General features: G+C 64.5%; 48 protein-coding genes and 2 pseudogenes (2 of these 50 cut by a window edge). 36 read left to right on the forward strand and 14 right to left on the reverse strand.

The window, feature by feature from the left end:
* From IVB19_RS15075 to IVB19_RS15135, 13 genes are all read left to right on the forward strand, one after another.
* On the forward strand, positions 1-983 hold the 3' portion of the coding sequence (locus IVB19_RS15075) for an ABC transporter substrate-binding protein (protein ID WP_018459245.1). It extends 331 nt beyond the left edge of the window; the window shows 983 of its 1314 coding nt (coding positions 332-1314); its start codon lies beyond the left edge, outside the window; the stop codon is at positions 981-983.
* A gap of 66 nt (positions 984-1049) precedes the next feature.
* The gene (locus IVB19_RS15080; RefSeq protein ID WP_007592324.1) at positions 1050-1997 is read left to right on the forward strand and encodes a carbohydrate ABC transporter permease; all 948 of its coding nucleotides are present in this window, start codon (positions 1050-1052) and stop codon (positions 1995-1997) included.
* Positions 1998-1999: 2 nt separating this feature from the next.
* On the forward strand, positions 2000-2875 hold the full coding sequence (locus IVB19_RS15085; RefSeq protein ID WP_007592322.1) for a carbohydrate ABC transporter permease: 876 nt from the start codon (positions 2000-2002) through the stop codon (positions 2873-2875).
* A gap of 79 nt (positions 2876-2954) precedes the next feature.
* The gene (gene denD / locus IVB19_RS15090; RefSeq protein WP_247821562.1) at positions 2955-3941 is read left to right on the forward strand and encodes a D-erythronate dehydrogenase; all 987 of its coding nucleotides are present in this window, start codon (positions 2955-2957) and stop codon (positions 3939-3941) included.
* A gap of 23 nt (positions 3942-3964) precedes the next feature.
* Positions 3965-4945 (forward strand): sugar kinase, encoded by a 981-nt coding sequence (locus IVB19_RS15095; RefSeq protein WP_018459242.1) that lies wholly within the window; start codon positions 3965-3967, stop codon positions 4943-4945.
* A 13-nt stretch (positions 4946-4958) separates the two neighbouring features.
* On the forward strand, positions 4959-5609 hold the full coding sequence (locus IVB19_RS15100) for a bifunctional 4-hydroxy-2-oxoglutarate aldolase/2-dehydro-3-deoxy-phosphogluconate aldolase (protein ID WP_018459241.1): 651 nt from the start codon (positions 4959-4961) through the stop codon (positions 5607-5609).
* Between the two features lie 59 nt (positions 5610-5668).
* A complete protein-coding gene (locus IVB19_RS15105) occupies positions 5669-6838 on the forward strand; it encodes an acetyl-CoA acetyltransferase (protein ID WP_007609038.1) in 1170 nt (389 codons plus the stop codon).
* Positions 6839-6956: 118 nt separating this feature from the next.
* Positions 6957-7163 carry a hypothetical protein gene (locus IVB19_RS15110; RefSeq protein ID WP_018459240.1) on the forward strand — a complete coding sequence of 69 codons (207 nt, stop codon included), beginning with the start codon at positions 6957-6959 and terminating at the stop codon, positions 7161-7163.
* A 121-nt stretch (positions 7164-7284) separates the two neighbouring features.
* Positions 7285-8508 (forward strand): CaiB/BaiF CoA transferase family protein, encoded by a 1224-nt coding sequence (locus tag IVB19_RS15115; RefSeq protein ID WP_018459239.1) that lies wholly within the window; start codon positions 7285-7287, stop codon positions 8506-8508.
* A complete protein-coding gene (locus IVB19_RS15120; RefSeq protein WP_018459238.1) occupies positions 8505-9641 on the forward strand; it encodes a thiolase family protein in 1137 nt (378 codons plus the stop codon). Before IVB19_RS15115 ends, IVB19_RS15120 begins: the two co-directional genes overlap by 4 nt.
* Positions 9638-9997 (forward strand): Zn-ribbon domain-containing OB-fold protein, encoded by a 360-nt coding sequence (locus IVB19_RS15125; protein WP_018459237.1) that lies wholly within the window; start codon positions 9638-9640, stop codon positions 9995-9997. The genes IVB19_RS15120 and IVB19_RS15125 overlap by 4 nt, the downstream gene beginning before the upstream one ends.
* Before the next feature lie 604 nt (positions 9998-10601).
* Complete coding sequence (locus tag IVB19_RS15130; protein ID WP_085352807.1) at positions 10602-11129, forward strand: carboxymuconolactone decarboxylase family protein; 528 nt, start codon at positions 10602-10604, stop codon at positions 11127-11129.
* A gap of 26 nt (positions 11130-11155) precedes the next feature.
* A complete protein-coding gene (locus IVB19_RS15135; RefSeq protein ID WP_026233761.1) occupies positions 11156-11458 on the forward strand; it encodes a nucleoside triphosphate pyrophosphohydrolase family protein in 303 nt (100 codons plus the stop codon).
* Positions 11459-11463: 5 nt separating this feature from the next.
* Here IVB19_RS15135 and glsA read toward each other — a convergent pair whose 3' ends face one another.
* The 4 genes and pseudogenes from glsA to IVB19_RS15155 all read right to left on the reverse strand — a co-directional run bounded on the left by glsA (position 11464) and on the right by IVB19_RS15155 (position 16996).
* A complete protein-coding gene (glsA, locus tag IVB19_RS15140) occupies positions 11464-13311 on the reverse strand; it encodes a glutaminase A (protein ID WP_247821563.1) in 1848 nt (615 codons plus the stop codon).
* Positions 13312-13333: 22 nt separating this feature from the next.
* Positions 13334-15408: pseudogene (locus IVB19_RS15145) on the reverse strand (TRAP transporter permease).
* Between the two features lie 35 nt (positions 15409-15443).
* The gene (locus IVB19_RS15150) at positions 15444-16610 is read right to left on the reverse strand and encodes a TAXI family TRAP transporter solute-binding subunit (RefSeq protein ID WP_018459232.1); all 1167 of its coding nucleotides are present in this window, start codon (positions 16608-16610) and stop codon (positions 15444-15446) included.
* A 164-nt stretch (positions 16611-16774) separates the two neighbouring features.
* A complete protein-coding gene (locus tag IVB19_RS15155; RefSeq protein ID WP_018459231.1) occupies positions 16775-16996 on the reverse strand; it encodes an acyl-CoA carboxylase biotin carboxyl carrier protein subunit in 222 nt (73 codons plus the stop codon).
* Positions 16997-17090: 94 nt separating this feature from the next.
* Between IVB19_RS15155 and IVB19_RS15160 the strand changes: the two genes are divergently transcribed.
* From IVB19_RS15160 to IVB19_RS15190, 7 genes are all read left to right on the forward strand, one after another.
* Complete coding sequence (locus tag IVB19_RS15160) at positions 17091-18065, forward strand: IclR family transcriptional regulator (RefSeq protein ID WP_026233760.1); 975 nt, start codon at positions 17091-17093, stop codon at positions 18063-18065.
* Complete coding sequence (locus IVB19_RS15165) at positions 17995-19554, forward strand: acyl-CoA carboxylase subunit beta (RefSeq protein WP_018459229.1); 1560 nt, start codon at positions 17995-17997, stop codon at positions 19552-19554. The genes IVB19_RS15160 and IVB19_RS15165 overlap by 71 nt, the downstream gene beginning before the upstream one ends.
* A gap of 422 nt (positions 19555-19976) precedes the next feature.
* Entirely contained in the window at positions 19977-21674 is a 1698-nt protein-coding gene (locus IVB19_RS15170; RefSeq protein WP_018459228.1) for a GMC family oxidoreductase, read from the forward strand.
* Between the two features lie 261 nt (positions 21675-21935).
* Complete coding sequence (locus IVB19_RS15175) at positions 21936-23450, forward strand: ATPase domain-containing protein (RefSeq protein WP_018459227.1); 1515 nt, start codon at positions 21936-21938, stop codon at positions 23448-23450.
* On the forward strand, positions 23447-25156 hold the full coding sequence (locus IVB19_RS15180; protein WP_018459226.1) for a response regulator: 1710 nt from the start codon (positions 23447-23449) through the stop codon (positions 25154-25156). Before IVB19_RS15175 ends, IVB19_RS15180 begins: the two co-directional genes overlap by 4 nt.
* 178 nt (positions 25157-25334) lie before the next feature.
* Positions 25335-26021, forward strand: a complete 687-nt coding sequence (locus IVB19_RS15185) for a hypothetical protein (protein ID WP_245288529.1) — start codon at positions 25335-25337, stop codon at positions 26019-26021.
* Positions 26022-26047: 26 nt separating this feature from the next.
* Entirely contained in the window at positions 26048-26245 is a 198-nt protein-coding gene (locus IVB19_RS15190; RefSeq protein WP_018459224.1) for a hypothetical protein, read from the forward strand.
* Here IVB19_RS15190 and IVB19_RS15195 read toward each other — a convergent pair.
* From IVB19_RS15195 to IVB19_RS15205, 3 genes are all read right to left on the reverse strand, one after another.
* Positions 26242-27537, reverse strand: coding sequence for an MFS transporter (locus IVB19_RS15195; RefSeq protein WP_247821564.1), 1296 nt, complete (start codon positions 27535-27537; stop codon positions 26242-26244). The two genes, IVB19_RS15190 and IVB19_RS15195, sit on opposite strands and share 4 nt — an antisense overlap.
* A gap of 106 nt (positions 27538-27643) precedes the next feature.
* Positions 27644-28840: an acetyl-CoA C-acyltransferase gene (locus tag IVB19_RS15200; protein ID WP_247338094.1), complete on the reverse strand. Its 1197-nt coding sequence runs from the start codon at positions 28838-28840 to the stop codon at positions 27644-27646.
* Between the two features lie 142 nt (positions 28841-28982).
* Positions 28983-29753, reverse strand: a complete 771-nt coding sequence (locus IVB19_RS15205; protein ID WP_018459221.1) for an enoyl-CoA hydratase — start codon at positions 29751-29753, stop codon at positions 28983-28985.
* A gap of 151 nt (positions 29754-29904) precedes the next feature.
* On the opposite strand from IVB19_RS15205, the gene IVB19_RS15210 reads away from it, so the two are divergent.
* Both IVB19_RS15210 and IVB19_RS15215 read left to right on the forward strand, forming a co-directional pair.
* The gene (locus IVB19_RS15210) at positions 29905-30444 is read left to right on the forward strand and encodes a PaaI family thioesterase (RefSeq protein WP_018459220.1); all 540 of its coding nucleotides are present in this window, start codon (positions 29905-29907) and stop codon (positions 30442-30444) included.
* A 59-nt stretch (positions 30445-30503) separates the two neighbouring features.
* Positions 30504-31124 (forward strand): TetR/AcrR family transcriptional regulator, encoded by a 621-nt coding sequence (locus IVB19_RS15215; RefSeq protein WP_018459219.1) that lies wholly within the window; start codon positions 30504-30506, stop codon positions 31122-31124.
* A 3-nt stretch (positions 31125-31127) separates the two neighbouring features.
* On the opposite strand, the gene IVB19_RS15220 is transcribed toward IVB19_RS15215, so the two are convergent.
* Positions 31128-32036, reverse strand: a complete 909-nt coding sequence (locus IVB19_RS15220) for a LysR family transcriptional regulator (RefSeq protein ID WP_018459218.1) — start codon at positions 32034-32036, stop codon at positions 31128-31130.
* 101 nt (positions 32037-32137) lie between these two features.
* Here IVB19_RS15220 and IVB19_RS15225 point away from each other — a divergent pair, with 101 nt between their 5' ends.
* The 8 genes and pseudogenes from IVB19_RS15225 (at position 32138) to IVB19_RS15260 (ending at position 41362) form a co-directional block, all read left to right on the forward strand.
* Positions 32138-33634 carry a CoA-acylating methylmalonate-semialdehyde dehydrogenase gene (locus IVB19_RS15225; protein ID WP_018459217.1) on the forward strand — a complete coding sequence of 499 codons (1497 nt, stop codon included), beginning with the start codon at positions 32138-32140 and terminating at the stop codon, positions 33632-33634.
* 24 nt (positions 33635-33658) lie between these two features.
* Complete coding sequence (locus IVB19_RS15230; RefSeq protein ID WP_018459216.1) at positions 33659-34804, forward strand: isobutyryl-CoA dehydrogenase; 1146 nt, start codon at positions 33659-33661, stop codon at positions 34802-34804.
* Positions 34801-35868, forward strand: a complete 1068-nt coding sequence (locus tag IVB19_RS15235) for an enoyl-CoA hydratase/isomerase family protein (RefSeq protein ID WP_018459215.1) — start codon at positions 34801-34803, stop codon at positions 35866-35868. Before IVB19_RS15230 ends, IVB19_RS15235 begins: the two co-directional genes overlap by 4 nt.
* Positions 35869-35881: 13 nt before the next feature.
* Positions 35882-36787, forward strand: a pseudogene (mmsB, locus tag IVB19_RS15240) (3-hydroxyisobutyrate dehydrogenase); the annotation flags it as partial.
* On the forward strand, positions 36787-38505 hold the full coding sequence (locus IVB19_RS15245) for an AMP-binding protein (protein ID WP_018459213.1): 1719 nt from the start codon (positions 36787-36789) through the stop codon (positions 38503-38505). The pseudogene mmsB and the gene IVB19_RS15245, both read left to right, overlap by 1 nt.
* Positions 38506-38985: a MaoC family dehydratase gene (locus IVB19_RS15250; RefSeq protein ID WP_018459212.1), complete on the forward strand. Its 480-nt coding sequence runs from the start codon at positions 38506-38508 to the stop codon at positions 38983-38985.
* Between the two features lie 236 nt (positions 38986-39221).
* Complete coding sequence (locus IVB19_RS15255; protein WP_018459211.1) at positions 39222-40139, forward strand: SDR family NAD(P)-dependent oxidoreductase; 918 nt, start codon at positions 39222-39224, stop codon at positions 40137-40139.
* Entirely contained in the window at positions 40136-41362 is a 1227-nt protein-coding gene (locus IVB19_RS15260; protein ID WP_083926554.1) for a BaiN/RdsA family NAD(P)/FAD-dependent oxidoreductase, read from the forward strand. Before IVB19_RS15255 ends, IVB19_RS15260 begins: the two co-directional genes overlap by 4 nt.
* Before the next feature lie 9 nt (positions 41363-41371).
* Here IVB19_RS15260 and IVB19_RS15265 read toward each other — a convergent pair whose 3' ends face one another.
* Positions 41372-42589 (reverse strand): MFS transporter, encoded by a 1218-nt coding sequence (locus IVB19_RS15265; protein WP_018459209.1) that lies wholly within the window; start codon positions 42587-42589, stop codon positions 41372-41374.
* 91 nt (positions 42590-42680) lie between these two features.
* Between IVB19_RS15265 and IVB19_RS15270 the strand changes: the two genes are divergently transcribed.
* On the forward strand, positions 42681-43583 hold the full coding sequence (locus IVB19_RS15270; RefSeq protein ID WP_204510951.1) for a LysR family transcriptional regulator: 903 nt from the start codon (positions 42681-42683) through the stop codon (positions 43581-43583).
* Here IVB19_RS15270 and IVB19_RS15275 read toward each other — a convergent pair whose 3' ends face one another.
* The 3 genes from IVB19_RS15275 to IVB19_RS15285 all read right to left on the reverse strand — a co-directional run bounded on the left by IVB19_RS15275 (position 43584) and on the right by IVB19_RS15285 (position 47039).
* Positions 43584-44663, reverse strand: a complete 1080-nt coding sequence (locus tag IVB19_RS15275) for an alanine racemase (protein WP_026233758.1) — start codon at positions 44661-44663, stop codon at positions 43584-43586.
* Between the two features lie 64 nt (positions 44664-44727).
* Complete coding sequence (locus tag IVB19_RS15280) at positions 44728-46533, reverse strand: ABC-F family ATP-binding cassette domain-containing protein (RefSeq protein WP_018459206.1); 1806 nt, start codon at positions 46531-46533, stop codon at positions 44728-44730.
* A gap of 8 nt (positions 46534-46541) precedes the next feature.
* A complete protein-coding gene (locus IVB19_RS15285; protein ID WP_018459205.1) occupies positions 46542-47039 on the reverse strand; it encodes a YaiI/YqxD family protein in 498 nt (165 codons plus the stop codon).
* 141 nt (positions 47040-47180) lie between these two features.
* On the opposite strand from IVB19_RS15285, the gene IVB19_RS15290 reads away from it, so the two are divergent.
* Positions 47181-47987, forward strand: a complete 807-nt coding sequence (locus IVB19_RS15290) for a hotdog family protein (RefSeq protein WP_018459204.1) — start codon at positions 47181-47183, stop codon at positions 47985-47987.
* 162 nt (positions 47988-48149) lie between these two features.
* Here the strand turns inward: IVB19_RS15290 and IVB19_RS15295 are convergent, their stop codons facing one another.
* The gene (locus tag IVB19_RS15295) at positions 48150-50522 is read right to left on the reverse strand and encodes a xanthine dehydrogenase family protein molybdopterin-binding subunit (protein WP_247821565.1); all 2373 of its coding nucleotides are present in this window, start codon (positions 50520-50522) and stop codon (positions 48150-48152) included.
* Between the two features lie 210 nt (positions 50523-50732).
* Here IVB19_RS15295 and IVB19_RS15300 point away from each other — a divergent pair, with 210 nt between their 5' ends.
* Positions 50733-51800: a Ppx/GppA phosphatase family protein gene (locus IVB19_RS15300; RefSeq protein ID WP_026233757.1), complete on the forward strand. Its 1068-nt coding sequence runs from the start codon at positions 50733-50735 to the stop codon at positions 51798-51800.
* Between the two features lies 1 nt (position 51801).
* Complete coding sequence (locus tag IVB19_RS15305) at positions 51802-52500, forward strand: RlmE family RNA methyltransferase (protein WP_018459201.1); 699 nt, start codon at positions 51802-51804, stop codon at positions 52498-52500.
* Here IVB19_RS15305 and IVB19_RS15310 read toward each other — a convergent pair.
* Positions 52497-53987, reverse strand: a complete 1491-nt coding sequence (locus IVB19_RS15310) for an MFS transporter (protein WP_018459200.1) — start codon at positions 53985-53987, stop codon at positions 52497-52499. The genes IVB19_RS15305 and IVB19_RS15310 overlap by 4 nt on opposite strands.
* 380 nt (positions 53988-54367) lie before the next feature.
* Between IVB19_RS15310 and guaB the strand changes: the two genes are divergently transcribed.
* Positions 54368-55858: an IMP dehydrogenase gene (guaB, locus tag IVB19_RS15315; RefSeq protein ID WP_007609139.1), complete on the forward strand. Its 1491-nt coding sequence runs from the start codon at positions 54368-54370 to the stop codon at positions 55856-55858.
* 299 nt (positions 55859-56157) lie between these two features.
* Positions 56158-57117: the 5' portion of an NADPH-dependent curcumin/dihydrocurcumin reductase gene (gene curA, locus IVB19_RS15320; RefSeq protein WP_085395926.1), read on the forward strand. 63 nt of this gene lie beyond the right edge of the window; 960 of the gene's 1023 nt are visible here — the first part of the coding sequence; it begins with the start codon at positions 56158-56160; its stop codon lies beyond the right edge, outside the window.

The following is a 57117-nucleotide window of genomic DNA, read 5'->3' on the forward strand; positions in this document are numbered from 1 at the left end:
TCCCGGAAAAGCTGATCGACATGACTGACGTCGCCGACTATCTCGGCGCGCAGTATGGCGGCTGGTACCCGGTTGCCGAACGCTACGGCAAGAAGGGCAACAGCTGGATCGCCATTCCGCAGGGCGCGACCGGCGGCTGCCTGAACTATCGCGTTAGCCACGTGAAGGCCGCCGGCTTCGATGAATTTCCCAAGGACACTGCCGGCTTCCTCAAGCTCTGCCAGGCGCTGAAGAAGAACAACACGCCGGCCGGCTTCGCGCTCGGCCACGCCACGGGTGACGCCAACGGCTGGTGCCAGTGGGCGCTGTGGGCCTTCGGCGGCAAAGTCGTCAATGAAAAGAACGAGGTCGTGATCGACTCGCCGGAGACGATCGCCGCGCTCGAATACGTCAAGCAGCTCTACGAGACCTTCATCCCCGGCGTGCTGTCGTGGAACGACTCGAACAACAACAAGGCGTTCCTCAACGGCGAGCTCAGCCTGACGCTGAACGGCATCTCGATCTGGACCGTCGGAAAGAACTCGACCGATCCGAAGCAGCAGGAGATCGCCAAGGACATGAACCACGCGCCGATGCCGATCGGTCCGGTCGGCGTGTCGACCGAGCAGCAGAACGTGCTGGTTTATTACGGCTACAAGCACTCGAAGTATCCGAAGGCGGTCAAGGAATACATCAAGTTCATGATGGACAAGGCGAACTACGACGCCTGGGAGGTCTCCTCCAACGGCTACGTCTCACCGCCGCTTCCGGCCTACAACGACAACCCGGTGTGGACGTCGGATCCGAAGATCACGCCGTATCGCGACTGCCTGAAGCGCTGCCGCGACAACGGCTATGCCGGCGATCTCGGCTATGCCTCGGCCGCGGTGATGGGCGACTTCGTCGTCGTCGACATGTTCGCCGAGGCGGCGTCGGGCTCGGTGACGCCGAAGGCGGCAGCCGCACGCGCAGCCGAGCGCGCCAAGCGCTACTATCAGGTCTGATCAGCTCCAATCTACGCGGCGTCCGGTTCGCCGGACGCCGCGACTTTTCGTCGAGGGGAATCCGACATGGCAGTTATGGCCGAGTCCACTGTCGCGCAGGCCAAGCGCAGCAGCTTGTGGACCAGAGCATTCGAGAGCCGGCATTTCCTCGGCGCGATGTTCATGGTGCCGGCAATCGCCATCCTCATCCTGTTTCTGGCTTACCCGCTGGCGCTGGGCTTCTGGCTCGGCATGACCGACACCAAGATCGGCGGCGCCGGGCGCTACATCGGCTTCCAGAATTTCGTCTCGCTGGCGAAGGACTCAGTGTTCTGGCTTTCGGTGTTCAACACCATCTTCTACACGGTCGCCGCCAGCGCGGTGAAATTCGCCATCGGCCTTTACCTGGCGCTGCTGCTCAACGAGCGGCTGCCGATGAAGTCGATGATCCGGGCGATCGTGCTGTTGCCCTTCGTCGTGCCCACGGTGCTCTCTGCGATTGCGTTCTGGTGGATTTATGACAGCCAGTTCTCGATCATCTCCTGGGTGTTGATCAAGGCCGGCCTGATCACGCGCTATATCGATTTCCTTGGCGATCCCTGGAATGCGCGCTGGTCGGTCGTCGCCGCCAATATCTGGCGCGGCGTGCCTTTCGTGGCGATCACGCTGCTGGCGGGATTACAGACCATCTCGCCCTCGCTCTATGAGGCCGCCAATCTCGACGGCGCCACCAATCTGCAGCGCTTCCGCCACATCACGCTGCCGATGCTGTCGCCGATCATCGCGGTCGTGATGACGTTCTCGGTGCTGATGACCTTCACCGACTTTCAGCTCATCTACACCATCACGCGGGGTGGACCGATCAACTCCACCCATCTGATGGCGACGCTGTCGTTCCAGCGCGCCATCACCGGCGGCAATCTCGGCGAGGGGGCGGCGATCTCGAACGCGATGATTCCGTTCCTGGTCGCGGCGATCCTGCTCAGCTTTTTCGGGCTTCAGCGTTCCCGCTGGCAGCAGGGCGGGAGGGACTGACCATGACCACGGCAGACGACCAAAGCGTCGGAATGGACTATCTCGAGAGCTTCCCGCGGAAGTTTTTTCGGGTCTACCTTCCGCTCGGCCTGATCATCTTCTTCCTGCTGTTCCCGTTCTACTGGATGGCGGTCGCGACGTTCAAGCCGGACGCGGAGATGTACGACTACGAAAAGTACAATCCGTTCTGGATCGTGCATCCGACGCTGGAGCACATCAAGAAGCTGTTCTTCGACACCGACTATCCGCTCTGGATGTGGAACACCGTGATCGTCTCGGTGTCCTCGACCTTCATCTCCCTGTTCGCCAGCGTCTGCGCCGCCTATGCGATCGAACGCCTTCGCTACAAGGGCTCGCGCTATGTCGGCCTTGCGATCTTCCTCGGCTATCTGGTGCCGCCCTCCATTCTGTTCATTCCGCTGGCGGCGATCGTGTTTCAGCTCGGGCTGTTCGACGGCAATTTGGCGCTGATCCTGACCTATCCGACCTTCCTGATCCCGTTCTGCACCTGGCTCCTGATGGGCTATTTCCGCACCATCCCCTATGAGCTGGAGGAGTGTGCGCTGATCGACGGGGCGACGCGGCTGCAGATTCTGATGAAGATCACGCTGCCGCTTTCGCTGCCGGGCGTGATCTCGGCGGGCATCTTCGCCTTCACGTTGTCCTGGAACGAGTTCATTTACGCGCTGACCTTCATCTCCTCGTCCGAAAACAAGACGATCCCGGTCGGCGCGATCACCGAGCTCGTCAATGGCGACGTCTACCACTGGGGGGCCCTGATGGCGGCGGCTCTGACCGGCTCGGTTCCCGTAGTTATCCTTTATTCCTTCTTCGTGGAGTATTATGTGTCGGCGATGACCGGCGCCGTGAAGGAATGATCGCGGGGCCTGCCTCGAGAGCGCGCCAGGACGAATTGCCGAAATCGGCGCGTTCCGGCCAATAAAAAGGAGTAGGCTCTTGCACATTCTGGTTCTGGGCGCCGCCGGCATGGTCGGCCGCAAATTGTGCGAACGGTTGTCGCGCGACGGCCGGCTCGGCAAGAGCGACATCACCAAGCTGACCATGCATGACGTGGTCGAGCCGAAGGCGCCCGAAAGAGCCGGTTTTGCCGTCGAGACCGTGTCGAGCGATTTCGCCGTGCCGGGTGCGGCCGAAAAGCTGATCGCCGGCCGTCCGGACGTGATCTTTCATCTCGCCGCGATCGTCTCGGGCGAAGCCGAGCTCGATTTCGACAAGGGCTACCGCATCAATCTCGACGGCACGCGAATGCTGCTCGATGCCGTCAGGCTTGCAGGCGGCGGCTACAAGCCGCGCGTGGTCTTCACGTCCTCGATCGCGGTGTTCGGCGCGCCGTTCCCCGATGCGATCGGCGACGAGTTCTTCCACACGCCGCTTCTGAGCTACGGTACGCAGAAGGCGATCGGCGAATTACTGCTGGCCGACTATTCCCGCCGCGGCTTCCTCGATGGCATCGGCATCCGCCTGCCGACCATCTGCATCAGGCCCGGCCTGCCCAACAAGGCGGCATCGGGCTTCTTCTCCAACATCCTGCGCGAGCCGCTGGCCGGCAAGGAAGCGGTTCTTCCCGTGTCCGAGGACGTCCGCCACTGGCATGCCACGCCGCGCTCCGCCGTCGGCTTCCTGCTGCATGCCGGCACCATGGACCTCGCCGCGGTGGGGCCGCGCCGTAATTTGACCATGCCGGGCCTGTCGGCGACGGTTGGCGAGCAGATCGCTGCGCTGAAGCGCGTCGCCGGCGACAAGGTCGCCGCCCGCATCAAGCGGGAGCCCGATCCCTTTATCGTCGGCATCGTCGGCGGCTGGCCGCGCAACTTCAATGCAAAGCGGTCGCTCGAGCTCGGCTTCACCACTGCCGAGAAGACTTTCGACGACATCATCCGCATTCACATCGAAGACGAGCTCGGCGGCAATTTCATCGCCTGATCTCTGACTGAGCGGGTAAAGTGATGGCGAGCGTTGCTTGCATCGGCGAATGCATGGTCGAGCTCCGGCAGGCCCAGGGTGGACAATCCGCCGGACCTTCCAGCGGGCAGGGCGGGGGCCTCTACTCGCGTGGATTCGGCGGCGACACCCTCAACACGGCCGTTTACCTCGCGCGGCTCGAGGTCAAGGTCGATTATTTCACCGCGCTTGGCGACGATGCCCTGAGCGATGAGATGATCGCGGCCTGGACTGCGGAGGGCGTCGGCACGAGGCGCGTCGCGCGGCTGCCGGGCAAGCTGCCCGGCATCTACATGATCCAGCTGGATGCGAAGGGAGAGCGCCAGTTCTTCCACTGGCGCGACAGTGCGGCGGCGCGCCAGCTGATGAACCTGCCGGAAACGGACGATCTCCTCAACTCGCTGATGAGCTACGACATCGTCTATCTCTCTGCGATCACGCTCTCGATCTACGACGCGGCCGGGCGCGAGCGCCTGTTCGCGGCGATCAAGCGCGCGCGTCTGCTTGGCACCCGCTTCGTGTTCGACACCAATTTTCGCGCGCGGGGATGGCCGGATCGTGAGGTCGCGCGCGAGGTGTTTTCAGCGGCCTTCGCGGCAGCCGACATCGTGCTGACCTCGACCGAGGATCTGCTCGCCCTCTATCCCGGTGAGAGCCACGAGCAGTTGATGGCGCGCATCCCAAGCTCCGAGCTGGTGTTCCGGCTCGCCGAGCCGGTCAGCCTGCTGCGCTTTCCCGGGGGGCCCTATGAGGTCCGCGCGGAGCCCATGACTAAACCCGTGGTCGACACCACCGCGGCCGGCGATAGCTTTGCGGCGGCCTATATCGCGGCACGGCTCGCCGGTTCCGACCCGGTCGAGGCCGCCCAGGCCGGGCACCGCCTCGCCAGCCTCGTCATCTGCTATTCCGGCGCCATCATTCCGGGTTATGCCATGCCGCCGAAGAAACGGCACCGGCCGGCGACCACGCGTCAAGCGACCAAGTGAAACGAAAGCCAAGATGACCACGACTGCCCAACAGAACCACCTCGCCGCGCTGTTCAAGGCCGCGACTGTCATTCCCGTCCTCACCATCGAGCGTATCCAGGATGCGGTGCCGCTGGCGCGTGCGCTGGTGGCCGGCGGCGTCCGCACGCTGGAGGTGACCATGCGTACCCCTGTTGCGATCGAGGCGGCGAGGGCGATGATGGCCGAGGTGCCCGAGGCGGTGGTCGGCATCGGCACGATTCTCAATCCGGCCGACTTTACCCGTGTCGAGAAGCTCGGCGTTGCGTTCGGCATCAGCCCGGGCTTGACCCCGGACCTCTTGAAGGCCGCCACCCATAGCTCCTTGCCGTTTGCGCCGGGTATCGCCACGGCCTCCGAGCTGATGATGGCGCTGTCCTACGGCTTCGACATTGCAAAATTTTTCCCGGCCGAGCAGGCCGGCGGCATCAAGGGGCTGCGCTCGCTGGGTGGGCCGTTCCCGAACGTGCGGTTCTGCCCGACCGGCGGGGTCGGCGAGGCCAATGCAGCAACCTGGCTCGCGGAGCCCAATGTGGTCGCGGTCGGCGGTTCCTGGCTGTGCCCGACGGCGGAGATCAGGGCCGGGAACTGGGCCGGCATAACTGCCATCTGCCAGCGCACCCTCGAGGCCCTTAAACCCGCGTGAAGTCTTGCCATCCCTGAGCTAAGACTTAGGTCAGCAAGAGACCGCCAGGGAGAATGACCATGACCGCCAGCATCGTCGGATGGGCGCATACGCCGTTCGGCAAGTTCGACACCGAGACTGTGGAAAGCCTTGTGGTGAAGGTCGCCAATGAGGCGCTGGCGGATGCCGGCATTTCGGCCGGCGATGTCGACGAGATCGTGCTCGGCCATTTCAACGCCGGCTTCTCGCCCCAGGATTTTACCGCCTCGCTGGTGCTCCAGGCCGACCCGAAGCTGCGCTTCAAGCCGGCGACCCGGGTCGAGAACGCCTGCGCCACCGGCTCCGCCGCCGTCCATCAGGGCGTGCGCGCGATCGCGGCCGGCGCGGCCAGGATTGTCCTCGTTGTCGGGGTCGAACAGATGACGCGCACGCCGGGCCCGGAGATCGGCAAGAACCTGCTCAAGGCGTCCTATCTTCCCGAGGACGGCGACACTGTCGGCGGCTTCGCCGGCGTGTTCGGCAAGATCGCCAGCTCCTATTTCCAGAAATACGGCGACCAGTCCGATGCACTGGCGCTGATCGCGGCCAAGAACCATAAGAACGGCGTCGCCAATCCCTTCGCCCAGATGCGCAAGGACTTTGGCTTCGACTTCTGCCGCGCCGAGAGCGAGAAGAACCCCTACGTCGCCGGCCCCCTGAAGCGCACCGACTGCTCGCTGGTCTCGGACGGTGCCGCTGCCCTGGTGCTGGCCGACGCGGAAACCGCCAAGGGCATGAGCAAGTCGATCGGCTTCCGCGCCACCGCGCACGCCCAGGATTTCCTGCCGATGTCCAAGCGCGACATCCTCCAGTTCGAGGGCTGCACGGTCGCTTGGCAGCGCGCACTGGAGAAGGCGGGCGTTACACTTTCCGATCTCTCCTTCGTCGAGACCCATGACTGCTTCACCGTCGCCGAGCTGATCGAGTACGAAGCGATGGGCTTGACGCCGCGGGGGCAGGGTGCCCGTGCCATCAAGGAAGGCTGGACGCTCAAGGACGGCAAGCTGCCGGTCAATCCGTCCGGTGGCCTGAAAGCCAAGGGCCATCCGATCGGCGCCACCGGCGTCTCCATGCACGTGATGACCGCGATGCAGCTCGCCGGCCAAGCGCCCGAGGGCATGCAGCTCAAGAATGCAAAGCTCGGCGGCATTTTCAACATGGGCGGTGCGGCGGTTGCCAACTACGTCTCCGTGCTGGAGCCGCTGAAGTAAGGCTGCTGCACGGTAGGCAAGGCGTGAAGCGCCGTGCCCACCTTCTTATCTTGCGCTAGATCATGGTGGGCCCGCTGGGGGCCCTTAAAGCTCTTGATCGATTTGCAGGGGATGCATCATGAGCAATGACTACGAAGATTCGCTGTCGATGGACGCACTCAACGATCGCATCGCGATTCTCGAGGACAATATCCGCCAGCTCATCGAGCAGGCCGCGGCCGCCTCGGGTGAGCAGAACGAGTCGCGGATCGCTGACCGCATCAACCAGCAGAATGATGAGCTCGACCGCCTCCTCAAGATTCGCGATTCCCGTCAGAAGAAATAGCCGCCTTTCGCCGCCGGCGCATGCGGCCATACGCCGGCGGCTCTTGCGCATGCGCCGCCACTGCCGTTAGCTGGACCGAGATCGCAGGCCTCACTTGAGGCCGCGCAATCGGGAGCGAACGATGGGGCCGCTGAAGGGCATCAAGGTCGTCGACATGACCACCGTGCTGATGGGCCCCTATGCGACCCAGATGCTCGGCGATTACGGCGCAGACGTCATCAAGGTGGAGTCTCTGGACGGCGACGTCACCCGCCTGATCGGCCCGATGCGGCACGCAGGCATGGGCCCGGTGTTTCTCAACACCAACCGTAGCAAGCGCTCGATCTGCCTTGACCTGAAGAAGCCCGCCGGCCGCGAGGCCGTGCTCCGCTTGCTGAAAGACGCCGACGTTCTCGTCTACAACGTCCGCCCGCAGGCGATGGCGCGGCTTCAACTCGGCTATGACGTTGTTTCCAAAATCAATCCGCGGCTGGTCTATGCCGGCGTGTTCGGCTTCGGCCAGGACGGGCCCTATGCTGCAAAACCGGCCTATGACGATCTGATCCAGGGCGCCACCGCGCTGCCCGCCTTGATGGCGCAGACCGGTGACGGTGTGCCGCGCTATGTGCCGAACGCACTGGTCGATCGCATCGTAGGCTTGACTGCCGTGGGCGCGATCTGCGCCAGCCTCGTGCACCGCGACCGCACCGGCCGCGGCCAGCGCGTCGACATCCCGATGTTCGAGACCATGGCCGGCTTCGTCATGGGCGACCACATGGGCGGATTGACCTATGAGCCCCCGCTCGACAAGGGCGGTTACGCCCGCCACCTCTCGCGCGACCGCCGGCCCTACAAGACATCGGACGGTTATCTCAGCGTCATCGTCTACAACGACAAGCAGTGGGAGAACTTCTTTAAGGCGACGCGACGCGACGACCTGCGCGCCGACGCGATGTTCGCGACATTCGCCGGGCGCGCCGCCAATATCGACGTCGTCTATGCCGAGCTCGCGCGCATCTTCGAGACGCGCAGCACCGCGGAATGGATCGACCTGCTCACCAAGGCCGACGTGCCGGTGATGCCCATGCACGACCTCGCGTCGATGCTGCACGATGAGCATCTGGAGGCGACCGGCTTTTTCCCAGTGGTGAACCATCCAACTGAAGGGCCGATCCGGAGCATGAGGGTGACGGCCACCTGGTCCGAAACCGAAGCCGAACCGGTGCGGCTCGCGCCGCAGCTCAACGAGCACGGCGCGGAAATCCTGCGCGAGATCGGCTATTCCGCCGACGAGATCGACGCCATGGTCCGCGATGGCGTCACCCGTTCGCCGCCCCGGAATGACGATGCACTGGTGCGCCCATGAGCTTCATCACCGGCGTCGGTCTCACGCCTTTCGGCAAGCACGAAGGCTCGTCCTCGCTGGAGCTGATGAGCAAGGCCGCGCAGGCTGCGCTCGACGATGCCGGGCTCAAGCGTGCCGAGATCGACGGCATCCTCTGCGGCTACTCCACCGTCTCGCCGCACATCATGTTGGCGACCGTTTTTGCCGAGCATTTTGGCATCCGCCCCAGTTACGCCCATGCCGTCCAGGTCGGTGGCGCGACCGGGCTCGCGATGACCATGCTCGCCCATCATCTCGTCGAAGCGGGCGTCGCCCGCAATGTGCTCGTCGTGGCCGGCGAGAACCGCCTCACTGGGCAGAGCCGCGACGCCTCGATCCAAGCGCTGGCGCAGGTCGGCCATCCCGACTACGAACTGCCGCTCGGCCCGACCATCCCGGCCTATTACGGCCTCGTCGCTAACAGATACATGCACGAGTACGGCGTGACGGAAGAAGACCTCGCCGAATTCGCGGTGCTGATGCGCACCCACGCCTGCACTCATCCTGGTGCGCAATTCCAGGATCCCATCGAGGTCGCAGACGTCATGGCCTCGAAGCCGGTGGCGATGCCGCTGAAGCTGCTCGATTGCTGCCCGGTGTCCGACGGCGGCGCAGCCTTCGTCATCAGTCGCGAGCGGACCGGAGAGGCCCGCGTGCGCATTCGCGGCTGTGCCCAGGCCCATACCCATCAGCACGTCACTGCAGCCCCCGCCCTGAGCGAGCTCGGCGCCGAGATCTCCATCGCTCGCGCCAGGGAGGTTACCGGCCTTGCCATTTCCGACGTGCGCTACGCGGCGATCTACGACAGCTTTACGATCACGCTCGCGATGCTGCTGGAAGATCTTGGCCTCGCTGGCCGGGGCGAGGCAGCCGCGCGCGTGCGCGCTGGCCATTTCAGCCGCAATGGAGCGATGCCGCTGAACACCCATGGCGGCCTGCTCAGCTACGGTCATTGCGGCGTTGGTGGCGCCATGGCGCATCTGGTGGAAACGCATCTGCAGATGACGGGGCGGGCGGCGAATCGTCAGGTGCGCGACGCCTCGATCGCGCTGCTGCACGGCGACGGCGGCGTGCTGTCGTCTCACGTCAGCATGTTCCTGGAGCGGGTGCGATGAGCGAGCGTCTAGCCGACTGGACCAAGGGCGAACAGGCCGTCATTTATCAGACCTGCACCGCATGCGGCCATGTGCAGTATATTCGTCGCGCCTTCTGCGCGGCCTGCGGCGCGTCCGATCCGCGCGAGCAGTGCGCCAGCGGCAAGGGCAGGGTCTACGCGACGTCGCTGGTCTGCCGCGCCGCCACGCCCGAGACGCGCGCGTACGTGCCCTACAACATCCTGCTGGTCGATTGCGCCGAGGGTTTTCGCATGATGGCGCATGGTGAGAATGATCTCGCCATCGGCGATGAGGTCAGTGCGAGCTTCAAACTGTTCGCCGGCAAGCTGGTGCCGTTCTTCGCCAAAGACAGATAGTGAAATTTAGATGCTCCAATGTGGCCCGGATGGAGCGGACCGAAATCCGGGTTTTCGCCTCACCGATAGACTTTCCCGGATTGCGCGCCCCATCCGGGCTATTGCGGCAACGCGAGCGGTGGGATCCGTCATTCGGGGGCGGTCCTGAGAGACCGAGCCTGGAACGGGAATTCTGGGCCTGGCCTGTGCGAGGGCCACCCCGGAATGACGAAAGCTCTCACCCGACTCTTAACTAGCGCCCGTAGAACAGGATGCTGGCGATGACGAGCATCGCCATCACCGCTAGCATATGCGCGAACGCTTCCGAGGCCGCCCCCTTGGTGGCTTCCTTCATTCCATTTTCTCCCTAGACTTGGGCGTGACTCATCGATGCGCGGTTAGCGCCCAACGGCCAATTGTTTTTACTCGGAACACCCCTTGCGAGTATCCGCCGCGATCAAGTCCCCACGCGGCGAATATCGACTGTGCCAAGGTCGTTCAGCAATGCGGCGGCATTTTGACTCGATGTTGTTGCTCCTGCGGACGCGCAAGAATACAGTTTCGTGGAAATTTCGCCGCTAACGACAAAAAGCATCAAAGGCTTAGGGAAAACTTCAGGAAAATCATGGCCCGCATCAACTACAGCGACCCGTCCAAGGCATCCGACCGCACCCGCGAGATCCTCGACAAGAACCGCAATGCCAACATCTTCCGGATGATGTCGCATTCGCCGAGCTATTTCGAGCAGTACTGCCGGCTCGGCGGCGCCATCCGCCACAAGGGCGAGCTCGATCCGATCGTGCGCGAACTCGCGATCACCCGCACCGGCATTTTGTGCGAGGCGCCGTATGAGATCGTCGCGCACAAGCGCATCGGCAAGAATGTCGGCGTCACCGACGAGCAGAACGAGGCGCTCGAGAACTGGCAGGCCGCGAACTGTTTCAATGAAGTGCAGCGCGCCGCGCTCGCCTTCACCGACGAGATCGTCAAGCTGAACAAGCCGACGGATGCGACCTTCAAGGCGATCTCATCGAAGCTGACGCCGGCCGCACTGGTTGAACTGCAGCTCTCGGTCGGATTCTACATCATGACGTCAAAGTTTCTGGAGACCTTCGAGATCGACCTTCAGCCGGTCACCGAAGTGGTCGGCTGATCGAGCAATTGCTGTGAGGGATGCTCATGACGATCGATGAATATGCCGCCTGGGCTGCAACGATTGCGAAAGTCGATGAGCGTCCGTCGAACGAACGGCTGTCCTATCTCGGGCTCGGCCTCGCCGGCGAGTCCGGCGAAGTCGCCGACCATATCAAGAAGCTGCTCCGCGATGACTGGCTCGACCAGGCGGGCCTCGTCGAAGAGCTCGGCGATGTCATCTATTACTGGGCCTGCCTCTGCGTGGCGACCGGCCAGCAGCCATCGGAGCTGCTCAAGACCAGTGCCGCCAAGATCAAGCGGCGGATCAGCGAGGCGGCGAGCCGCTAGGCCGCTCAGGTGGAGGTCAAGATATCCACTTTGGCGTTGGCGACGATCAGGCGCTCGGCCAGAAGCTGCGCAAGATTGCGCATGATGCGTTCGCTGGCGTGCGGGTGCTGCTTGCGGAAGCGCTCGAACGCTTTCAGAGGCGCCTCGAACGCGGTCGCAGCCATATCCGCGAACACGTCCGCGGAGCGGGTGGTCTCGATCAGGGCCATCTCGCCGAACGCCATGCCGGCGGTGAGTGTTGCGAGCCGCACTCCGTCGGGCAGGGTGACATGCACCGCGCCGCTGCGCAGGAAGAACAGGGAATCGGCTGCGGCGCCAGTGGTGAGGATTTTCGCGCCAGACTGATAGATCCGGATCGTGCAGATTGAGGCGAGGTCGGTCAGCTCTTCCGCGCTGAGGCCTGCGAGCAGAGGCTGCTCGGAAAGCTCGGTGGTCTCGTGAAAATCGATCGAGCCGCCATAGCGGTAGACGATCTGGTCTTCGGCCCATTCGATCGCGGTGTCGAGCACATAGAAGTCGCGGACGTTCTTCAGCTCCGCGGTCCACTCCCGCAGGCTGTCCCATTCTTTGGAGGCGCGCCTGACGCCTGACAGGACGACGGTCACATTCAGCGCCGCCAGCTCCTCGAACGCTTCAGCCACCAGCCGCGCCCCGGCGCGTGTGGTGGAGGTGACGCGGTGGAGATCGAAAATCACGAATTGCGGCCGCGGCCGGCCCGCAAGCCGGCGTGAGACATAGTCGACCGCCGACAGCGACAGCGTGCCGACCAGCTCGATGATCCGCAACTCCTGCTCGAGGGCTGCGAGAATATCGCGCTCCTGCGGGCGGCGCACGCGCCGCGACGGGCTCTTGCCGATGTCGTAATCGGCGATGACGGCGTTGCGTGCGTCGTCGCTGCGGTTGAGCATATGCAGATCGTAATGCGAGGACAGCGCCTCGCAGACCTTGATGCCGCGCACGCTGTTGCCGTGCTTGTCGAGCCTTGGCGAATAGCTGCCGAGCCCGAGGCGGGCGGGGAGTGCGGCGAGAATTCCGCCGCCGACGCCACTCTTGGCGGGGATGCCGATCCGGTAGATCCATTCGCCGGCATAGTCGTACATGCCCGACGACGTCATCACCGACAGCGTGCGCGAGATCGCGTAAGGCGTCAGCACCTGCTCGCCGGTAACCGGGTTGACGCCACGGTTGGCGAGCGTTGCCGCCATCACAGCGATGTCGCGCGCGGTGACCAGCACCGCGCATTGCCGGAAATAGACGTCGAGTACGGCCGCGACATTGTCCGAGATCACCGCATTGGTCTTGAGGAGATAGCCGATGGCACGGTTGCGGTCGCCGGTCTGGCTTTCGGAAGCGTAGACGGCCTCGTCGACGGCGAGATCGCGGCCGGCAAAACGACTAAGCGCGAGGCGAATTTGCTCGAAGGCATCCGGACCCTTGCTGTCGTGGATCAGCCCGGTGCAGGCGATCGCGCCGGCATTGACCATCGGGTTGAATGGATGATTCTCCGAGTTGAGCCGGATCGAGTTGAAAGGATCGCCGGAGGGCTCGACGCCGATTGCGCTCTCCACCCTGTTTGCGCCGAGCAGGTCCAGCGCCAGCGCGAACACGAACGGCTTTGACATCGACTGGATGGTGAAGGGCGCCCTGGAGTCGCCGACCTCGTAGACATGACCGTCCAGGGTCGCGAGGCTGATGCCGAAACAGGCAGGATCGGCCTTGCCGAGCTCGGGAATGTAGTCGGCGACCGCGCCCGAGGTCTCTGCCGAGAATTCGTTGAGGCAATTGTCCAGAAACCGCAGCAAAGGCGGCTTCGAGCGCGTCCAGGCGGTAGCGAGAGGCGAAAGCGGTTTCATTGCCTCTCTTTGTGCAACGCAATCAGGGCACGCGCAACCCGTCCGGCACCACGGTCTGCCGCCGGACCAGCAGCAGGGCGAGCAAAATCGTGGGGATCAGGATGGCGAGGCCGAGCAGCGTCACCTGCATCTGCGACAGCGGCATGATGCCGCCGCCGGGGGTGGCCACCACGAAACCGCCGATCACCAGCAGCACGCGGATGGGCCACTCCAGCGCACCGGCGCCGCGGAGATCGCCGACGAAGGGCTGGTAGCCCTGGATGCCGCCGCAGATGAACAGCGTGCCGAACGCCGCGAGCGCCATCAAGCCGAGACCGGCCAGATAGGGGCTCGGCCCCTGCAGCACCAGCGCGGGATTGAGCACGAAGAAGAACGGGATGAAATAGATGATGCTGCCGACCCACATCGATTCCCAGCCCGTCTTCATCGCCGGCGAGCCGGCAATACCTGCCGCTGCGAATGATGAAATCGCGACCGGCGGGGTGATCGACGACAGCATGCCCCAGTAGAAAATGAACATGTGCACGGCCATTTTGTTCAGCCCGAGCTTCTCCAGCGCGGGTGCGACCAGGATGGCGAGGAAGATGTAGCAGGCCGTCGTGGTCAGGCCGAGCCCGAGAATCAGGCTAGTCAGGGCGCACATGCCGAGCAGCAGGAACGGATTGTCGCCGGCGATATGCAGCAGGTCGTTGGCGAGGCTCGACACCACGCCGGTCATCGAGAAGGCGCCGATCAGCAGGCCGCACCCGGCGAGGATGCCGACAAGCTCGACGAAGGTGCGGCCGTTGACCTCGAGGAATTTGCCGATGGTCGCGACAGTCCAGCGCGTGTCCTTCGAGAACAGCTGGTTGAGCACAAGAAGCAATGCGGTGGCGTAGAATGGCGCATGGCTCTCGCGCTTGAAGTAGAGCAGCATCACGATCAGGAGGGCGATGACGAAGACGTAGTACCAGCCATCCTTGATTGTATCCATGACCCGCGGCAGCTCCGCGCGCGGAATGCCCTTCAGCCCGTGTCGTGCGGCGTAGGAATCGACCTGCATGAACAGGCCGATATAATAGAGCGCGGCGGGAATGATGGCCGCGATCGCGACATCGGCGTAGCTGACATTGAGGAACTGCGCGATTACGAAGGCGGTCGCGCCCATCACCGGCGGCGCCAGCACCGCGCCGGTCGAGGCACAAGCCTCGATCGCGCCCGCATAGGAGGCGCGAAAGCCGCTCTTCTTCATCACCGGAATGGTCATGGTGCCGGCGGTCAGCACGTTGGAGATGATCGAGCCTGACATCATGCCGAGCAGGCCGCTGGCGAAGATGCACACCTTGGCCGCGCCGCCGCGGAACGTGCCACACAGCGCGAAGGCGAGATTGATGAAGAACTTTCCGGCGCCGGTCATCATCAACGCGGTGCCGAACACCAGGAAGCCGATCACGGTGTCGGCAAACGCCTGGATGGGAATGCCGAGCAGGCTCTCGCCCGACAGCACGCGATAGGCGGTCGCCTGCTCCAGCGTCGACTGCGTGCCGCGGAACGGCCCGAGCCAGCTGGATTCCGCGAACAGCGGATAGACGGTGAAGGGAAGCACGCTCAGTAGCAGGCTCCAGCCGCCGGTGCGGCGCAGCGCTCCATCAACATCACCCACATCACGAGACCGGCTGCGATCACGCTGTTCGGCGCGCCGCCGAATTCCCAGCCGGCCTCGGCGGCCTTGCGGACGTTCGACATCAACAGCAGCGCGGCGGCAAAGGTCACGACGAAGCAGAGAAGGTCATACCAGGGAATGCGGTCGAGCGGCGCGCGCGGGGTCCCCGGGAAGATCAGGAACGTGAACGGCAGCATCAGGGCGATCAGGAGGTAGAAGTATTCCGTGTTGAGCTGGGTGTAGCCGACGAAGAAGCGCAGCGAGAATTGCTGGTTGATGCAGAGCAGGATGGTCGCGGCGGTCGCGAGGACGAGCAGCCAGCGCCACGCGCCACGCAAGCTTCGCACGCGCGTAACTTCCGCTTCCTGCATGTTGGCGGCGGCGCCATGCGGATCGTCGAACACGATCCGCTTGGCCTCGTCCTGGGAGGGGGTGGAGACTGAAGCAGACGACATGATCGACCCCGGGCGTGGACAATTAACGCTGTGAACTAATCCTCGAACCCGTTCGGCATGTCGGCCTTCGCAAGCGCCGCGGCACGCGCCTTCATCCAGGCGTCGAGGAACGCCTTATCATCCGCAGGCGGATTGGATTTTCCGTAGTCGGTCCACGCGGCGCCAAGCACCTCTTGCCGCTTGATCAGTCCGTTGTTGTGCGCCTCCTGTGCGTCGTTCCATTGCCCGGCCTCCTTCAAAGCCTTCACCGCGCCGGGATGCACGGGCACCACCCAGTTCTTGGTCTGGCGATCGGCCGCAAGCCCGCCGGCGCCGGGCGCGGAGTCCTTGTAGGAATCGTAGTTCACGATCATCGCCTTGGTGATCGCATAGACCTGCTCGGGGGCTTGCGAGGCGTAGGCGACGAAGATCGGATAGGGATAGTTGCCGAGCTCGATCGGCTTGTCCGGCGAGATACCGGCGCCGCAGGTCGCTGTCTGCGGGAAGAAGAACGAGCCGACCTTCTGCATCCGTGCCCAACCTTCCTTGTCCTTGGCGGGCAGCGGCGGCCAGACCAGCCCGCGCGGCGAAGTCTCGGCTTCCTTGGCGGGACCGGTGATGGTGGTGCCGAAGGCCGCATCGGTGTCGTTGTTGATCAAGCCCTTCCACATCGCGCCGTAGCTTGCGAACTCGACGATCTTGACGTCCTTCTGCGTCAGGCCGGCGAAGGCGAGCACCGCGAGCGAGTTCTGGTTCAGTGCCGGCGAGCCGACGACGAAGCCGACGCGCTTTCCCTTGAGGTCCTTCAGCTCCTTCACCCCTGTATCCGCGGCCACGCCGAGCGAACCGCAATTGCAATCAACGCTCGAGAGCAGGATCTGGAGCGGCTGCGGGCCCCATTCCCTGGAGCCGAACTCGAACACGCCCTCCTGCGCGAAATATGTCCCCGATCCCATCGCCGCGGAGACCGCGCGCTTGGCGCGCAGCGGCGCCAGACGCGCGACATCGTTGCCTGCGGGGAGCACGCGCACGTCGGTCGAGTATTTGTCCTTCATCATCTTGCCGACGCCGACCGCGATGTTGAAGCCGGCGGTACCGGTGTCATAGGCGGTGAACGTCAATGTTGCCGGCAGCTTGATGTCGTCGGCGAATGCATAGCGTGTAGACACAAAAGAAAGGCCTGCCACCACGGCAGGCGCGAGCATGATCAGCCCACGACGCATGTTTCCCTCCAATGATCCTCGCGTTTGCCGCGACGATTTCTTTCTTTGTTTGAAACAGGTTTTGTTTGAGAGATCATGTCATCGCGGTCAGGCAATGGCAACGCCGTACCGCGAACGCAGCAATGAGGCTGACAGAATGTCGCGGAAAACGACGGAGAATGCAGTCAGCTTGCGACGATTGCGATCGCCTGTCCTTCGGTAACGACGTCGTCGAGCTTCACCAGAAGCGATGTGATCTCGCCGCTCACAGGCGAAAGCACCGGTATCTCCATCTTCATCGCTTCGACCACCACAATCTCATCGCCATCTGCAACGGTTCCTCCAACTTGCACGGGAGTTGCGCAGACGCGTCCGGCGATCTCCGTGACGATCTTAATTTCTGGCATGCCATCGCCTTTTTGTTGTGGTCGCAAAATGCCTGAGGTAGTTTCTTCTGCAAGCGGAATTTAATTCCGCACAGCGGAACAAGCGGTAGGGATCATGGGACGACGTTCGGAGCGGTTGAGTAGACAAGGTGCGCTCGCTGGCGAAGCCGGTGAGGGTGATGTCATCCAGGTGGTGTCGCGCGCGTTCGACGTGTTGCGATGCTTCGAGGGCCACGAGGCCAGGCTTGGCAATCTGGAAATTTCAAATCGCTGCGGCCTGCCGCGCTCGACCGTGTCGCGGCTCACGCACACGCTGACGCGGATGGGGCAGCTGGTCTATCTGCCGCGCGATCAGAAATATCGCATCGGGCCAAGCGCGGTGGCGATGAGCGCCTCGATGATGAAGGGCGCGCAGCTGCGCAGCATGATTCGCCAGCGGCTCCAGGAAGTCGCTGAGCAACTGCCGGGCACCGTCGGCTTCGTGGTCCCCGATCGCTTCCATCTGGTCTATCTTCAGTTCGCGCGTTCGGCCTCGGCACTCGGGCTGCACGAGGGCACCGGCAGCCGCATCTCGATGGCCTCGACCGCTGCAGGCGCAGCCTACACTGCGGCATTGGCGCCCGAGGTCGGCGATGCCTTCATCGCGGACATGGAGCGGGAAGCTCCCGAGGCTGCGAAAATCCTGCGGCCCCGCATCGAGGCCAACCGGCAGTCGCTGCATGAGCGCGGCTATGTCGTGGCCTGCGGCCTGTGGAGCCCGCATATCAACGGGCTCGCGGTGCCGATCTGGTCGCCGCAATACCAGACCTTCGTCGTCATCACGATCGGTCTTCTGTCGGCGATGTACGACGAAGAGCGCCTGCATGCCGAGGTCGCGCCGCTGATGCTCGCGCTCGGCCGTTCGCTCGGCAGCCTGATGGAGGGCGCGGAAGGCGACGTCTTCAACGCCCGCATCCCGCGTAAACCGGTCGCCATCGCCGTGCACAACAATAACAAGCCGATCAATTCGGAGGGAGTGAATGAACTGGAAGCCGGAACTCGACGAGCTCGCCCGGCGCGAAGCCTTCGCGCGGGAGATGGGCGGCGTTGACAAGGTCAAGCGTCAGCATGACCAGGGCCGACTGACTGTTCGGGAGCGTATCGACAGACTGACCGACAAGGGCAGCTTTCACGAGATCGGCGCCGTCTCCGGCGTCGGTGAATACGATTCCAGCGGCGAGTTGCAGAAATTGACGCCGGCGAACTGCGTGTTCGGCCGCGCGCGCATCGAAGGCCGCACCGTCGTCGTGGTCGGCGACGATTTCACCGTGCGCGGCGGCTCGGCGGACGCGTCCATCTCCGCAAAACCGCTGATGGCGGAGGAGATGGCGCATGATCTCCGCCTGCCCATCGTCCGCATCATCGAAGGCTCCGGCGGCGGCGGCTCGGTCAAGACTATCGAGACCAAGGGCGCGGCGAACTTGCCGGGTGGCATCGGCGGCACACGCTGGTATCGCTTCACCACCGAGAATTTGTCGCGCGTGCCCGTGGTCGCGCTCGGCCTCGGCTCGGTCGCAGGGCTCGGTGCCGCGCGTCTTGCCGCCAGCCACTATTCCATCATGACCCGGAAGTCCGCGATGTTCGTCGCAGGTCCGCCGGTGGTGAAGGCGCTGGGGCAGGACCTCTCGAAGGAAGAGCTCGGCGGCGCCGACATCCAGACCCGCGCCGGCGCGGTCGATCATGCCGTCGACACCGAGGAGGAGGCGTTTGCCTGCGCCCGGCGATTCCTGTCCTATCTGCCGTCGTCGGTCTACGAGCTACCACCGACCTTGCCCTGCACCGACAATCCGGAGCGCACAGAAGAGGCGCTGATGAGCGCGGTGCCACGCAACCGCAAGCAGGTCTACAAGATACGGCCGATCGTCGAGCAGGTCGTGGACAAGGGCTCGTTCTTCGAGGTCGCCAAAAATTTCGGCAAGCCGATCATTGTCGGCCTCGCGCGGCTCGAGGGCAGGGCGGTGATGGTGCTCGCCAGCGACAGCTTTCACTATGGCGGCTCCTGGACGGCGGATGCCTGCCAGAAGGTGGTGCGCTGGGTCGACTTCGCCGAGACCTTCCATTTGCCGATCGTCTATCTCATGGACTGCCCCGGCTTCATGATCGGCCTCGATGCGGAGAAGGCGGGCACCATCCGCCATGGCGTTCGCGCTATGGCCGCGGTCAACCAGGCCACGGTGCCCTGGTGCACGGTGATCCTGCGCAACGCCTTCGGCGTCGCCGGCGTGGTGCATCAGCCCGCCGACCGCTTCTCGATCCGCTACGCCTGGCCGTCGGCTTATTGGGGCTCGCTCCCGCTCGAAGGCGGCATCGAAGCCGCCTACCGCGCGGACATCGACGCGGCCGAGGACAAGGCGGAGAAACTGAAAGAGATCGAGGACCGCCTCAACAAGCTGCGCTCGCCATTCCGTTCCGCCGAAAAATTCTGGGTGGAGGAGATCATCGATCCCAGGAAGACGCGGTCGCTGCTGTGCGAGTTCGCGCGGCTGTCGGAGCCATTGCGGAAGCCAGGGCCGCCGGAGAGTTTTTCGATCAGGCCGTAGCCTCAGCCGTCACTGCGAGCTGCTGATGCCGATCTCAGCCTAATTGCAGTTCGGCAAAATTGATCTATCGCAACACGTAGCGTTCGATTGTCTGCAAGCGTCTCGTTTGAAACGAGGGAGAGACGTCATGACAAATGCGGGTAACGCGCTGCTTTGGACAGCCATATTTTTCTGCCTGTCGTTCGCTTCGATTTTTGTAGTCTGGTTTGCCGAGAGGTTGCGCGCGGGCTTCGTAAGGAAGCCGTAAAGCCTCCTCGGTTCGCTCCCTCGTCACCTGCTGACCGGACGGCAGATGCCTGCCGCCGGGCGGTGCCCTCGGCGTCGACGGCGTTGTGCTCGCGCTTTGCCGCGGCAGCGATGACGTGACCTCAAAACAATAACGCGCTACGCTTCCCGGGCAAGAACAAGAGGAAGCGCCAATCGTGTACGACTTCATTATCGTGGGCGGCGGCTCGGCGGGGTCCGTGCTGGCCCACCGGCTCTCCGCGAGGAGCGCCAACAAGGTCCTGCTCTGCGAGGCTGGACAGGACACACCGCCCGGAGACGAGCCGGCCGAGATCAAGGACAGCTATCCGGGGACGGCCTATTTCGATCCGCGCTTCCACTGGACCGAGCTCAAGGTCACGACCCAGATCGTCAGTCACAACAACCCGGACGAAGGGCGCCCGCCCCTGCGCAAATACGAGCAGGCTCGCGTGCTTGGCGGCGGCTCCTCGATCAACGGCCAGATGGCCAACCGCGGCGCGCCGACCGATTACGACGAATGGGAAGCGCGCGGCGCCGCGGGGTGGAGCTGGAATGATGTGCTGCCCTTCTTCAAGAAGGTCGAGCGCGACCTCGATTTCGACGGTCCCTACCACGGCAAGGACGGCCGCATCCCGGTCCGCCGAATCCCCAGGGAGCACTGGACGCGGCATTCGCAGGCGTTCGCGCAAGCCTTCCAGCAGGCCGGACATCAGTTCCTGCCCGACCAGAATGGCGAGTTCGTCGACGGGTTTTTCCCGGTGACGCACTCGAACCAGGCCGAGCAACGCGTCTCGGCTGCCATGGGCTATCTCGATCGAGACACGCGCAAGCGCGCCAACCTCACGATCTCCACCAACACGCAAGTCAGGGAGTTGCTGTTCGAGGGCACGCATTGCGTCGGCGTGAAGGCGGTGGTCGACGGGCGGGAGCAGGAATTCCGCGCCGGCGAGATCATTCTCTCCAGCGGCGCCATCCATTCGCCGGCGCATCTGTTGCGCGCCGGCATCGGCCCGGTCGGTCACCTCAGGGATATGGGCATTCCCGTGTTGATGGGGCTGCAGGGCGTCGGCCAGCGCCTGATGGATCATCCCTCGATCTCGCTATCGTCCTTTGTCCGCCGCGGCGCGCGGATGAACGAGCACACCAGGCGCCACATGCAGCTTGGCCTGCGTTACTCGTCCGGGCTCGAAGGCGTACCGAAAGGCGACATGTTCGTCGTCCTGCTCAGCAAATCGGCCTGGCACGCCGTCGGTGAGCAGATCGGATCGCTGCTGACGTTCGTCAACAAGACCTATTCCGAGACCGGACAGGTCAAACTTGCCTCGCGCGACACGGCAGTCGAGCCGATCGTCGAATTCAACCTGTTGTCCGACCGGCGCGACCTTGATCGCCTGATGAGCGGTTTCCGCAAGATGGCGGCCGTGCAGATGAGCGACGTCGTCAGGGCCGTGACGGACAAGCCGTTCCCGGCCTCCTATACCGACCGCGTGCGCAAGATCGGCGTGGTCAACACCAAAAACAGGATTCTCACCAAGATCGCCGCGGCCCTGATGGACGGGCCGGCGGCGCTGCGCCACTACATGATCGACAATTTCGTGGTCGAGGGCTTCACCTTCGACGACGTCATCAACGATGACGAGGCGCTGGAAGCCTTCGTGCGCAAGGCCACGATCGGCGTGTGGCACGCCTCCTGCTCGTGCCGCATGGGCCGGACCGATGATCCGATGGCGGTGGTCGATCCAGAGGGGCGCGTCAAAGGCGTGCAGGGCCTGCGCGTCGTCGATGCCTCCATCTTCCCGGTGGTGCCGTGCGCCAACACCAATTTTCCAGTCCTGATGTCGGCGGAGAAGATCTCGGCCGCGATGATGCAGTGAGCTGGCGCGGCTTTCGGGGCGCGAACTGGCTTGTCGACGCTGACCGGCTGGGACCGCCAGTCAGACCGCAAAAGCTAAAATAGGGGGCGAGAACGGTTCCGCGGCAGACGGTCTGGCGGACATGCATCTGAAGGCGGAACTTGGAACCCGGCTTGGGCGTTCTTTGCCAAATTTCGCCTTACGGCCGGGGCCGGACCGCTGACCGCGCGTCCATCTCGGGGCCGGAGCGCACTTTTGGCGATGGAGCTTCACGGGGGTTCAATGATCAATTCATCGAGCCGGGCGCAAACCAGCGACCCCGGAGAGTTGCCCAGGATTTCGACCGGCAGTGATGGCCTCGACGATATCCTCTACGGCGGGCTCGATCCCAATCGCATGTACCTCTACGAGGGTCGGCCCGGCTCGGGCAAGACCACGATGGCGCTTCAATTCCTTCTCGAGGGCGCCCGCTCCGGTGAACGCGTGCTCTATATCTCCTTGTCGGAAACCAAGCGTGAGCTGACGCTGGTTGCACAGCGGCACGGCTGGTCGTTGCAAGGAGTCGACATCTTCGAACTGGTGCCGCCTGAGACGACGCTCGATCCGGAGCGCGAGCTCACCGTCTTCCACCCCGCCGAGATGGAGCTGAGCGAAACCACGGGCCTGATATTCAAGGAGGTCGAACGGATCAATCCCGCGCGCGTGGTGCTGGACAGCCTGTCCGAGCTCCGCCTCCTTGCGCAGAACCCGCTGCGGTACCGGCGCCAGGTTCTGGCCCTGAAGCACTTTTTCACCAACCGCAACTGCACGGTCATCCTCCTCGACGATCTCTCGTCCTCCCAGGACGATCTGCAACTCCATTCGATCGCGCATGGCGTCGTGATGCTCGAACAGCTCGCCATTGATTATGGGGCAGAGCGCCGGCGGCTTCGCGTGATCAAGATGCGCGGCATTCGATTTCGCGGCGGTTTCCACGATTTCACGATCGAAGCGGGAGGGGTGCGGATATTCCCCCGTCTGGTGGCGGCGGAACATCACACCTCGTTTATCGGTGAGTTGACGCCCAGCGGCAATGCACACCTCGACCAGCTACTGGGAGGAGGGCTCGAGCGCGGCACCAGTGCGCTGCTCTTGGGCGCCGCCGGTGTCGGCAAGTCGTCTCTCGCGCTGACCTATGCGATCGCGGCGGCAGATCGCGGTGAGCATGCGGTGTTCTTTGCCTTCGATGAAGGTCGCGGTACAGTGGAGGCCCGGGCTCGAACGCTGGGCCTGCCGCTTGAAAGCCATCTGCAATCGGGACTCATCCGATTTAAACAGATCGATCCCGCCGAAATGTCCCCCGGCGAATTCGCCGCCAATGTGCGCAACAGCGTCGAAAAGGACAACGCCCGAATTGTTGTCATCGACAGTCTGAACGGCTACCTCAACGCAATGCCGGATGAGCGATTTCTCATCCTCCAGATGCACGAGCTCTTGAGCTATCTCGGGCAGAAAGGCGTGCTGACCGTCCTTATCCTCGCTCAGCATGGGCTGGTCGGCCCGATGGAAACGGCCCTCGATATCAGTTATTTGAGCGATGCCGTGCTCATGCTGCGCTATTTCGAGGTCGGCGGAACGGTGCGGCGCGCCCTCTCGGTCGTGAAGAAGCGCAGCGGCAATCATGAAAATTCCATCCGCGAGTTTCGTCTTGGCAGTGCCGGCATTACGGTCGGTCCTCCGCTGACCGGATTCAGCGGCATCTTTTCCGGGAATCCGCGTTACTCGGGCACGGAGATACCGGAGGGGCTGTCGGAATGAGCGCCGACCGCGATCATTGCGTCCTCGTGTTTGCTCCGATTGGCCGCGATGGACCGGCATCGGTCGAGCTTCTCCGCAGTTCGAATCTCGTGGCAATCAATTGTCGAGGTCTGCCTGAACTGGTCAACGAGATGTCGGCTGGCGTGGGCGCGGTGCTTCTCGCCGAGGAGGGCTTGTTCGGAAAGGATACCCAGCCGCTGGCACATTGGATCGAGCGGCAGCCGCCCTGGTCCGACCTGCCCTTTGTCATTCTTACCAGCCACCGGGAGCAGCCGGCGGTGGTTGCCTGGCGCCGCAGCATCGTCGAGACACTCCGCAACGTTTCGCTGCTCGAGCGCCCGGTTCAGCCGATCACGCTGACGAGCGCAATTCAATCCGCAATGCGGGCCCGCCGGCGGCAATATGAAATTCGGACCTTGCTGCAGGCGCGCGAGCGGACGGCCCAGGAGCTCGAGAAGCTCGTGGTCGAGCGCACCCGTGCCCTCGAGGAGGCCAACAAGCATCTGCGGGCCGAAATGGAAGAGCGCGCCCGCGTCGAGGAGACCCTTCGTCAGGCCCAGAAGATCGAGGCCATTGGGCAATTGACCGGCGGAGTAGCTCACGATTTCAATAATCTGCTGATGGTGATCTCCGGTGGATTGGACATGCTCGACCGACAGACCGATCCTGATCGGCGGCGTCGGCTGTTGGAAGGAATGGTTCAGGCGGCGCAGCGTGGTGCGGGCCTGACCAGGCAGCTTCTGGCTTTTTCACGGCGGCAGAAGCTCCGGCCCGAGGCCGTCGACATCCCCGCGCAGATCGGCGGCATGCGCGAATTGCTCGATCGGAGCCTGAGAGGCGACGTTCACGTCGAGTTCGATTTTCCGGAGGGGCTTTGGCCGGTTGAGGTCGATCCGGGAGAGCTCGAACTGGTCATTCTCAATCTGGCGGTCAACGCCCGCGATGCGATGCCGAACGGCGGTACGATCGTTGTCCGTGGCGAGAACCTGGCCGGCCTGAACGAGAACGAGATCGCGGGCGATTACGTTCGCCTATCCGTGGTCGACAGGGGTGTTGGAATGAGCCCCGAGATCCTGGCGCGGGTCTTCGAACCGTTCTTCACGACCAAGGATGTCGGGAAAGGCTCGGGCCTGGGGCTTGCTCAGGTCCACGGATTTGCCACGCAATCACGCGGGATGGTTCGAATAAAATCGATCGTCGACGAGGGCACCAGCATCGAGCTCTATTTGCCGCGATCCAGGAATATCCCTTCGGGTGAACGGCACCTCATCGACCTGAACAGGGCGCGGCCCAAGAAGGCCAATCAGGGGCGAATCCTCCTCGTCGAAGACGACGACGAGGTCGCCGCGCTCGTCAGCGAGATGCTTGCGCAGCTCGGTTACCAGGTCACGCGGGCGGCCAGCGCTGCGGCGGCTCTCGGTGCCCTAGCGGACGGCCGCTCCGTCGATCTGGTGTTTTCCGATATCATGATGCCGGGCGGCATGAACGGTGTCGAACTCGCGCGCGAGATCAGAAGAAGGCGAAGCGACATTCCGGTCCTGCTGACGAGCGGATACGCCGAAGCCGCGGTTCACGACGCCGAGCAGGCCGGGATCCGGATCCTATCGAAGCCTTACCACATCGACGAGCTCGCCGCAGCGCTCGGCGCTGCAAAATCGGACTTTGCGATAGCCACAGGAGCGGGTTTGGCGACGACTCGGGGTTGACCAAGCGCGCAACAATCACCGGCCGGGTTTATGGCTCGAGGGGTACCCTGCGCAATTGTGCGCTCGGGCCGGTCGACGCCCATCGGTGAGCGGCGCGTGCACATGCGATCGCGTTTCGGTTGCGACGACACGCGTTCGTTCTCTGCGAGTTATCTATCTCCGCCGCTACGTCTGGGCTATGAGGACTGCAGAAATCGGCCTGCAAATGAAGCCACTTTTGGCCGTTCTTTTAGCCGATTTCAGCCAAACTGTTATTGGTTTCTCATTGCCGGGGCAGGGATCTTCAATTTGGAGCCCTGCAATGTTCAAGGCGGTTCTTTCTGCGTGTCTCTTGGTTGCCCTCAGCTCCGTCGCTTCCGAAGCACGGACTTATCGCATTCATCAAGTACCTGAATGCAACGTCACGATGCCCTGCGACTTCTCATATGCGCAACCGCGCCGTGAGCGGGCTTCCCGGTCCCCACTGAATCCCAGGTCCTCGCTACAAGCCTATCGCGCGACGCAATTGACAGTGACCGACGCGGGCGGCGCCCCGACGACGAGCATCTCCAGCGCCCGCATCGTCGGCAGTCGTCCGGCAGGGTGTCCTTCCTCCTTCTGCGGCTGCGGCGCGGCTCTGCGCGTGTTCGGCCGTATCGTGCCGGAATTGAATCTTGCGGCCAATTGGCTGCGCTTCCCGCGGACATCACCCGCACCGGGAATGGTCGCAGCGCGACGTGGACATGTATTCGTCCTCGAGCAGCATTTGGAAGGGGACATCTGGATGGCGTACGATGCCAACTCGGGCGGACACGCGACGCGAATGCATGCGCGTTCATTGCGTGGCTATACGATCGTCAACCCGCGCGGGGGGTCCCTCGCCTGAGCGGCCAGCCGACATAATTGCGACACATGAACATCCGCAAGGCGTCTGTTGACGGTTACGGCAGGTTCGCCTTGCTGATTTTCGATCTGCGACGGCTGGTCGCGCTTTACCTTCAGGTACGTCTTCCGCAATCGAGCGGCACCCCGAACCCGGACGACCCGCCTCGTGTCGGGCGGATCGGTGACGCCGCATTTTACGGCGTCACCGGCACCATCAGATACTAAGCCATCGCCGCTTGCGGCTTCGGCTTCGGTTGTCGCGACAGCGTCAGCACGATCAGCGAGGCGAACACGCAGAGCGCGCCGGCGATGAAGAAGGCGGGCAGGTAGCTCTGATAGACCGTCCGCGAGAGACCGGCGCCGAAGGCAGCGGTGCCCGCGCCGAGCTGGTGGCCTGCAAAGATCCAGCCGAACACCAGATTGGCGCGCTCAGGTCCGAATTTCTGCGCGGTCAGGCGCACCGTGGGCGGCACAGTTGCAATCCAGTCGAGCCCGTAGAACATCGCGAAGATCGAGAGCCCATAGAACGAGAAATCGCTGAAGGGGAGGAAGATCAGCGAGAGCCCGCGCAGGCCGTAATACCAGAACAGCAAATAGCGGTTGTCGTAGCGGTCCGAAAGCCATCCCGACATGATGGTGCCGAAGAAGTCGAAGATGCCCATTGCAGCCAGCAAGCCCGCGGCCTGCACCTGCGGGATGCCGAAATCGAGGCACATCGGAATCAGATGCACCTGCACGAGGCCGTTTGTGGATGCGCCGCAGACGAAGAACGTCGCAAACAGGACCCAGAACGCGCCGCTCTTCGAGGCCTCGCGCAGCGTGCCGAGTGCGACGCCGGTGATCGAGCCATGGCTGACGGGCGGCGCTGGCAGGGGTGTGGTGCCTTCGTCGCCGAACGGGCGCAGGCCCAAATCGCTCGGACGGTCGCGCATCGCGAGCAGGACCGCGAGGGCGGAAACACCAAGTGCGATGCAGACGAAGCCGAGCGCAAGCCGCCAGCCGAAGCGTTCGGTGAGGCTTGCCAGCAGCGGCAGGAACACGAGCTGACCGGTGGCGACGCTCGCGGTCATGATGCCGACGACGAGGCCGCGCCGCGCCGCGAACCAGCGCGTCGCGATGGTAGCGCCCAGCACCAGCGCGGTCATGCCGGTGCCGATCCCGATCACGACGCCCCACAGCGCGACGAGCTGCCAGACCTCCGTCATGCCGAGCGAGAGCACCAGCGCCGAGACCACGATGAGCTGCGCGGTCAGCGTGACATTTCGCAGGCCGTAGCGGTTGAGCAGGGCCGCCGCGAACGGCGCCATCAGCCCGAACAGGATGAAGCGAATCGACAACGCCGACGAGATCTCCGCCGTGGTCCAGCCGAATTCCTTCTGAAGCGGAACAATGAAAACGCCGGGCGCGCCGACCGTGCCGGCGCTGATCAGCGCGGTGAGGAAGGTCACGCCGACCATCACCCAGCCGTAGTGGATATTGCGGCGGCCGAGTGTTGCCGCGAGCCAGTTCGAGATCATTGGGCCTCAATCTTGATGGGCAGGCGAGAGCCTGCGCAAGTTTTCAGAATGGCACGGGACGCGTCTGTCGGAAATGACGGAGTTCCCTCATTTCCGGACGTTCTCGTCAGTGCGTCAGGCGCTCTACCGCGATCGCAGTAGCTTCGCCGCCGCCGATGCAGAGCGCGGCGACGCCACGCTTGAGGTTTCGCGCCTCGAGCGCATGCAGCAGCGTCACGATCAGCCGTGCGCCGGTGGCGCCGATGGGATGGCCGAGCGCGCAGGCGCCGCCGTTGATGTTGAGCTTGTCGCGGGGAATGCCGAGATCGCGCTGGGCCGCCATCGCCACCACGGCGAAGGCTTCGTTGATCTCGAACAGATCGACATCGCCGGCATTCCAGCCGACTTTGTCCAAGAGCTTGCGGATCGCCGGGATCGGGGCCGTAGTGAACCATTGCGGCTCCTGGCTGTGGGTGGTGTGGCCTTTGATCACGGCGAGAGCCGGCAGGCCGCTGCGATCGGCGAGCGAGCGCTTCGTCAGAACCAGCGCAGCGGCGCCGTCGGCGTTGGCGGAGGAGGCCGCCGGCGTGATGGTGCCGTTGGCGCGGAACGCCGGCTTCAGCCCGGGGATCTTTGCGGGATCGACCTTGAGCGGATGTTCGTCATTGGCGACGATGCGGGGGCCGGCCTTCTCACTCAGCGTGATCGGCGCGATCTCGGCCTTGAACGCACCGCCCTCGACCGCCTTGCGTGCGCGGCTGAGCGTTTCCATCGCAAAGGCGTCCTGGTCCTTGCGGGTGAACTGATAGGCTTCTGCGGTGGCCTCGCCGAAATCGCCCATGGAGCGGCCGGTCTCGTAGGCGTCTTCGAGGCCGTCCATCATCATATGGTCGATGATGCGATCATGGCCGGCGCGATAGCCGCCACGCGCCTTGGCGAGCAGATACGGCGCGTTGCTCATGCTTTCCATGCCGCCGGAGACGACGATCTCGGCCGAGCCGGCGCAAATGATGTCGTGCGCCAGCATGGTCGCTTTCATGCCGGAGCCGCAGACCTTGTTGACAGTAGTCGCGCCGGTGGCATCGGGTAGGCCGGCGGCCCGCGCCGCCTGGCGCGCGGGGGCCTGGCCCTGGCCGGCGGGAAGGACGCAGCCCATGAAAACCTCGTCGATTTTCTCCGGCGCAAGCTTGGCACGCTCCAGTGCCACGCCGATCACGTGCGATCCGAGCTTGTGCGCGGCCAGCGGCGAAAGCTCGCCCATGAAGCGGCCGAGCGGTGTCCGGACGGCGGAGACGATGACGACGGGATCGGCGGCTTCGGCCATGGGTGAGACTCCGTGAGATGCCAACTATGTAAGATTACGGTCATCATATGATGCGGCGCAAAAAATGCAACTGCGCGGGGCATGAGAAATTGTCGTAGGTCGGATGAGATTTGCTCGTTCGATCGGACGAGGTGGAGAGCGCCTACCGCTTCCGATTCACAAACGCGCCCATCAGCCGCGTCGGCTCGTCCGTCAGGAACGACTCGCCGAAGACTTTGACGCTCAAATTTACCGACTCGGTCAGCGGCAGCTCCTCCCATTGCCGCAGCAATGCCTTCTGCGACCGCAGCGCCTCGGGGCCGCATTCGAGCAGGGCCTTCACGAGGTGCTCGACCTCGGCATCGAGCCCACCCTCCGGCGCGACCTTGTCGACCAACCCCCAGGCCAGCGCCGTCGGCGCGTCGATGTTCTCAGCGGTCATCACCAGCCAGCGCGCGCGGGCCCACCCGATCAGGCGCGGCAGCAGCGCGGCATGGATCACCGAGGGAATGCCGACCCGCACCTCCGGCATGCCGAAATGCGCATCACGGGCGGCGATCCGGAAATCGCAGGCCGCGGCGACTTCGAGCCCGCCGCCGAGGCACCAGCCGGGCATGCGCGCGATCATAGGGGCCGGGAAGGCGCGCACGGCCTCGCAGAGGTCGCGCAGGCGGCTGATGAAGGCCTCGGCGGACTTCTGGTCGAGCTTGGCCATCTCCTTGATGTCGGCGCCGCCGATCATGCTCTTCTCGCTCTGGCCGCGCAGCACCACGACCCGGATGCTGCGGTCGGACGAGAGCTGCTGCAGGCCTTCGCGCACCGCATCGGTGACGGGCGAGCTCAAAATGTTCAGCGAGCCGGCATTGCAGATCGCGACATGAACGACGCCGCGCGCATCGCGCGTCACGCCGCAGTGGTTGTTGAGCATTTCCATGAGAGGATCTCTGAGCTTCGTAGACGTGCGAATACGCCGGTCAGGTCACACTTCCGGGCCGAAACGCATTGCTTGTCAAGCCGGCGGGGAGGGAGTTGCCAGCGCTAAGTCCGCAGCATAGTATGATGAAAATCATACAAAAGAGGCCGCGATGACCGACATCGATCAACTCGACCTGTTTTCGCCTGCGGGCCGGCGCGAGCGGGTGGTTGAATGGCAGGTGCCTGCGCCGGTTGCGAAAGTGGCGATGGGCCTGTCAGGCATGGATGCGATGCTGGGCATCCGCGACGGAAGGCTGCCGCCGCCACCCTTTGCCAAGCTGATCGGCTTCATCATGGCCGTGGTCGAGCCGGGCCGGATCGTCATGGAACTCGAGCCGCGCGAGGATCTCGAAAACACCATAGGCCTCCTGCACGGGGCCACAGCCGCCGCGCTGCTCGACACCGCCATGGGGTGTGCGATCTCGACCCGGCTGGAGCCCGGGCAGGGCTCCGTCACCCTCGATCTGAAAATGACCTTCCTGCGTCCGCTCTCGGTCCGGTCCGGGTTGATCTCCGCCGAAGGCAAGGTGATCAAGCTGGGACGCCAGACCAGCTACGCCGAGGGATTTGTCCGCGACGGTAAGGGGGCGCTTGCGGTGCACGCAACGGCGACCTTTTCCATGATCGGCAACAATTTTACCGGGAATTAATGCGCCGTCCGGCCGATATCCGTGTTATTAGATGACCCCCGACATCCAATGAGATCCGCATGCGCTATTCCCGGGAACACAAGCAGGAAACCCACGACCGCATCGTGAAGAAGGCTTCCGTGCGGCTGCGCGAAAAGGGCGCCCACGGCATCGGTGTCGCCGACCTCATGAAGGAAGCGGGCCTGACCCATGGCGGCTTCTACGCCCATTTCGATTCCCGCGAGGCGCTGGTGATCGAGGCGTTTGGCTACGCTATGGATCGCTCGATGGAGCACTGGCGCAAGCAATCCGATCAGGTCACGCCGGAGAAGCAGCTCAGTCAGATCGTTGAGACCTATCTCTCCGCGGTGCATCGCGACAACCCCGGTCACGGCTGCTCGATCCCCGCGCTCGGCGCCGAGATCGCCCGAGAGAGCCCGAAGACGCGAAAGGCCTTTGCCGGCAAGCTCGACGAGATGATCGAGATGATCACGGACTTCATCCCGAATCTGCCGCGCAAGGCCGCGCGCAAGCAGGCGATCGCGACGCTGGCGACCATGGCCGGCACCATGTTGCTCGCGCGCATTGCCGGCTCGAGCGAGCTGTCGGATGAGGTGCTGAAGACGGGCAAGGACAGCGCGCTGGACGGCGCGCGGCGTGAGCCGAAGGCTGCGGCGGCGAAAAAGGCGAAGCAGAGCTAGGCTTCAGAGCCCCGCAAACAACGCCCGCTCGCGCTCCACAATCTCGGAAATATAATCCGCCACCGCGCGGATGCGTGCGAGGTCCTTGCTGTCGGCGTGCATCAGCATCCAGAAGGTGCGGGTGATCGAGACCTCTTCCGCCAGCACCGCAATCAGCTGCGGATAGTCGGCCGCCATGAAGTGCGGCAGCACCGCAATACCGAAGCCGGCGAGCGTGGCGTTGAGTTGTGCGATCAGATTGGCGCTGCGCAAGCGCGCGGAGATCTTCGGCGAGACCTGCGGCAGATAGTCGAGCTCGGGCGTGAACAAGAGCTCCTCGATATAGCCGACGAATCGATGCTGCGGCAGGACCTCGCGCGAGGTGATTTTCGGGAAGCGGTCGAGATAGGCGGGCGCGGCATAGAGTCCGAGCCGGTAGTCGAGCAGCTTGCGGCCGACGATGCGGCCTTCCTTCGGCATGGTCAGGCTGATGGCGATATCGGCCTCGCGCTTGGAGAGGCTGAACAGCCGCGCGGTGGCCACCAGTTGCAGGTCGAGATCGGGATACCGGTCCGCGAACGGCGCCAGTCGCGGCGCCAGGAAGGCGGTGCCAAAACCGTCCGGCGCGCCGATCCGCACCGTGCCGGTCAGCCGCGCCACGGAGCCACCGACCTGCTCCTGGTTGGCGACGATGGTCGATTCCATCGCTTCCGCGCTGTCGGCGACGCGCTGGCCGGCCTCTGTCAGCAGGTAGCCGGTCTTGCGCCGGTCAAACAGCTTGGCCGAGAGGTGCTTCTCCAGCCGGTCGACGCGGCGGATCACGGTGGCATGGTCGACGCCGAGCTGTTTTGCCGCAGCCGAAACCGAGCCGCCCCGCACGATGGCCAGCACGAACCGGAAGTCGTCCCAGTCGATAGCGCCTTGATCCAGCATTTTCGCACATCTATGGTGCATTATCTCAGACTTGAATCCTATAAAATGCAGGTCGATAGGATTTGTCAAAGCGTTCAAGCTCGCCTCAAGGAGACCATTCCATGCGTTCAGTCGGACATTTCATTGGTGGCAAGGAGGTCAAGGGCACCTCGGGCCGCACCGCCGACGTTTTCGAGCCGATGACCGGTGACGTTCAGGCCAAGGTGGCGCTGGCGTCCAAGGCCGAGGTTCGCGCCGCCGTGGAAAACGCCCGCGCCGCGCAGCCGGAATGGGCCGCGACCAACCCGCAGCGCCGCGCTCGCGTCATGATGAAGTTCGTCGAGCTGGTGCAGCGCGACTACGACAAGCTGGCCGAACTGCTTGCCCGCGAGCATGGCAAGACCGTTCCTGACGCCAAGGGTGACATCCAGCGCGGCCTCGAGGTCGCGGAGTTCGCCTGCGGCATTCCGCATCTGATGAAGGGCGAGTACACCGAAGGCGCCGGCCCCGGCATCGACATCTATTCGATGCGCCAGGCGCTCGGCGTCGTCGCCGGCATCACGCCGTTCAATTTCCCGGCGATGATTCCGATGTGGAAGTTCGCTCCTGCGATTGCCTGCGGCAACGCCTTCATCCTGAAGCCGTCGGAGCGCGATCCCGGCGTGCCGATGATGCTTGCCGAACTGATGATCGAGGCGGGCCTGCCGTCCGGCATCCTCAATGTCGTCAACGGCGACAAGGAAGCGGTCGACGCCATCCTCGACGATCCCGACATCAAGGCCGTCGGCTTCGTCGGCTCCACCCCGATCGCGCAATACATCTACGAGCGCGCCGCCCAGACCGGCAAGCGCTGCCAATGTTTTGGCGGCGCCAAGAACCACGCCATCATCATGCCGGATGCCGACATGGACCAGGCAGTCGACGCACTGATCGGCGCCGGCTACGGTTCGGCCGGCGAACGCTGCATGGCCGTGTCAGTCGCGGTTCCGGTCGGCAAGGCCACTGCCGACCGCCTGATGGAAAAGCTGGTCCCGCGCGTCGAGAGTCTCAAGATCGGCACCTCGATCGATCCCTCCGCCGATTACGGTCCGCTGGTGACGCGCGAGGCGGTCGAGAAGGTCAAGGGCTATATCGACATCGGCATCAAGGAAGGCGCGACGCTCGCCGTCGACGGCCGCGGCTTCAAGATGCAGGGCTACGAGAACGGCTTCTATCTCGGCGGTTCGCTGTTCGACAACGTCACCAAGGACATGCGGATCTACAAGGAAGAGATTTTTGGCCCCGTGCTCTCGGTCGTGCGCGCGCACGATTACAAGGAAGCGCTGGCGCTGCCGTCGGAGCATGATTACGGCAACGGCGTTGCGATCTTCACCCGCGACGGCGACGCCGCGCGCGACTTCGCGGCCAAGGTCAACGTCGGCATGGTCGGGATCAACGTGCCGATCCCGGTGCCGATTGCGTATTACACCTTCGGCGGCTGGAAGAAGTCGGGCTTCGGCGATCTCAACCAGCACGGCCCGGATTCGGTCCGCTTCTACACCAAGACCAAGACGGTGACCTCGCGCTGGCCGTCCGGCGTCAAGGAAGGCGCGGAGTTCTCGATCCCGCTGATGAAGTAACCGTCGTTGGAGCGAAGCTAACAGATGCAGTTCGCTCTGAACGAGGATCAGATCGCGGTTCGCGACATGGCGTTGGCGTTTGCGGCGGAAAAGATCGCGCCGCACGCGCTGCGCTGGGACGAGGAGAAGCATTTTCCCGTCGAGGTGATGCGCGAGGCCGCCACGCTCGGCATGGGCGGCATCTACATCCGCGAGGATGTGGGTGGCTCCGCCATGACACGGTTCGACGCGGCGCTGATCTTCGAAGCGCTGGCGACGGGCTGTCCGACCACCTCGGCCTTCATCTCCATCCACAATATGGCGTCGTGGATGATCGATGCCTACGGCAGCGACACCCAGCGCCACAAATGGCTGCCCAAGCTCTGCACCATGGAGCTGATCGCGAGCTACTGCCTGACCGAGCCCGGCGCCGGCTCGGACGCGGCAGCGCTCCGCACCCGTGCCGTGCGCGACGGCGATCATTACGTTCTCAACGGCCAGAAGCAGTTCATCTCCGGCGCCGGCGGGACCGATCTCCTGGTCGCGATGGTGCGCACCGGCGGCGATGGCCCCGGCGGCATCTCGACGCTGGTCATCGACGGCAACACGCCGGGCGTCTCGTTCGGCGCCAACGAGCGCAAGATGGGCTGGAACGCGCAGCCGACCCGCGCCGTGATCTTCGAGAACGCCCGCGTGCCGGTCGCCAACCGGCTGAGCGAGGAGGGCGTCGGTTTCAAGATCGCGATGGCAGGCCTCGACGGCGGGCGTCTCAACATCACAGCGTGCTCACTAGGCGGCGCGCAGACCGCGCTCGACAAGGCGCGTTCCTACATGAAAGAGCGCAAGGCTTTTGGAAAACGCCTCGACGAATTCCAGGCATTGCAGTTCCGTCTCGCCGACATGGCGATCGAGCTCGAGGCCGCGCGTACGTTCCTGTGGCGCGCAGCGGCGGCGCTAGACCGCAAGGATCCCGACGCCACGATGCTCTGCGCGATGGCCAAACGCTTTGGCACCGATGCCGGCTTCGAGGTCGCCAACCAGGCGCTTCAGCTGCACGGCGGCTACGGCTATCTCAGCGAATACGGCATCGAGAAGATCGTGCGCGATTTGCGCGTGCACCAGATTCTCGAAGGCACCAACGAAATCATGCGGCTGATCGTGGCGCGCAAATTGATCGAGGGCGCCCGATGAGTGGAGCGGAGGAAGGCGATCTGGTCGCATGGGTCGAAGGCTCGGCCGGATTTATCAGGCTCAACCGCCCCAAGGCGATCAATGCCGTGACGCTGGAGATGTTTCGCGACATCGACAAGGCGCTCGACCGTTTTGAGGCCGATCCCGCCGTTGCCGTGATCGTGCTGGAAGGTGCCGGCGAGCGTGGCTTGTGTGCCGGCGGCGACATCCGTGCGCTCTGGGAAAGTTCGAAGGTCAATGGTGACCTCGGCAAGATCCTGTGGCGGGAAGAGTACATCCTCAACGCCCGGATCAAGAAATTCCCGAAACCTTATGTCGCCTTCATGGACGGCATTGTGATGGGCGGCGGCGTCGGACTCTCGGCGCATGCGAGCCATCGAATCGTGACTGACCGTACGAGGCTTGCGATGCCCGAGGTCGGGCTCGGTTTCTTTCCCGACGTCGGCGGCACTTGGCTGTTGTCACGCTCGCCGGGCGAGATCGGCACTTATTTCGGCCTGACCGGCCAGACCATGAACGGCCCCGATGCGATCCATGCCAGGTTTGCCGACGCGGTGGTATCGGCGGCCAAATGGCCCGAGTTGCGCGACGCGCTGACCAAAGTTCGCCAGGGCGTCACCGCGGCCGATGTCAGCAAGCTCATCAACGGTTTTGCGACCGGGGAGATCGCGGGGCCGGTCGCCGCAAAGGAGCCGGCGATCGACGCACTGTTCGGCTTCGACCGCATGCAAGACATTTTTGCCGCGCTCAAGCGCGACGGTTCCGAGTTCGCGCTGGCGACGTTGAAGGCGCTCAACGAAAAATCGCCGCGCGGCATGGTGGTGACGCTCAAGCTGCTGCGGCTCGCGCGCACCGCGTCGAGCCTGGAAGAATGCCTGGTGCGCGAATATCGGGCTGCGCTGGAAGTCTTCCGCAGCGACGACTTTCGCGAAGGCGTGCGCGCCGCCGTGATCGACAAGGACCGCAATCCGACCTGGTCGCCGTCGCGAATCGAGGACGTCACGCCGGACATGCTTGCGCACTATCTCGCCGAGATTGGCGCCGACGAATTGAAGTTCAACTAACAACGTCTTTCAAGCGGAGGAAACCAAGATGGCCACGATCGCATTCATCGGTCTCGGCAACATGGGCGGCCCCATGGCCGCCAATCTGGTCAAGGCCGGCCACAAGGTCGTCGCTTTCGACCTCGCCGAGGCCTCCCGCAACCAGGCCAAGGCCGACGGTGCCGGCATCGCAGAGAGCGCTGCGGGCGCCGTGAAAGGTGCCGATGTGGTCGTCACCATGCTGCCGGCCGGCAAGCATGTGCTCGGCGTGTGGGGCGAGGTCGTTCCCGCGATGACCAAGGGCGCGTTGATCATCGACTCCTCCACCATAGACGTCGAGAGCGCGCGGCAGGCGCATGCGCTCGCGGCCAAGCACGGCGTGCTTTCGGTCGACGCGCCGGTGTCCGGCGGCACCGGCGGAGCCAAGGGTGCGACGCTCACCTTCATGTGCGGCGGCGAGGACAACGCGTTTGCAGCGGCAAAGCCCGTGCTGGAGAACATGGGCAAGAAGATCGTGCATTGCGGCGGTGCCGGCGCGGGCCAGGCGGCAAAAATCTGCAACAACATGATCCTCGGCATTTCCATGATCGCCGTGAGTGAGGCGTTCGCGCTGGCCGAGAAGCTCGGGCTCTCGCACCAGGCGCTGTTCGACGTTGCCTCGACCTCGTCGGGCCAGTGCTGGTCGCTGACGACCTATTGTCCGGTGCCCGGGCCGGTGCCGACCTCGCCCGCCAACAACGACTACAAGCCGGGCTTTGCCTCGGCACTGATGGTGAAGGATCTGACACTGGCGCAGGACGCCGCCAAGGCCGCCGGCGCGGCGACGCCGCTCGGCAAGCATGCGCAGGAAATCTATCAGGCCTTTGACGCAGCCGGCCAGGGCGGGGTGGATTTTTCCGGAATTATCGAGCACGTTAGGGAGCTGGCCGGGAAAGCCTAATGACGACATTTCAGGAAGCGCGCGCGTTTCTGCTTCACAACCGCACGGACTATGAGACAGCGGTCAAGGGCTTCCGCTGGCCGGATCCGATTCCCTTCAACTGGGCGCTCGACTGGTTCGATGCCGAGCTAGCGGCGAATGCGGACAGCAAGGATCGTCCTGCGCTCTGGATCGTCGATGCCGCGCAGGATCGGCAGACCAAGCTCTCGTTCGGGGCGTTGTCGCGCCGCTCCAACCAGGTCGCCAACTTCCTCCGCGCGCAAGGCTTGAAGCGCGGCGATCATCTCCTGCTGCTGCTCGGCAATGTCGTTCCGCTGTGGGAGACGATGCTGGCCGCGATCAAGCTCGGCGTCGTCGTGATTCCCGCGACGACGCTGCTCACCGCCGACGAGCTGCGCGACCGGCTCGATCGCGGCAAGGCAAAGGCGGTGGTGGCCGCGCAGGACCAGGTTGCGAAGTTCGCAAGTCTTGGCGCCGATAATATCGTCCGCATCGTCGTGGGCGAGGCCTCCGATGGCTGGCTTTCCTATGATGACGCCGCAAGGGCGTCGGAGAGCTTTGCAGCCGACGGCCCGACCAACGCTGACGACCCGATGCTGCTCTATTTCACCTCGGGCACCACGGCAAAGCCGAAGCTGGTGCGGCACAGCCAGCGCAGTTATCCCGTCGGCCATCTCTCGACCATGTATTGGATCGGGTTGAAGCCCGGCGACGTCCATCTCAACATCTCCTCGCCCGGTTGGGCCAAGCACGCCTGGAGCTGTTTCTTTGCGCCGTGGAATGCGGGCGCGACCGTCTTTGTGGTCAACCAGCCGCGCTTCGACGCCAAGGGGCTGCTTGCCACCATTGGCCGCTGCGGCGTCACCACGCTGTGCGCGCCGCCGACGGTGTGGCGGCTGTTCATCCAGGAGAATCTTGCGTCGTTCAAGGTGGCCTTGCGCGAGGTCTGCGGCGCCGGCGAGCCCCTCAATCCTGAAGTGATCGAGCAGGTGCAGGCCGCCTGGGGCCTCACCATCCGCGACGGGTACGGCCAGACCGAAACCACGGCGCTGGCCGGCAACTCGCCGGGGCAAAAGATCAAGGTCGGCTCGATGGGCCGGCCGCTACCGGGCTATCGCGTGCAGGTCAGCGACGCCGATGGTCATCCGGCCAAAGAGGGCGAGGTGGCTCTAGTGCTCGGCGAAAACCGCCCCGCCGGCCTGATGCAGGGCTATCAGGGCGACGACGGTGGGCTGTCCGGCGCCGAAGGCGAGCTTTATCGCAGCGGTGACGTCGTGTTCGAGGATGACGATGGCTATCTCACTTTCGTCGGCCGCTCCGACGACGTATTCAAATCCTCCGACTATCGCATCAGCCCGTTCGAACTCGAGAGCGTGTTGCTCGAGCACGAGCTCGTCGCGGAAGCTGCCGTGGTGCCGAGCCCGGACCCGATCCGGCTCGCGATCCCCAAGGCCTATGTGCTGCTGACATCCGGTGCGGAGCGTTCGCCGGAGACGGCGCTCTCCATCTTCAGGCATCTGCACACGCGCCTTGCACCGTTCAAGCGCATCCGGCGCCTCGAGATCGTCACGGAGCTGCCGAAGACGATCTCGGGAAAGATCCGCCGCGTTCAGCTGAGACGGCTGGAGCGTGACGACGACCGCAATGATGCCCTGCGCGGCCGGGAATTCCGCGAAGAGGACTTTCCGGAGCTGCCGAAAACACGGAGTGAGACCTAAGTGAACGAAGTCTGGAAGAAGCCGCCGATTTCCTTGGACGCCTATCAGGCCATGGTTGGCAAGGAGATCGGCGTGTCGTCGTGGCACCTGGTCGATCAGCCCCGCATCGACACCTATGCCGACGTGATCGAGGATCACCAGTTCATTCACGTCGACCCGGAGCGTGCGAAGAACGAGACGGCGTTCGGCACCACCATCGCGCACGGCTTCCTGACGATGTCGCTGCTGTCGATTATGTCCTACGAGGTGATGCCCGTCATCGCGGGCACCACGATGGGGGTCAATTACGGTTTTGACAAGCTGCGTTTCATCTCGCCGGTGCGCTCGGGCAAGCGCGTTCGGGGCCGTTTCGTGCTGGCGGAAGCCAAGCTGCGCAAGCCGAATGAATTGCAGTCGCGCACCAACGTCACCGTGGAAATCGAAGGCGAGGACAAGCCCGCGCTGGTCGCGGACTGGCTCGGGTTGATCTATTTCGCCTGAGTGGGCCGTCGCTGCCGGGCTTGACCCGGCAGCCCATCGCTGCTCAAAAGTTGTCCAAATCGGTGCGCTCGAACCCTCTCCCTCGCGAGAGAGGGTGGCGAAATCGAGCGGAGCGAGATGAAGCCGGGTGAGGGGTATCTCTCCACACGCTCATCTGCCGAGACAGATCCCTCATCCGGCGCTTCGCGCCACCTTCTCCCACAAGGGGAGAAGGGAAGACAGCACAAGGAAGCACAATGGCAATCAGGTTCGACGGACGCGTCGCCATCGTCACCGGCGCGGGCAATGGTTTGGGGCGCGCGCATGCGCTGGGATTGGCAAGCCGCGGCGCGAAAGTCGTGGTCAACGATTTCGGCGGCGCGCGCGACGGCAGCGGCGGCTCGCTGTCGCCGGCGGAGACCGTTGTCGAGGAGATCCGCAAAGCGGGCGGCACCGCCATGGCCGACGGCGCCGACGTCTCGAATTTCGAGCAGGTCACCGCGATGGTCGAGCGCGCCACCAAGGAGTGGGGCAGCGTGGACCTCTTGTGTGCCAATGCCGGCATTTTGCGCGACAAGTCGTTCGGCAAGATGGAAGCGGCCGATTTCCAGAAGGTGCTCGACGTGCACCTCGTCGGCACCTTCTATTGCTGCAAGGCGGCCTGGGCCGGCATGCGCGATCGCAACTATGGCCGCATCGTCCTGACGACGTCGTCCTCCGGCCTCTACGGCAATTTCGGCCAGGCCAATTACGGAGCGGCCAAGTCCGGCATGGTCGGCCTGATGAACGTGCTGGCGGAAGAAGGCCGCAAGAGCGACATCCGCGTCAACATCATCTCGCCGACGGCAGCGACCCGCATGACGGAAGAGCTGCTGCCGCCGCAGGCGCTGCAGTTGATGAAGCCGAACGCGATCACGCCCGCGGTCGAGTACATGCTGAGCGAGGACGCGCCGACCCGCACCATCATGGGCGCCGGCGCCGGCTCGTTCGCGGTGATCAAGATCGTCGAGAGCGAAGGCATCAACCTGCCGGAGTCCGAGTGGACCCCGGATGCGGTCGCGGCGCATTTCGCCGAGATCAGCGACATGTCAAAGGCGAAGGCGCTGCAGGGAGCTTTCGAGCAGACGCAGAAATACGTGGCGCAAGCCGCTGCGCGCGCCGGGGTAAAACTCTGACAGCGGTCGCCGTCATCGGCGCCGGCCCTGCCGGTCTGATGGCGGCCGAAGTGCTCGTGCAGGGTGGTGCTCGCGTCACCGTCTACGATTCGATGCCGTCCGCTGGCCGCAAATTCCTGATGGCCGGCCGCGGCGGGCTCAATCTCACCCACAGCGAACCGCTGCCTCAGTTCATCACGCGCTACCGCGAGGCGGCGCAGAGGTTGCAGGCTGCGATCGAAGCGTTTCCGCCTGACGCGCTGCGCGCCTGGAGCGAGGCGCTGGGCGAGCCGACCTTTGTCGGCTCCAGCGGGCGTGTGTTTCCGAAGGCCTTCAAGGCCTCGCCCTTGCTGCGGGCCTGGCTGCGACGCCTCGATGCCGCCGGCGTGCACTTTGCGTTTCGCCAGCGCTGGATGGGATGGGACGGGGACGGACGACTGGTCTTTGACCCACCCGGCGGCGGAGACGGCATCGCCGCGGACGCGATAGTGCTGGCACTCGGCGGCGCCAGCTGGCCGCGACTGGGCTCCGATGGCGGCTGGACGACGATCCTGGCCGACAAAGGCGTTGCGATCTCGCCGCTGCGGCCGGCGAACTCCGGCTTCACCGTCGCATGGTCCGAAATCTTCCGCACGCGCTTCGAGGGCCAGCCGCTCAAGGGCATCACGCTCTCCTTCGGCCCACACCGCGCCCGCGGCGAGGCCATGATCACAAGCGGCGGGATCGAGGGCGGGACGATCTATGCGTTGTCGGCCGAGCTGCGCGAGGCGATCGCAGCGAACGGCGCAGCGGTCCTGCACGTCGCGTTGCGGCCGGATGTCGATCATGGCGAACTCGTCAAGCGCCTGTCCGCCTCGCGCGGCAAGCAATCCTTCTCCAACTTCCTGCGCAAGGCTGCGCAGCTGTCGCCGGTCGCGGTCGGGCTGCTGCAGGAGGCCACCATCGGTGCTGGCCAGTCGTTGTCGGCAATATCGGCCGAGCGATTGGCGGAGCTCATCAACGCCGTGCCGGTCAAGCTCACACGCGTCGCGCCGATCGCGCGCGCGATCTCCAGCGCCGGCGGGATTTCCTTCGACGAACTCGACTCGGACTTCATGATCCGCAAACTGCCGGGCGTGTTCGCGGCCGGTGAGATGCTGGACTGGGAGGCGCCGACCGGTGGCTACTTGCTCCAGGCCTCGTTCGCGACGGGAGCTGCGGCGGGCAGGGGTGTGTTGCGACGGCTCGTCCAACTGTCGTCCTGACCATCCGCATCATGACGTCCCGGTCCGGGTTGCGAGATCCGTGAGGAGGCCGAGCACGCCGAAGCTTGCCGCCACCGCGCAGACCATCGTCCAGCCGCCAAAACTCCAGGCCAGCGATGCCGCCGCCGCGCCGATGCCACCGCCAACGAAGAACAGCGCGACGAACAGGCCGTTCATGCGACCGCGGGCCTCGGGGCGCAACAGGTTGATGGCGCGGCGGCCCAGCGTCTGATCGGTGGTGATGCCGACGTCGAGCAGGATCGTGCCGAGGCTCAGTACCAGCAGACCGGTGATCTGGGATTCAAGCACGCTCGCCCAGGCACAGAGCGCAAGCGAGCCGATGATGAGCAGATGGGCGGCAAAGAACATCGGCCGCGCCCGGCCCTTGTCGCCCCAGCGTCCCGCGATCGGTGTCGCCGCGGCGCCCGCCACACCGATCAGCGCGAAAGCCGCAATTCCCTTGGCGTCGAGGTCGAACGGCGCATCCGGCAGCCGCAGCGCGACCGCCGACCAGAACGCCGTGAAGGAGGCCATGACAAGCGAGGCGGTCCAGGCCCGCACGCGCAGCACCGGCTCTTCGCGCAGCAGTCTTGGAAAGGACAGCAGTAAATCGGCGTAACTCGCGCGTGCCGACGGTCGAAGGGTTGGAAGGTAACGGGCGAGTGCGCCGGCAAGCAGGGCCATCAGAGCGGCCGAAACGACATAGTAGGCGCGCCAGCTCCAGAGATCGGCGATCAGGCTCGCCGCAGGTCGTGACAAGAGGATGCCGATCATCAATCCGCCCATCACCTCGCCGATGGCCTGACCGCGGCGATCCGGCGCCACCATAGATGCGACCAGCGGAACCATCATCTGGATCGCCGCGCAACAGGCGCCAAGGATGAAGGTGGCGAGCAGCAGAAGCGCAGGCGTCGGCGCGAGCGCCGTCGCGAGAGCGGCGAGGATCGCGCAGCCGAGTGTGCGGAGGATGACAAGCCTGTTCTCGACCAGATCGACAAGAGGCACGAGCAGCAGCAGGCCGAGTGCGTAGCCGAGCAAGGTCAGCGTGCTGATCAGCCCCGCCTGCCACGCCGGCATGGACATTGACCGGCCGATCAAGCCGAGCAGGATCTGTGGCGCGAACAGATTGGTGACGATGACACCGGCGGTGATCGCGCCGAGCCAGATCAGCGGCCGCTCGGCGAGCTGGTTTCGGGACGCAGGCCTGATGGTTTCGGAGACAGTCATGGGACCTCGCAGCTGTAGCGCGAGACCCTTTAAGCGGAGCGAGCAATATGCTACAATTCAAATAAGCCTATAAAGAATATGCGGGTTTGTTATGAATACCCATGACCTTGTCGCTTTCGTCGCCGTGGTCGAGACCGGATCGATTGTCGCAGCTTCGGCGCGTCTCAATCTCACCCAGCCTGGCGTGACCCGACGCATCCAGAATCTCGAGGAGATGTTGGGGGCGCAGCTTCTGGATCGGCTCTCGAAGCCCCTGAAGCCGACGGCAGCGGGGCATGAGGCCTACGAGCAGGGCAGGCGCCTGCTCAGGATGCTGGACGACCTCAAGTCGGGCGTTGCCAGCGACGGAATGGTCCGCGGCGAGTTCAGGCTCGGCCTGACGCCGTTTCTCTCGGAAGCGGGCTTGACCGCACCACTCGATGCGGTGCGCGCCGAATTTCCCGCGCTGGCGGTGCGGGTGGTCTCCGGTTGGTCGCCGAACCAGCTCGAGCGTGTCTGCCGCAACGAGCTCGATGCAGCCGCGATTTGTCTCCCCGACGGTGCAGTGCCGCCCGCCGATCTGGCGGCCGACGATCTCGGCGCGCAGCCCGTCGTCTTCGTCGTCGCACGCGAGATGAAGATCCCGCGCACCGTCGACCTGGAACGGCTGTCCCAACTGTCATGGGTGATCAACCAGGACGGCTGTGGATTTCGCGATACGCTGAAGCGAAAATTCGATGCCTCGCATCTGCCGTTCAACATCGCCGTCGAGGCGCTGGACAGTGAGCTCCGCCTGTCGCTGGTGTCGCGCGGCCTCGGCGTCGGGCTGGTCACCCCGATCGCCCTGAAACGTAGCGCATTTCGCGACAGGCTCAAGCCGGTCGCCGCGCGCGACTTCAAACCCGCCGTGCGCGCTTGGGTGGTGCATCGCGCCCCCGCCGGTCGGCTGGAGCGGCCGATCAAACTCTTTCGCGACGGATTGGTCCGGGAACTCCAGGCACTGATCGGGGGCTAGCTATCTCAGCTTCCCCCGTGCCGCCACCGGCAGCGTGCCGATGATCTCCTCGCCGCGCACCATCACCACTTCGTCCATCATGTTGACGACGACGCAGACATGATTTGGCACGACCCGCACGACGTCGCCGACGTTAGGCCGGGTGTTGCTGCGGGAGAGGTCGAGGAAGCCGTGCTCCTCGGCGAAGCGTGCGATCTTCGCTTCGGGGTGCTCCAGGATGAGGCCGTGGCCGTCGAGGCCGCCGGTGTCCGTCGTCAGAGTCTTTGAGCCGGCGTCCAGAATCCCGCGCTCAGGCGCGGCGCGGCTGACCACGGTCGAATAGATGTGCAGCGCGCAGTCGTCCCAGGTGGCGACGCCGGCCGCGACCTGCATGCGGTCGTTATAGATGTAGGTGCCGAAGCGATGCTCGGTGCCGCCCTTGAGCTTGCCGAGGTTCTTCAGGTTCGGCGTGCCGCCGGTCGAGACGATTTTTGCATCCAGCCCGTGTGCGCGCACGCCGGCCAGAGCTTCGTCATAGAATTTTTGGGCGTCCGCCCAACCAGTCTCGGTCGGATACAGCATGAAGCCGGCGAATTGCAGGCCCTTGGATGCGGCAATCTTCTGCGCCAGTGCAATCGCCTCGGCGGGCGTCTCGACGCCGGCGCGCTGGCGGCCGGTATCGCATTCGACCACGACCGATAGCGGTCGACCTGAGGCTGCGGCGGCCTTGGGCAGGCCGGCGACGACGGTCGAATTGTCAGCGGCGACCGTCATGTTGGCCTTCGCCTGCAGCGCCCCTAACCGCGCCATCTTCTCTTCGCCGAGCAGGTTGTAGCTGATCAGGATATCGTCGATGCCGGCATTGGCCATGATCTCGGCTTCACCGAGCTTCTGGCACGTGATGCCCTTGGCACCGGCCGCGATCTGCATCTTCGCGATGGTGGGGTTCTTGTGCGTCTTGACGTGGGGACGGTTGGCGATCCCGGCGTCGTCGCAAGCCTTCTGAATCCGCGCGATGTTGCGCTCTACCTTGTCCATGTCGATAACGGCGCAGGGCGTGCCGTATTCGCGGGCGATCTTGGCGGCAAGGGTCGTTGTCATGGAAGTCTCTGAGTTGGCGCGCATCCCGTTTGCAAAAGCGGTGCCCACTTTTGCGGAATGCACGCTAGGCCTGTTCAATCTCTTCGCGCCGCACTTCGAGCTCCAGCCATTTGTCCTCGGCCTCGGCCAGTTCCTTTTGCGCCTTCGTCAGAGCGTCGGAGGCCTGGTCGAAGCGCTTGCGATCCTTGCGAAAGAGATCGGGGTCGTCAAGGAAGCGCTGCTGCTTGGCGATCTCGGCCTGCAGCTTGGCGATGGTCTTGGGCAGCGTCTCCAGCGCGTGTTGCTCGTTGAAGGTCAAGCGTCGTCTCGCGACGCCGGACGGCACGGCTGATCGCTGCTCTCTCGTCTCTTCGACGGCCTTCGCGGTCGCGCGCTTCACGTCGGCGCCGCGCTGGGCCAGCATGTCGGTATAGCCGCCGGCATATTCGAGCCAGCGTCCGTTGCCCTCGGGCACGATCACTGACGTCACCACGCGGTCGAGAAAATCGCGATCGTGGCTGATCAGAATCACGGTGCCCTCGTAGTCGCTGAGCATCTCCTCGAGGACGTCGAGGGTCTCCAGGTCGAGGTCGTTGGTCGGCTCGTCCAGCACCAGGAGGTTGGAGGGTTTTGCCAGCGCGCGCGCCAGCATCAGCCGGCCGCGCTCACCGCCCGACAGCACCTCCAGCGGCGTGCGCATCTGTTCCTGGGCGAACAGGAAGTCCTTCATGTAACTGACGACATGCTTCGGCTTGCCGCCAACCATGACATGGTCGCCGCGGCCGCCGGTCAGCGCCTCGGCCAGCGTCGTCTTCGGATCGAGACTTTCACGATGCTGGTCGAGCGTCGCCATCTCGATGTTGGCGCCGAGCCGTATGCTGCCGCTGTCCGGTGCGCTGCCGCCGGTCAGCATCTCGATCAGCGTGGTCTTGCCGGCGCCGTTCGGGCCGACGATGCCGATGCGATCGCCGCGCTGGACGCGGATCGAGAAGCCGTCGACGATCTTTCGCTCGCCATAGGACCGGCTGATATTCTTGGCCTCGATGACGAGCTTGCCGGACTTGTCGGCCTCGGCAGCCGCCAGGTTGGCGTTGCCCGTCGCGCCGCGATGGGTGCGGCGCTGGTCGCGCAGCGCGTGGAGATTGCCGAGTCGCTTGACGTTGCGCTTGCGGCGGCCCGAGACGCCGTAACGCAGCCAGTGCTCCTCGTTGACGATCTTGCGGTCGAGCTTGTGCTGGTCGCGCTCTTCCTCCGCGAGCACCTCGTCGCGCCAAGCCTCGAAGGCACTGAAGCCGCGGTCGATCTGCCGGATCTGGCCGCGGTCGAGCCAGGCGGTGCTGCGCGAGAGATTGCCGAGGAAGCGCCGATCGTGGCTGATGATCACCAGCGCGCAGCGGCGGCTCTCCAGTTCACTCTCCAGCCATTCGATGGTCGGAAGATCCAGATGGTTGGTCGGCTCATCCAGCAGCAGGATGTCGGGCGAGGGCGCCAGCACGCGTGCCAGCGCGGCGCGGCGCGCTTCGCCGCCGGAGACATGCGCCGGATCTTCTTCGCCGCTGAGACCGAGCTGCTCGACCAGATAGCGCGCCTGATAGTGGTCGTCGCCAGCATTGAGGCCGGCCTCGACATAAGCGAGCGTGGTGGAGAAACCGGAAAAATCCGGCTCCTGCGGCAGGTAGCGAATGGTGGCGCCGGGCTGCACGAAACGGCTGCCGCCATCCGGTTCGACCAGGCCGGCGGCGATCTTGAGCAGCGTCGATTTGCCGGAACCGTTGCGGCCGATCAGGCAGACGCGCTCGCCGGTCGAAACCGACAGTTCGACGCCCGCCAGGAGCGGCGTGCCGCCAAAGGTCAGCTTGATATCGCGCAGTTGAATCAGCGGTGGCGCCATGCGGTGTCTCAGTCCTGTCTTGTTGCGGCCTGGTCGGCGCGGCGGCGCTGAATGCGGCGGATGGTCTGGTCGAGCGTCGACAGAAACGTCGAGCGGTCGCGCGGTGAATACGATTTCGGACCGCCGGTGACTTCGCCGGCCGAGCGCAAATCGGTCATCAGGTTGCGGACCGCGAGCGTCATCCCGATCGATTCCTCGGTGAACGCCTTGCCGTTGGACGCGATCACATCGGCGCCGGCCTTCACGCAGCGGCTTGCGAGCGGAATATCCGAGGTAATGACGATATCGCCGGGCCCGGCGCGTTCCGCGATCCAGTCATCGGCTGCGTCCATGCTGGCACCAGCGGCGATCCGCTCGATGAGTGGATCCTGGGGCACGCGGATGAAATTGCCCGCGACCACGCTCACGGGCAGGCCGTGCCTGCCGGCAACGCGATAGATCTCGTCCTTCACCGGACAGGCATCGGCGTCGACATAGATACGAGTGGTGTTTTGAGGGTTCGTCATGGTCCGTAGATGGGGCTTGCGAAGCGGTTCCGCAGCAGCCGCGTGGTACCCCATTCGGGCCGCAAAGGCGAGGGGATTGACCCCGGTTCCTCAGGGCCTACGATCGGGCCGAAACAACAAGAAATTGGGGAAAGCCAAGCCATGCCGAACCGGCTCGAAACCTATCGCGTCGAGGCCTACAACACGGCCAAGCAATCCGAAAACAAGATGCATGACGATGCAGTGGCGCGCCGCTTCGGGTTCTCCGGCGGGCTGGTCCCCGGCGTCGACGTCTTCGCCTACATGATGCATGTGCCGGTGTCGCGCTGGGGCCGCGATTTCCTGTCGCGCGGGCTGATCGAGGCGCGTTTCATCAAGCCGGTCTATGACGGCGAGACCGCCGACGTCGATGCGACCGAGCACAACGGCCTGCTCACCATCGAGGTGTTCAGCCGCACCGAGCTCTGTGCCACCGGCACGGCGGCGCTGCAGGCAACTGCGACTGCGGCTGCGGTGTCGTTGAGCGACTATGTCGAGGTCCCCGCGGTTGCCGAGCGCAAACCGGTCAGCCCAGCAACCTTCGAGACCGGCAAATGGTTGGGCACGACGCCGCGCCGCTGGGCCGGGCAGGATGCCGCCGACTATCTCGCCGACATCCGTGAGACCGATCCGATCTTCGCGGGCGAGGGGCTCGGCCATCCCGGCCTGATCCAGCGCGTCATGAACCGCGTGCTGGTGGACAACACGATGCTCGGCCCCTGGATCCATGTCGGCAGCCGCATGCAATTGCTGTCAGCCGCGCGCGCCGGCGACGAGATCACCGCGCGGGCAAAAGTCACCGCGAACTACGAGAAGAAGGGCCACCGCTTCGTCGAGCTCGACGCGCTGGTGGTCGCCAACGGCACGACGCCGCTGGCGCACTGCCAGCACATCGCGATCTACCAGCCGCGCGAGCAGGCGGCGGCGTAGGGAAGGAGCACAGCGCGTCCTCACACTCGCTGTCATTCCCCGCGAAGGCGGGGAATCCAGTACGCCGAGGCTCCTCCGTATCCCACGACCGTCTCTGGAATACTGGATCGTCCGCTTTCGCGGACGATGACAGCGGAGTTTGTGGCGACGACGGAACGCCCTTTACGCCGCTTTCCCCTTCGCATCCTGGATCGCGCGCCACACGCGTTCCGGCCTCAGCGGCATGTCGATGTGCTTGATGCCGTATTCGGAGAGCGCGTCGATCACCGCGTTCACGACCGTCGACAGGCTGCCGGCGCAGCCGGCTTCGCCGCAGCCTTTGCTGCCGAGCGGATTGGTCGTGGCCGGCACCGGGTGGTCGCCGACCGTCATGTTCGGAACGTCCTCGGCGCGCGGCAGAGCGTAGTCCATCAGCGAGCCCGTGATCGGCTGGCCGCTCTCGTCGTAGCGGACGTGCTCCATCAGCGCCTGGCCGATGCCCTGGACCACGCCGCCATGGAGCTGGCCCGCGACCAGCAGCGGATTGATCACCGTGCCGAAATCGTTGACCGCGCTGTAGCGCACGATCTGCACGACGCCGGTCTCAGGGTCGATCTCGACCTCGGCGACATGGCAGCCGTTCGGGAAGGCTGATGGCACCGGTTCGCTGGTGTGATCGACGTCGAGGCTGTCGGGTACGCCCTCCGGCATCTTGCTGTCGTGCAGGCGTTTGGCGAGCTCCATGATGTCGATGCTGCGGTCGGTGCCGGCGATCGTAAAGCTGCCGCCTTCGAATTCGATATCGGCTTCGGAGGCCTCCAGCATGTGCGCGGCGGCGCGCTTGCCCTTTTCGATCACGAGCTTGGCGGCGCCCACGATCGCCATGCCGGTCGCGGTGATCGAGCGCGAGCCACCGGTGCCGTTGCCGGTGTGGACGATGTCGCTGTCGCCCTGCACCAGCTTGACGCTGTCGAAGGGAACGCCGAGCTGCTGGCAGAGGACCTGCGCGAATGCGGATGCGTGGCCCTGACCGTAATCGAGCGTCCCGGTGATGAGCTGCACCGAGCCATCGGGATCGAACACGATCTTGCCGAGCTCGACGCCGGGAGGTGCGGTCACCTCCAGATAGGAGCCGACGGCGATGCCGCGCAGCTTGCCGGACTTCTTGCTCTCCTTCTTGCGCTTGGCAAAATTCTCGTGGTCGGAGATTTCGAGGGCCTTGTTGAAGACGGCCTGGAAGTCGCCGCTGTCATAGGTGACGCCGGAGGACGCGGCGAACGGCATCTGGTTCTGCTTGATGAAGTTGCGCTTCCGCAGGGTCAGCCGGTTGATGCCCATCTCGTCCGCGGCGCGGTCGATTAGCCGCTCCATGTAGTAGTTGGCCTCGGGCCGGCCGGCGCCGCGATAGGCGCCCATCAACGTGGTGTTGGTCAGCACCGTCTTGATGTCGACGGCCATCAGCGGCGTGCGATAGACGCTGGAAAAGTTCTTGCTGGTGTTGAGCGAGAGCGGACTGGGAGCAACGCCGGTGATGTAGGCACCGAGATTGCCGTAACCCGAGAGCTTGGCGGCGAGGAAATGCCCCTCGGCGTCCAGCGCGAGCTCGGCATGAATCTTCTGCGCGCGGCCGTGACTATCGGAGAGGAAGCTGGTCGAGCGCTCGTCCAGCCACTTCACCGGTCGTCCCAGCGTCTTCGCCGCGTACAGGATGCACATGTATTCGGGGTAATTGATGTTCTTCATGCCGAAGGAGCCGCCGACATTGGCGGTGAGAATGCGCACGTTTTCGTTCGGCACTTTCAGATTCTTGGCGAGATTGGCACGGTTGCCTGCCACCCCCTGCGTGGGCACCTGAAGAGTGTAGCGCTCGGTCTTCTTGTCATAGGAGGCAAGGCCAACGCGTGGCTCCATCGAGACCACGGCGACGCGGGTGTTCTCGATGTCGACCTTGGTCACGTGAGCAGCACTGGCGAAGGCCGCGTTCACCTTGTCGGTGTCGCCATAGTGGTAGTCGAGCGCGACATTGTTCGGGATGTGGTCGTACAGTTGCGGCGCGCCGGGTTTTGCGGCTTCCTCGGGATCGGTCACCGCCGGCAGCGGCTCGATGTCGAGTTCGACCGCCTCGGCCGCGTCGCGCGCCTGGGCCAGCGTCTCCGCCACCACGAAGGCGACGGGATCGCCGACGAAGCGGACCTTGTCGGTTGCGAGCGGCTGGCGGTTGGTCTGGAGCAGGGGCGAGCCGTCACGGCTCTTCAGCGGCAGGCCGCAGGTGAAGGGGCCGTAGCCGGCCGCATCGAGGTCTTCGCCGGTCCACACCCCGAGCACGCCCGGCATTGCTCTGGCTGCATCGATGTTGATGCCGCGAATGACGCCATGGGCATGGGTCGAGCGAACGATCACGGCATGGGCCTGGCCGGGCAGGTTGAAATCGTCGGTGTAGCGGCCCTTGCCGCGCACCAGGGTATCGTCCTCCTTGCGGCGGACCGGCTGCCCGACGCCATATTTTTGCAGTGCAATAGCGTTTTCGAGCGTGGAGGATTTGGTGTGTTCTTGCATGGAATTGACCTGAAAAGCCGGCAAATGCGCGGTTTGGGGGGCGCCTGGGGTCCGGACCCCTCAAAAATAACCCACCGGCCCGCTCACGACAACGCACGAATGGGCATGGTCCCATGTGATGCGTTGTTGCGCAGGATTGGTGCGCTGCTAATGTTTCAGGCGAAAAAGCAATTCCAGATCGGCCTAACCGGCCGCGGAAAGACAGTTTGTATGAATGACCACACGCGGCTCCGCGACGGCCTTGCGCCGCACGGTGAGCTGGGGTCGATGGCGGCGGCGTTCGCCACTGAACCGGCCGTCGGCGCGCAAGCGCCGGGAACCGGCGTCTACGCGGCGCTCGACCTCGGCACCAACAATTGCAGGCTCCTGATCGCCTGTCCGACCCACGACGGCTTTCGCGTGGTCGATTCCTTCTCGCGCATCATCCGGCTCGGCGAGGGCGTCTCGGCAACCGGGTGCATCAGCGAGGCCGCGATCGAACGCGCCATCGTGGCGCTTGGCATCTGCCGCGACAAGATCAACCTGCGCAAAGCGCGGCGGCTGCGGCTGATCGCCACCGAAGCGTGCCGCGCCGCCTCGAATGCCGAAGGCTTTCGCAGCCGCGTCGCTGCCGAGACCGGGATCGAGCTCGAGGTAATCGACCGCGAGACCGAGGCGGCGCTTGCCGTGCTCGGCTGCTCGCCGCTGGTCGATCCCAGGGGGCGCGGCGCAATCCTGTTCGACATCGGCGGCGGCTCGACCGAGCTGGTACGGATCGAGCGCGACGCCGCAAATCCGGAGCCGCGCATCAAAGCCTGGATGTCGATCCCGTTCGGTGTGGTCACGCTTGCCGAGCAGTTCGGGGGCCGCGACGTGACGCCCGAGATCTACGCCGCGATGGAGCGCGAGGTCGCCCATCACATCGCGCCGTTCGCCGAACAGCATGGCGGCGATCTCACTGATATGCATCTGCTCGGCACGTCAGGCACTGTGACGACGCTCGCCGGCATCCATCTCAACCTCGCGCGCTACGACCGCCGCCGCATCGACAGCGTCTGGATGAACGATACCGACGTCACCGCGACCATCAACAAGCTGCTTGGCATGAGCTACGAGGAGCGCGCCGCGAACAGCTGCATCAGCGTTGAGCGCGCCGATCTCGTCCTGGCCGGCTGCGCCATCCTCGACGCGATCCGCCGCGCCTTTCCGCTGCCACGCCTGCGCGTCGCCGACCGGGGCTTGCGCGAAGGCATGCTGGTCGAGATGATGCGCGAAGACGGCGCGCTCAGGAGCTGGTGAGATGGTCAAGGACACCACCGGCCGTTTGCACGTCCAGGTCAAGACCCACGGCAAGCGCAAATTGTCGTCGAAGCTCTGGCTGGAGCGGCAGCTCAACGATCCCTATGTGGTGAAGGCGAAGGCGCTGGGCTATCGCTCGCGCGCCGCGTTCAAGCTGCTCGAGATCGATGACAAATACCGGCTGCTGAAGCACGGCATGGCTGTGGTCGATCTCGGCGCCGCGCCGGGCGGCTGGAGCCAGATTGCCGCCAAGCGCGTCGGCTCGGTCGACGGCAAGGGCAAGGTCATCGCGATCGACCTGCTCGAAATCCCCGAGATTGCCGGCGTCGAGTTCGCGCAGCTCGACTTCATGGACAATGACGCGCCGGACAAGCTCAAGGCCATGCTCGACGGCGGCGCCGACATTGTCATGTCCGACATGGCTGCCAACACCACCGGTCATCGCAAGACCGACCAGCTTCGCATCGTCGGCCTGATCGAGACCGCTGCCGCGTTCGCCTGCGATGTGCTGAGGCCGGGCGGGACCTTCCTGGCGAAGGCGTTCCAGAGTGGCGCCGACGCCGAACTGCTCGCCCAGCTCAAGCGCGATTTCGCCACGGTGCGTCACGTCAAGCCGGCCGCAAGCCGTGCGGATTCCTCGGAGCGCTACGTCCTCGCGACGGGATTTCGGGGGGCTCGCAACGACGAGGTGGAGCACTAGCCCAGCCGCTGATCCCGCACATCCTGCGTATCCTCGGTCGCCGCCTTGACGGCCGCCTTGGCCGCGCCCTTGCCGGCACCTTTGCGGCTCGCGATCTCCACCGCTTTGCGGCCGGAAACTTCGTGGCCGGCATCGGTGGGCATCTGCCAGAAGAACCAGCTCGACGCCGCCGAAGTCAGGGCGATCACGAGAAAGGCCGGCGCAAATACGGTGGCGTCGAGCTCGCTGACGTGGCTGAACCACATCGTCGTCTCCACGGAGGCGGCGCCGACCGCGACGCCGGCCGAGACCGCGAGCTGCTGGTTGACGCTGACGAGCGTGGTGGCGCGGCTCATCTGCGCCTGCTCGACCTCGGCATAGGCCACCGTGTTGATCGCGGTGAACTCGAGCGAACGGAAGAAGCCGCCGACCACCAGGATGATCATGATGATCAGCAGGGGCGTCGTCACGGTGAAGAGGGCACAGGCGGCCAGGAAAACCGCACTGATGATCGCGTTCACCGTCATCAGGTTGCGGAAGCCGAAGGCGCGGATGATGCGCGCGGCCAGCGCCTTCATGCCCATGGCGCCGAGCGAGGAGCCAAACGTGACGAGGCCGGACTTGAACGGCGAGAGGCCGAATCCGATCTGCATCAGCAGTGGCAGCAGGAACGGCAGCGCGCCGATGCCGAGCCGGAACATGAAGCCGCCGAGAACGGCCGCGCGCAGTGTCGGCAGCCTCAGCAGCGTAAAGTCCAGCACCGGCGACCCCGTTCGCCGCGCGTGAAGGACATACAGCGACATCGAGATCGATCCGCCGACGACCAGGGCGGCAACCGTGCTCCATGGCAGCAGATTGAGTCCGGCGACCGACAGCCCGAAGGCGATGCCGGCGAGCCCGAGGCCCGCGAGCACCATGCCGTAGAGGTCGAACGGCTCTCGTTCCTCGCTTTTGATGGGATCGATGAAGCGCAAGGCCATGAAGATGCCGAGCAGCCCGATCGGGATGTTGATCAGGAAGATCCAGTGCCATGACGCGTAGGTGGTGATGAAGCCGCCGAGCGGCGGCCCGATCACGGGGCCGATCAGGGCAGGGACCGTCACCCACGCCATCGCGTTGACCAGCGCGCTCTTGTCGACCGACCGCAGCAGCACGAGGCGCCCGACCGGCGTCATCATTGCCCCGCCCATGCCTTGGAGGATGCGCGCGAACACGAAATCGGTGACCGATGTCGAGAGCGCGCAGCCGACCGAGCCGACCATGAACACGCCGACGGCAATCGCAAACACCAGACGCGCGCCGAACCGGTCGGCGGTCCAGCCGCTCGCCGGGATGAAGACCGCAAGCGACAGCAGATAGGAAGTGATCGCGAGCTTGAGCGTCAGTGGGCTGGTGCCGATGTCGGCCGCAATCGCGGGCAGCGACGTGGCGATCACCGTCGAGTCCATGTTCTCCATGAAGAGAGCAGTGGCCACGATCAGCGGAATGATGCGTTGCTTGTCGACCATGACGGATTGGTAATGGACATCGGGAACGAAGGGCGAGAATTGCGGCTTATCACCGCCACTGGGCCGCGACCATTGCGGATCGACGCATAGCACCTAAATCCCGCGTGACCCCAGGCGGGTGCGCCCTGCGCCGGAGATCACGATGATCTGCCGTTCGCCAGTACGTGCCGCCGCGAAGGCTATCCGCCGCCGAACTTGCCCAAAAAAGCCTGTGCATGGCTGGCCGGCGGTCCGAATTGCTTTGATTCGTCGCCCGCCCGTGCTATCGACCCGCGTCAACCCCACCGATGGGCTCCGATTCTCCGGCGTTGCCGCAAGGTACGCCGAGGGCGGCGCTCATCCATAGCTATTTGCGGCAGGGCCGCGGAAGGAGTTGGCACATGGCCACGGTGCAACAAGGCATTCGCGAAGCCCTCACGTTCGACGACGTGCTGCTGAAGCCGGGCCTGTCGGACGTCATGCCGGGCGAGGTCGACATCCGCTCCCGCGTCACCCGCGCCATTCCGCTCAACATCCCGATCATGGCCTCCGCCATGGACACGGTCACCGAAGCCCGCATGGCGATCGCCATGGCGCAGGCCGGCGGCATCGGCGTCATCCATCGCAATTTCGATCCCGAAGGGCAGGCTGCCCAGGTGCGGCAGGTCAAGCGCTACGAGTCGGGCATGGTGGTGAACCCGCTCACGATCAGCCCGGACGCCACGCTGGACGATGCGCTCAAGCTGATGAGCGATCACGGCATCTCCGGCATTCCCGTCGTCACCGGTGCGGGCAAGTCCACGCCGGGCAAGCTGGTCGGCATTCTCACCAACCGCGACGTCCGCTTCGCCACCGACCGCCAGCAAAAAATCTCCGAGCTGATGACGCATGAAGGTCTCGTCACGGTGCGCGAGAATGTCAGCCAGGACGAGGCGCGGCGGATGCTGCATCAGCATCGCATCGAGAAGCTGCTTGTGGTCGACGAGCAGTATCGCTGCGTCGGCCTGGTCACCGTGAAGGACATGGAGAAGGCGGTCGCCCATCCGCTGGCCTGCAAGGACGCGCAGGGCCGCCTCCGCGTCGCCGCCGCCACCACGGTCGGCGATAGCGGCTTCGAGCGCACCGAGCGGCTGATCGATGCCGGCGTCGATCTCGTCGTGGTCGACACCGCGCACGGCCATTCCCGTCACGTGCTCCATGCGGTCAACCGCATCAAGCGCCTGTCCAATTCCGTGCAGGTCGTTGCCGGCAACGTCGCGACCTCGGAGGGTGCGCAGGCGCTGATCGATGCGGGCGCGGACTGCATCAAGGTCGGCATCGGCCCGGGCTCGATCTGCACCACGCGCATCGTCGCCGGCGTCGGCGTTCCGCAGCTCACCGCGATCATGGATGCGGTCGAGGCGGCGAAGAAGTCGGACATCCCCGTCATTGCCGACGGCGGCATCAAGTTTTCCGGAGACCTTGCCAAAGCGCTCGCTGCCGGTGCCGACATCGCGATGGTCGGCTCACTGCTCGCCGGCACCGACGAGACGCCCGGTGAAGTGTTCTTGTGGCAGGGCCGCTCCTACAAGGCCTATCGCGGCATGGGCTCGGTCGGCGCGATGGCGCGCGGCTCGGCCGACCGCTACTTCCAGCAGGACATCAAGGACACGCTCAAGCTCGTGCCCGAAGGCATCGAAGGCCAGGTGCCTTACAAGGGCCCGGTCGGCAACGTCATGCATCAGCTCGCGGGCGGCCTGCGCGCCGCGATGGGCTATGTCGGTGCAAAGGACATGAAGGACCTGCACGACAAGGCCCAGTTCGTCCGCATCACCGGCGCGGGCCTGCGCGAAAGCCACGTCCACGACGTCACCATCACGCGCGAAGCGCCGAACTATCCGGGCGGGGGTTAGTCTCCGCTCTCGTGCCGCTCGGCTGCGCGTTGTTTTTCGCGCGCTAGCCTCGCATGCGCTGTCATGCCCCGGCTTGACCGGGGCATCCAGTACGCCGCGGCCTTTTCGGCTCGATCACGGCCGCCTCTGGAATACTGGATCGTCCGATCAAGTCGGGCGATGACAGCGAGGGCGTAGTTGGTGTGTACCAAACTTCATTTGCGGCGCTGTCGCGCCACCACGCTCCACCGTTTTTGTATTGACGCAGCTGCCTCCCTCCGCTTCCGTCCACGCCGAAGTATAATTTGGAGGAAGCCATCATGTCCCAAGGCAAACGCATCGTTCTCGCCGCGCGTCCCGTCGGGGAGCCAAAGCCGTCCGATTTCCGCATCGAGGAATTCGCGGTTCCTACGCCTGCCGCAGGCGAAGTCCTGCTGCGCACGATCTGGCTCTCGCTCGATCCCTATATGCGCGGGCGCATGAGCGACGGTCCGTCCTACGCGACGCCGGTGCCCGTCGGTGGTGTGATGGAAGCCGGTACGGTCTGCGAGGTCGCAGCCTCCAACAATCCAAACTTTGCCAAGGGTGACATCGTGCTCTCGCGCGCGGGCTGGCAGACGCACGCGATCTCCGACGGCAAGGGGCTGAACAAGATCGACCCGAAGCTCGCGCCGATCTCGACGGCCGTCGGCGTGCTGGGCATGCCCGGCATGACCGCCTACACGGGCCTGCTCGATATCGGCAAGCCGCAGCAAGGCGAGACCGTCGTCGTCGCCGGCGCCTCCGGCGCGGTCGGCTCGGCCGTGGGACAGATCGCGAAGATCAAGGGCGCACGCGCGGTTGGAATCGCAGGCGGCAAGGACAAATGCGATTACGTCGTGAAGGAGCTCGGCTTCGATGCCTGCATCGATCACCGCGATCCCGATCTGGCGACGAAGCTGAAGGACGCCTGCCCGAAGGGTATCGACGTCTATTTTGAGAATGTCGGCGGCGCCGTGTTCGAGGCGGTGTTCCCGCTGCTCAATGCGTTTGCGCGCGTACCCGTCTGCGGCCTCATCGCCCACTACAACGACACTGAAGCGAAGCCGCCGAAATGGGCCGCCAGCATGATGCGCGCGACCCTGACCAAGCGGCTGACCTTCCGCGGCTTCATCGTCTCCGACTTCGCCTCCCGCCATGGCGACTTCCTGCGCGACATGTCCGGCTGGGTCCGCGAGGGCAAGGTCAAGTACAAGGAGTTCGTCACCGAGGGCCTGGAGAGCGCGCCCGAAGCCTTCATG

The organism is Bradyrhizobium sp. 187, from assembly GCF_023101005.1.
GTDB classification, from domain to species: Bacteria; Pseudomonadota; Alphaproteobacteria; order Rhizobiales; family Xanthobacteraceae; genus Bradyrhizobium; species Bradyrhizobium canariense_D.

What these genes read in the sequence shown, in the direction of transcription:
- IVB19_RS15160 (WP_026233760.1), top strand. Translation starts at nt 17,091, where the DNA reads ATGGGACGACGTTCGGAGCGGTTGAGTAGACAAGGTGCGCTCGCTGGC.
- IVB19_RS15165 (WP_018459229.1), top strand. Translation starts at nt 17,995, where the DNA reads ATGAACTGGAAGCCGGAACTCGACGAGCTCGCCCGGCGCGAAGCCTTC.
- IVB19_RS15135 (WP_026233761.1), top strand. Translation starts at nt 11,156, where the DNA reads ATGACGATCGATGAATATGCCGCCTGGGCTGCAACGATTGCGAAAGTC.
- IVB19_RS15100 (WP_018459241.1), top strand. Translation starts at nt 4,959, where the DNA reads ATGACCACGACTGCCCAACAGAACCACCTCGCCGCGCTGTTCAAGGCC.
- glsA (WP_247821563.1), bottom strand. Translation starts at nt 13,311, where the DNA reads ATGAAACCGCTTTCGCCTCTCGCTACCGCCTGGACGCGCTCGAAGCCG.
- IVB19_RS15225 (WP_018459217.1), top strand. Translation starts at nt 32,138, where the DNA reads ATGCGTTCAGTCGGACATTTCATTGGTGGCAAGGAGGTCAAGGGCACC.
- IVB19_RS15215 (WP_018459219.1), top strand. Translation starts at nt 30,504, where the DNA reads ATGCGCTATTCCCGGGAACACAAGCAGGAAACCCACGACCGCATCGTG.
- IVB19_RS15305 (WP_018459201.1), top strand. Translation starts at nt 51,802, where the DNA reads ATGGTCAAGGACACCACCGGCCGTTTGCACGTCCAGGTCAAGACCCAC.
- guaB (WP_007609139.1), top strand. Translation starts at nt 54,368, where the DNA reads ATGGCCACGGTGCAACAAGGCATTCGCGAAGCCCTCACGTTCGACGAC.
- IVB19_RS15270 (WP_204510951.1), top strand. Translation starts at nt 42,681, where the DNA reads ATGAATACCCATGACCTTGTCGCTTTCGTCGCCGTGGTCGAGACCGGA.
- IVB19_RS15115 (WP_018459239.1), top strand. Translation starts at nt 7,285, where the DNA reads ATGGGGCCGCTGAAGGGCATCAAGGTCGTCGACATGACCACCGTGCTG.
- IVB19_RS15275 (WP_026233758.1), bottom strand. Translation starts at nt 44,663, where the DNA reads ATGACAACGACCCTTGCCGCCAAGATCGCCCGCGAATACGGCACGCCC.
- IVB19_RS15120 (WP_018459238.1), top strand. Translation starts at nt 8,505, where the DNA reads ATGAGCTTCATCACCGGCGTCGGTCTCACGCCTTTCGGCAAGCACGAA.
- IVB19_RS15125 (WP_018459237.1), top strand. Translation starts at nt 9,638, where the DNA reads ATGAGCGAGCGTCTAGCCGACTGGACCAAGGGCGAACAGGCCGTCATT.
- IVB19_RS15245 (WP_018459213.1), top strand. Translation starts at nt 36,787, where the DNA reads ATGACGACATTTCAGGAAGCGCGCGCGTTTCTGCTTCACAACCGCACG.
- IVB19_RS15105 (WP_007609038.1), top strand. Translation starts at nt 5,669, where the DNA reads ATGACCGCCAGCATCGTCGGATGGGCGCATACGCCGTTCGGCAAGTTC.
- IVB19_RS15230 (WP_018459216.1), top strand. Translation starts at nt 33,659, where the DNA reads ATGCAGTTCGCTCTGAACGAGGATCAGATCGCGGTTCGCGACATGGCG.
- IVB19_RS15190 (WP_018459224.1), top strand. Translation starts at nt 26,048, where the DNA reads ATGAACATCCGCAAGGCGTCTGTTGACGGTTACGGCAGGTTCGCCTTG.
- IVB19_RS15205 (WP_018459221.1), bottom strand. Translation starts at nt 29,753, where the DNA reads ATGGAAATGCTCAACAACCACTGCGGCGTGACGCGCGATGCGCGCGGC.
- IVB19_RS15200 (WP_247338094.1), bottom strand. Translation starts at nt 28,840, where the DNA reads ATGGCCGAAGCCGCCGATCCCGTCGTCATCGTCTCCGCCGTCCGGACA.
- IVB19_RS15080 (WP_007592324.1), top strand. Translation starts at nt 1,050, where the DNA reads ATGGCAGTTATGGCCGAGTCCACTGTCGCGCAGGCCAAGCGCAGCAGC.
- IVB19_RS15130 (WP_085352807.1), top strand. Translation starts at nt 10,602, where the DNA reads ATGGCCCGCATCAACTACAGCGACCCGTCCAAGGCATCCGACCGCACC.
- IVB19_RS15290 (WP_018459204.1), top strand. Translation starts at nt 47,181, where the DNA reads ATGCCGAACCGGCTCGAAACCTATCGCGTCGAGGCCTACAACACGGCC.
- IVB19_RS15150 (WP_018459232.1), bottom strand. Translation starts at nt 16,610, where the DNA reads ATGCGTCGTGGGCTGATCATGCTCGCGCCTGCCGTGGTGGCAGGCCTT.
- IVB19_RS15265 (WP_018459209.1), bottom strand. Translation starts at nt 42,589, where the DNA reads ATGACTGTCTCCGAAACCATCAGGCCTGCGTCCCGAAACCAGCTCGCC.
- IVB19_RS15185 (WP_245288529.1), top strand. Translation starts at nt 25,335, where the DNA reads ATGAGGACTGCAGAAATCGGCCTGCAAATGAAGCCACTTTTGGCCGTT.
- IVB19_RS15235 (WP_018459215.1), top strand. Translation starts at nt 34,801, where the DNA reads ATGAGTGGAGCGGAGGAAGGCGATCTGGTCGCATGGGTCGAAGGCTCG.
- IVB19_RS15310 (WP_018459200.1), bottom strand. Translation starts at nt 53,987, where the DNA reads ATGGTCGACAAGCAACGCATCATTCCGCTGATCGTGGCCACTGCTCTC.
- IVB19_RS15195 (WP_247821564.1), bottom strand. Translation starts at nt 27,537, where the DNA reads ATGATCTCGAACTGGCTCGCGGCAACACTCGGCCGCCGCAATATCCAC.
- IVB19_RS15155 (WP_018459231.1), bottom strand. Translation starts at nt 16,996, where the DNA reads ATGCCAGAAATTAAGATCGTCACGGAGATCGCCGGACGCGTCTGCGCA.
- IVB19_RS15085 (WP_007592322.1), top strand. Translation starts at nt 2,000, where the DNA reads ATGACCACGGCAGACGACCAAAGCGTCGGAATGGACTATCTCGAGAGC.
- IVB19_RS15300 (WP_026233757.1), top strand. Translation starts at nt 50,733, where the DNA reads ATGAATGACCACACGCGGCTCCGCGACGGCCTTGCGCCGCACGGTGAG.
- IVB19_RS15220 (WP_018459218.1), bottom strand. Translation starts at nt 32,036, where the DNA reads ATGCTGGATCAAGGCGCTATCGACTGGGACGACTTCCGGTTCGTGCTG.
- IVB19_RS15175 (WP_018459227.1), top strand. Translation starts at nt 21,936, where the DNA reads ATGATCAATTCATCGAGCCGGGCGCAAACCAGCGACCCCGGAGAGTTG.
- IVB19_RS15095 (WP_018459242.1), top strand. Translation starts at nt 3,965, where the DNA reads ATGGCGAGCGTTGCTTGCATCGGCGAATGCATGGTCGAGCTCCGGCAG.
- IVB19_RS15255 (WP_018459211.1), top strand. Translation starts at nt 39,222, where the DNA reads ATGGCAATCAGGTTCGACGGACGCGTCGCCATCGTCACCGGCGCGGGC.
- IVB19_RS15110 (WP_018459240.1), top strand. Translation starts at nt 6,957, where the DNA reads ATGAGCAATGACTACGAAGATTCGCTGTCGATGGACGCACTCAACGAT.
- IVB19_RS15295 (WP_247821565.1), bottom strand. Translation starts at nt 50,522, where the DNA reads ATGCAAGAACACACCAAATCCTCCACGCTCGAAAACGCTATTGCACTG.
- IVB19_RS15280 (WP_018459206.1), bottom strand. Translation starts at nt 46,533, where the DNA reads ATGGCGCCACCGCTGATTCAACTGCGCGATATCAAGCTGACCTTTGGC.
- IVB19_RS15210 (WP_018459220.1), top strand. Translation starts at nt 29,905, where the DNA reads ATGACCGACATCGATCAACTCGACCTGTTTTCGCCTGCGGGCCGGCGC.
- IVB19_RS15285 (WP_018459205.1), bottom strand. Translation starts at nt 47,039, where the DNA reads ATGACGAACCCTCAAAACACCACTCGTATCTATGTCGACGCCGATGCC.
- IVB19_RS15180 (WP_018459226.1), top strand. Translation starts at nt 23,447, where the DNA reads ATGAGCGCCGACCGCGATCATTGCGTCCTCGTGTTTGCTCCGATTGGC.